This is a genomic window from Pedobacter antarcticus, from assembly GCF_900112985.1.
In the GTDB taxonomy this organism is placed as follows: domain Bacteria; phylum Bacteroidota; class Bacteroidia; order Sphingobacteriales; family Sphingobacteriaceae; genus Pedobacter; species Pedobacter antarcticus.
In genome coordinates, this window is sequence record NZ_FONS01000002.1 from 115,344 (window position 1) to 173,014 (window position 57,671).

Consider the following 57,671-nt stretch of genomic DNA (forward strand, 5'->3'; position numbering starts at 1 on the left):
TTGCCCTGGAGCACATAGAGCACGTTAAACCGTTAACTTGCAGTTCAGCTTTTGAAATTTCTTGTGCTGAAGTTTTTAAACCTGTAAATAATAATGCCGAAGCAGCTATTGCATATGCGATAAGTTTCATCTGTATATTTTTTAGAATGATCCTGTCTGGGTTACAAAATCTGGATTTAGCCTATATCCGACCAGTTTTTGACGTAAGAAAACGACGGTATAAGTTCAGACTTAAAGTCCTGACAGTTTAAATAATTGAATTGAAAGAGAGGTTCAGAAAAGGAACCTTAACAAGCAAAATATTCCTGGTCTAATTCCGGAATACACAATTATAGGCATACAGAGAAACTCTACTGGATAAAGGGGGTACTTTATCTGCCTTTCCACTAAATAATACTGGTAATACTGCACGAATCATTTCTGAAAGAAATGGTGCAAGGAATAAAGTTACGCCATAATTTTTAGGCAGGCTAACTTTAACTCCGGATTCATGGCTGTCTTTAATCTTCGCATCAACCGCTGTATTTTTACAGCAGGTATTAGTTTGATCAGGCTTCTCTGAGGCCTTACAACCTTTACAGTGTTCCTTTGCAGTAAACTGGACAGCAGCGAGATCACCCCCGCAGAAATGCAGGCTAAGGGCTATACCAATTACGCTAATCAGGTAAACGGCACATAAACCCATGGCTATTTTTTGTCTCAGTTTCATGATATGCAAATGTAGGGGATATAACGAGTAATTCCAAATAAGCTAATTAGCTTTAAACCCATCAGGTTAAGGTTATAGTCATTGCAGGGACATATAAAATGACTAATAATTTGTATTCCCCTCCATTCAGCTGTAAATTCGTTAAAATTTCAAGGCCTTTATGAAATACATCTATACCTTTTTACTCTGCTGTTTGCTTGGACAGGCTTACGCTGCAAAACCAATTCACCAGTACATCAGGATTAATACCGCAGATGGCGAAATTATCATCATGCTTTATAACAGCACGCCAAAACACAGGGACAATATGGTAAAACTGGCTAAAAGCGGGTTCTATAACGGAACCTTGTTCCACCGGGTAATAGCCGGATTTATGATTCAGGGTGGAGATCCTAACTCCAAAGCAGCAAAGCCAGAAGCCGAATTAGGCGAGGGAGATACAGGATACACGGTTGACGCAGAATTCAGAGACAGCCTCTTCCATAAAAAAGGAGTCCTTGCTGCGGCAAGAGACAACAATCCGGCAAAAGCATCAAGTGGTTGTCAGTTTTACCTCGTACAAGGTAAGATATTCAGCCCGGCAGGGCTGGACAGCCTGGAGAACGGCCGTTTAAAATTTAAAATCCCCGCATACCAACGTGAAATCTATCAGACCGTAGGCGGAACGCCTCATCTGGATAGAAATTATACTGTATATGGTGAAATTATTACGGGTATAGCCGTGCTGGATAAGATCGCAGCCTGTCAGACGGGACCAGATAACAGACCTGTGTCTAATCAGGAAATGCAGGTAAGCCTATTAAAAAGAAGACAGGCAAGAAAGCTGGAACGGACTATGAAACGTTCGCCAGAAATTAAGCCAATAGCTTTTAATGTTTAAAATAACCTATAAAATGAAGATAATCACTTATAATGTGAACGGAATACGTTCTGCTTCCACCAAGAATTTTTTCGGCTGGCTGCAATCCACAGATGCAGATATGGTTTGTTTGCAGGAGGTAAAAGCAATGCCGGAACAAATCCCGGAGATTATAGCCCTGATTGAAAGCCTGGGATATCATCATTACTGGTTCTGTGCGGAAAAAAAAGGATACAGCGGTGTTGCATTACTAACGAAGATCAAACCGCTCCACGTTGAATACGGTTGCGGAGAGGAATGGATTGATAAAGAAGGCCGCATTTTAAGAGCCGATTTCGAAGACTTTTCATTGATGAGCGTGTATTTGCCGTCTGGATCGTCCGGTGATGAGAGACAGGCTAAAAAGTATGTTTTCATGGATTTTTTTGAGCAATACATCACCAATCTGCGCCTAACGCATCCGAACCTGATCATTTCCGGAGACTATAACATCTGTCACTCGGCAATTGATATTCATAACCCTAAGTCAAATGCGAAATCTTCCGGGTTTTTACCAGAAGAAAGAGCATGGATGGATTTACTCGTTGGCAGTGGTCTGACCGACACTTTCCGTCATTTCAATAAAGATCCCCATCATTATACCTGGTGGAGCTACCGAGCCGGATCAAGAGCGAAGAACCTCGGTTGGCGTATTGATTACCACCTTACTACCCCACCGATGCTGGAAAGACTTAAAAATGTACGTATTCTACCCGACGCTATCCATTCTGATCATTGTCCGGTTTTACTCGAGCTGGAAAGCAAAACATAACAATTAAACAAGCTAAAAGCTTAAAAATAAACAATGGTATCCGGCGTAAGGCAACAATCCAGCCGGATATCATTTTCATGCACGTCGCTGATTTCTCCTTCAGGTGCAAAAAATGAGACCCCAACTTTAAGGGCTCCGGAAGTCTCCAGAAAACGATCATAGAATCCCTTTCCATATCCTACGCGATAACCATGCACATCTACTGCGAGCAAAGGCACTAAGACAAGATCAATTTCTGCTGAGTATTCCTGGTCGTCTATAGGTTCCCAAATCTGAAACTTATTTTTCTGAAGCATTTCCCTCCCGGCAAAAACATGGTGTGTCATCAAAAAAGTTTCAAAATCTGCCCGCGGGATTACTATCTTAATTTTAGGATGCTCAAGCTGAAGCCAGTCAATAAAAAGGAAGGTATCGGGTTCATTTTTATCTTCAATCGGCAAAAAAAGATGAATGGTGTGGATCCCTGAAAAATCCAGTCTGCAGAATTGTTCAAGCAGTTTTTCATTGAGCAGGCGAATATTTTCGGGGTTCAGCGTTTTTCGACGCAGCAATTCCTGCTTTCTGATCAAAGATTTAAGTGCCATACTCAAAGATAAACAGAAATGGCCTAAAAAAAATATGGCTTCGGGAACCACTCCGAAGCCAAAATCAACCTAAACCTAAAACTAAACTATGAAAATTCTTACTTTACTCTTTCAACATATTCACTTGTGCGGGTATCAACACGAATTTTATCGCCCTGATTAATAAACATGGGGACTTTAATCTCCACACCCGTCTCAACAGTTGCATATTTCAATGCGTTTGTTGAAGTATCACCTTTGACAGCTGGTTCCGTATAGGTAATTTCCAGCTCTACATGAGAAGGTGTCTGCGCCATAATCGGCTCCTCACTTTCAAATGCGATGATTACATTCATTCCTTCTTTCAAAAATTTAACAGATTCTCCGAACAACGTTCTGGGTATGTTAAACTGTTCAAAAGAAGTGTTATCCATTACCACCAGAAATTCTCCATCTTCATACAGATATTGATAGTCACTGGTTTCAACGCGGCAAATAGATACTTCTTCATCAGTACGGAATCTATATTCAACAAGTTTCCCTGTTTTGATATTTCGCATCTTAGCCTGGTAAAAAGCTCTCAGGTTTCCGGGCGTACGGTGAAGAAACTCTTCGACCTGTACTAACTCACCATTGAAACGCAAAATATTACCACTTTTTACTTCTGATGCTTTTGCCATTTTAATTGAAATTTAAGCTTACAATCTTTAGCGCCATTTCGTGCCGCAAAGGTAAAGACAAATTATGAATTCTACAATACTAATATTTAAATATTCTTTTAAATGCATTTGGGTGCTCTAACATGACATTTGTCTTGCAATTTGACCCCTAATACAGCTATTTATAATCAGAAATCTGCAGGTGATGATCGCAAAATTTATACTCATTCTCCTGATTTGACCCAATGATCACCATCTTTTTTGCTGCAAACTGCGCAATGAGGTCCTGATACCAACTCACACCCTGAACATCAAGATTAGAGGTCGGTTCGTCCAGCAATAGCAAAGGAGCATCTGTACAGCAAGCCAGCGCCAGTTTCGTTCTTTGCTTCATTCCAGAAGAGAAATATTTAAGAGCTTTGTCTTCCGAACGGCTCAATCCCAGGAGATCCAGAACAGCCCTCAAATTGAGACCCGGAATGAGATCTTTAAACTTGAAATGAAACGCAATTGTCTCCTGTAGGGTGAACTCCTCAACCAGATCTAAATAGGGTGCAGCAAAGCTACTTTGACGATACCATTCGGCTTCCGGGATAGCAATACCATCTGCGGAATAAGAAACCTCACCTTCGGACGGAGACAGATTACCAAGAATCAGGCTAAGTAAAGTCGATTTACCTGAACCATTTGGACCCAGAATGGCGTATTTCTGACCACCAGCAAACGTATAGCTGATATCTCTGAATATCCACTCCTGGTTAAACCTTCTGCCCGCTGCCGATAGCTTAATATCCATGCTTAGCTACCGGAACCGAAACCTTTCATCACACCCCTGTTAGAATTACGGATAAAATCAACGATCTCATCCCTGATCTCTGTAGGTGCGAATTCAGCCTCAATTTTATCAAGTGCTTTAGTTACATTATTGTGCTTTACGAAAAGAACCCTGTAAATCTCCTGGATTTCGTTGATCTTCTCAGACGAAAACCCTCTTCTTCTAAGTCCTACAGAATTGATACCTGCATACGAAAGTGGTTCCCTTGCGGCTTTAACATAAGGAGGCACATCTTTACGTACCAGTGAACCACCGGTAATAAAGGCATGTGAACCTACTTTAACAAACTGATGAATAGCAACCAGCCCGGCAAGAACCACGTGGCTACCGATAGTAATATGGCCTGCCAGAGTCGTACTGTTAGAGAAAATACAGTAATCACCAACTTCGCAATCATGCGCAATATGGCTATAAGCCTGAATCAGGCAGTGACTCCCGATTACAGTCTTCCATTTATCTTTAGTTCCACGATTAATCGTTACACATTCTCGGATAGTGGTATAATCACCAATCTCCGCAGTTGTAACTTCACCTGCGAACTTTAAATCCTGAGGAACACCGGAAATTACAGATCCTGGAAAAATATTACAGTTTTTTCCTATCCGCGCACCATCCATGATGACGACATTTGACGCAATCCATGTTCCGTCTCCGATCACAACGTCTTTGTGAATCACAGAAAAAGGTTCAATGGTTACATTTTTACCGATTTTTGCATCCGGATGTATATAGGCTAAGGGTTGTATCATGATACGCGTTCGCTTTCTTTAACTTTTGAAATTTGTGCCATCATTTCGGCTTCCACAACAACTTTCTCACCCACCATTCCGACACCTTTCATTTGCGCGATACCCCTGCGGATTGGCTCCATCAGATCGCATCTGAAAACGATAGTATCTCCAGGTAGTACCTGGGCACGGAAACGTACTTTATCTATTTTAAGGAAATAAGTCAGGTAGTTTCTTGGATCAGGAACAGTGCTGAGCACCAGGATTCCACCCGTTTGTGCCATAGCTTCGATCTGAATTACGCCCGGTAAAACCGGAGCGCCAGGAAAATGCCCCTTAAAAAACTCTTCATTCATAGTAACGTTTTTTACGCCGACTACGTGTGTCTTTGAAAGTTCGAGGATCTTATCGATAAATAGAAAGGGTTGTCTGTGTGGCAGAATATCCATGATCTGAACCACGTCATACAAAGGTTTCACCCCAGGATCATAAACGTGCTGCACTTTTTTGTTTTTTTCTTTTTTAATTGCTGCTTTAATCTTTTTAGCAAAGGCAACATTAGCTGCGTGTCCCGGACGGGCAGCCATAATATGACCTTTCAGGTGCATCCCCACAAGGGCAAGATCACCAATCATATCTAATAATTTATGTCTTGCGGGTTCATTCTGATAACGCAGTTCCATATTATTCAGGACACCCTGAGGAGCTACGTCAATTTTTTCCCTGTGAAATATTTTAGCCAGGTGATCCAGTTCTTCCCTGGTCACTTCTTTATCTACGATAACGATAGCGTTATTTAAGTCACCGCCTTTGATCAGATTATTCTGCAGCTGATATTCAAGCTCATGCAGGAAACAAAAGGTCCGGCAGGATGCGATTTCGTTCTTAAATTCTGCAATACTTGGAATCACTGCATGCTGACTCCCAAGTACAGGTGAATTATAATCAATCATACAGGTAAACCTGTAATCATCAAGCGGCATTGCTACGATTTCTACCTTACGTTCTGCTTCTGTATAAATAATATTGTGCGGAATCTGGAAGTATTCACGATCTACACTTTGCGCGATTATTCCGGCTCTTTCCAAAGCCTCTACAAAAAGAATAGCGCTGCCATCCATAATCGGCGTTTCAGGCCCATCAAGCTTCATCAGCACATTATCCAGATCCATACCCACCAGAGATGCCATTACATGCTCTACCGTACTGATACTTGCTCCATTCTGGCTAATTGTCGTACCTCTTGCCGTGTCCGTAACATTATCGCAGTCTGCATCTACGATCGGTTCTCCAGGAAGATCCGTTCGCTGGAATTTGAACCCGTGATTTTCAGGTGCCGGACAAAAAGTCAAAGTGACATTAGCTCCTGTATGCAGACCTACGCCCTTTACAGAAACTTCGCTTTTAATGGTTTTTTGTTTAACGTTCATTATTGTTTTGTGTAGTTCTTTTATTACTATGATTGGGGCGTGGTATTCAAGCTTGTTTCCAGCTTTGCGATTCTCTTTTCCATATCCGGAAGATGCCTGAAGAGTACAGATGCTCTCATCCAGTTACGGAGTGGCTGTGCAGGAGAACCATGCCATTGTTTGTTTTCCTCACTAATACTAAAATTAACCCCCGCCTGGGCACCCAATTGAGTTCCTTTCGCAAGTGATAAATGGCCTGCAATTCCTACCTGTCCGCCGACGACAGAACGCTCCCCTACCTTGGTACTGCCAGAAATACCCGCTTGTGCGGCTACAACTGTGTTTTCACCTATTTCTACGTTATGTGCAACCTGAATCAGGTTGTCCAGCTTCACACCTTTACGGATAAAGGTAGAACCCATTGTTGCCCGGTCGACTGTCGTATTTGAACCAATCTCAACGTCATCTTCAATAACTACGTTTCCAATTTGCGGAATCTTACTGTAACTACCGTCAGGTTGAGGTGCAAATCCGAAACCATCGCTGCCAATCACTGTATTAGAGTGAATAATTACACGATTGCCGATCACAGAACGATTATATATTTTCACCCCTGGATGAAAAAAGCCGTTTGAGCCGATTACTGTATCAGCACCAATAAATACCTGGGGGAAAACTTTCGTGTTATCGCCAATGACTACATTTTCAGAAACATAGGCGAATGCACCAATAAATACATTTTTACCGATAGTAGCCGATGGGTGTACAAAAGAAGGCTGTTCTATCCCGCTCTTCTCACTAACCATGGTCAGCGCCTCATTGTATTTCTCGAGTAATACCGAAAAAGCGCTATAAGGATCCTTAACCCGGACAAGCGTACAACTTAACTTATGGGCTGGCGCAAAATCCAGACTGACAATTACTACGGAAGCATTTGTCGAATATATATAATGTTCGTACTTAGGGTTCGACAGAAAACATAAGGTCCCTTTCTTTCCATCCTCTATTTTTGAAAGTTCAGAAACCACGGCGGTTTCATCTCCTTCAACTGTTCCACTTAAAAAGTCGCTTATCTGCTTGGCAGTAAATTGCATCCTACAAAGTTAAATGTTAAATTGATATGAACAAATAATCCCACAAGTCATATTTTCAAACGCTGCACTTTGTCCAGCATGCTAAAAACGGAATTATTATTGGCTTTTTTTGTTAAAAAATGCTAAATTATTGTAGGATAACACAGGATGTGTTTCCTGACGGTTTTATCTAAGGATTTAAGGTTAGCCAAATCTGACGCTTTTGCAATATCCAGTATATCAAGATTTTTCATCAGAATACTGATCGTGCTCCCTCCACCGGAAATATGATAGGCCCGGTTGCTGATCTGGTCAGTGAATACAAAATAGGCTGCTTCTTCAGCACTGATTTTATAGGTGATCATTGCATGATCGAGCAGACGTTGTATCCGTTCGGGATCAGGAGAAGCATTAGAAATTTCTGTTTTATATAAATTCCTGCTAACCAGCATCCGGCAAAGCAGGGACAGAATCCGGTCCCCGTTGTCCTGCCAAACCTTTACCGAGGTAAAGATATCCTGATCATCCAGCCTTGTGAATTGCTCCAGATGTAAAGGATCAGCAAAAAAATTGGCTGAAGACAATTCATTTTCTAAAAAGTGTGACAATGCGGGGGTAGCAAATAAACTTACACCATTCCTTGAAAGCTCTTTAGCCCTTTTGAGAATTTTAACCAGCAATTGCTCTCCGGAAATAACCGTTTTATGCAAATACACCTGCCAGTACATCAATCGCCTTGCAATCAGGAATTTTTCAATACTGTAGATCCCTTTTTCTTCAATAACCAGATGACCGTCTGCGAGATTAAACATCTTTATAATACGATCAAAACTGATCACTCCCTCACTTACCCCTGTAAAAAAACTGTCCCTGTTAAGATAGTCCATACGATCCAGATCTAACTGACTGGAAATCAACTGGTGTAAGAATTGTTTTCGATACCCGCCCCTGAAGATTGAAATTGCCATATCCAGACGTCCGTCGAATTCCACATTCAGCTTTTCCATAATTTGCATGGAAATGTCCTCATGTTTTATATCTCTGACTAATGAATGCTCCAGCGCGTGCGAAAAAGGACCGTGCCCAACATCATGCAATAAAATTGCAATGGTAGCGCTTTCCTCCTCTTCCACGCTGATTTCATGCCCTTTACCTCGTAATACCTCTATTGCCAAACTCATCAGGTGCATGGCACCAAGCGCATGATGAAAACGGGTATGCAATGCTCCCGGATAAACCAGGTGGGTCATGCCGAGTTGCTTGATATAACGAAGCCGCTGAAAATAAGGGTGAGACACCAGATCAAAGATCAGTTCGGACGGAATTTTGATAAACCCGTAGACCGGATCATTTATGATTTTCTTTTTGTTCAATCAGGTAAAATAAATTATACGGTACAAAAATTGCTATTTTTATCGGTAATCAGAAAGAGATCACTTTTTTTGAAGAATTATTTACACTAGACACTCAAATAATGCAGGAAACCAAGATTTTATGGGCCGATGATGAGATCAACTTATTAAAACCACATATATTATTACTGAACGAAAAAGGATACCATGTCACTACCTTCACCAACGGCAATGATGCGTTAGAAGCATTTGGTAAAGAGCACTTTGACTTAGTTTTTCTTGACGAGAATATGCCAGGTATGAGCGGATTGGAAACTTTGTCTGCCATAAAGAACATTAAAAATGACGTTCCCGTGGTATTGATCACTAAAAGTGAAGAAGAGAACCTGATGGAAGATGCTATCGGTTCTAAAATTGACGATTACCTGATCAAACCTGTAAACCCTAAACAGGTATTACTAACTATCAAAAAAATCATAGATAACAAGAGGTTGATCAGCGCAAAGACCTCCATGGCTTATCAGCAGGATTTCAGAAGACTAGGTATGACACTGAATGATAAACTGAGCTATGAAGAATGGGTAGAAGTTTATAAAAAACTGGTTTTTTGGGAACTTGAACTCGAAAAACTAGATGATCCGCAGATGCACGAGATTCTCACCATGCAGAAGTCTGAGGCGAATACACAGTTTTCTCGCTTTATAGAAGATAATTATCTTGGTTGGGTAAACGGTAAAGAAAAACCTCCGCTGCTCTCTAATGAGCTGCTGAAGAAAAAAGCTTTCCCACATATCAACCCCAATACACCAGTTTTCTTCATCCTCATTGACAATCTGCGTTATGACCAGTGGAAAATCATTAACCCGCTGATCACAGAACATTTCAGACTCGATGAAGAAGATATATATTCCAGTATCCTACCGACAGCAACGCAATATGCCCGAAATTCTATTTTTTCCGGTCTGATGCCGCTGGAAATGGAGAAAAGATTCCCTAAGCTTTGGCAGAATGATGACGAGGAAGGTGGCAAAAACATGCACGAAGAAGAATTCCTCGCCGAACAGATCAAACGCAGTGTACGTCATGACTGTAAATTCAGCTATCATAAAATATTAACTTATGATGACGGTAAGGCGCTAACAGATCAGGTAAATAAACTGATGCAGAATGAGTTTAACGCTATCGTTTACAATTTTGTTGATATGCTTTCTCATGCCCGTACTGACATGGCTATGATTCGTGAACTGGCAAACGATGACGCAGCTTACCGTTCGCTTACTTTAAGCTGGTTTGAACACTCGCCACTTTTGGAACTGCTCAAAAAGCTTTCTCAAAAAAGAGTAAAAGTAGTTATTACAACTGATCACGGAACCATAAGAGTTAAACATCCGAGTAAAGTAATCGGAGACAGGAATACGAATACTAATCTGCGTTACAAACAGGGACGGAACTTGAATTATAATGCAAAAGAGGTGTTCCTGATTAAAAATCCACATGAGGCACAACTGCCTAAAATCAATATTAGTTCTAATTATATCTTTGCAAAAGAAGACCGTTATTTTGTTTATCAGAATAACTACAACCAGTTTGTGAATTACTATAATGAAACCTTCCAGCACGGTGGGATTTCATTGGAAGAGATGATCATTCCGGTTGCAACTTATAGCTCAAGATAAAATAAATATGCAATTAGTTATACAAGATCTGAATGGACTCAGTGCTGCCGCAGAAGCAGTGCTGAGTTTTGCCGGAGACCACCGGATAATTATTTTTGATGGTGAAATGGGTGCCGGCAAAACCACTCTTATTAAGGCCATCTGTGCCGTATCAGGCGTAACTGACATTGTCAGCAGCCCAACGTTTTCCATTGTCAACGAGTATGAATCCCCTAAAGGACCCATTTATCATTTCGATTTTTATCGGATAAAAGATATCAGAGAAGCCTATGACATAGGTTATGAAGAATATTTTTATTCCGGTAATATCTGTCTTATTGAATGGCCGGAACGTGTTGAAGAACTCCTTCCGGAAATCTATATCCATGTGCAACTGGTTGCAGATAGCCCAGATCAGCGAACCCTAACCTGCAGTCTGGCAGGGAATATTTAAATAAATTTCTTAATTTCAATCGCGTATAAAACTACTGCATAATGAGTACAGGATTAAGGGAAGAAATGGCATCAATTGCTCAAAAAGGCATGTTACAGCCAAAGGAAATGCTATCGGAATTGAAACCGAAGCATAACAGGCTTTATATTGGTATTCCAAAAGAGATTTCTTTTCAGGAGACCAGGATTGCATTAACCCCGTTATCTGTGGCCCTGCTCGTCAACAATGGCCATAAAGTAGTATTGGAAAGCGGAGCCGGAACAGGTGCTAATTTTTCTGATAAGGACTACAGTGAACAGGGGGCCATGATATCCTTCGATAAAAAAGAAGTCTTCCAGGCAGATATCATTGTCAAAATTGCCCCGCCGACACTGGAAGAAATTCAGCTCATGCATAAAGGGCAGACCTTGATCTCAGCGCTGCAGATGGGCGATCTGAAAGAAAGTTACCTGAAAGCTCTTTTACATAAAAAAATAAATGCGCTTTGCTTTGAGCACCTGCGTGATGAAGGAAATATCCTCAGCGTGGTTCGTGCGATGAGCGAAATTGTTGGTGCAACTTCCATTTTTATTGCGGCAGAATACCTGAGCAGTGTAACCGGGGGGAAAGGGCTCATGCTCGGTGGTTTTACCGGAGTTCCTCCGACAGAGGTTGTCATTCTGGGTGCAGGCACAGTTGGTGAATATGCGGCTCGTACCGCGTTATCACTTGGTGCAGAGGTCAAAGTATTTGACAGCTCCATCTATCGCCTCAGAAGACTCCAGAACAATCTTGGCAGCCGTGTATTTACATCTGTCATGCAGCCGATTGTATTGGCTAAAGCTGTGACTACCTGCGATGTTGTCATCGGTGCGATCAGAGCGACAAATGGACGCAGCCCTTGTATTATCATGGAAGAAACAGTTGCAAGAATGAAACCCGACAGCGTGGTAATCGACGTTAGTATAGATCAGGGAGGGTGCTTTGAAACTTCCAGGGTAACCAATCACAAAGACCCTGTATTCCGGCTGCACGATGTTATTCACTACTGTGTTCCGAATATCGCATCTCGGGTACCCCGCACAGCCTCTTATGCTTTGACCAATATCTTTACGCCGATTCTCGTGGATATAGGCGATATGGGCGGATTGATGGGCATGGTGTGGAATAAACCCGGAATTAGAGAAGCCTTGTATATCTACCAGGGCCATCTCACCAGTAAAGACCTTGCCAACCGTTTCAACCTGCCTTTCAAGGATATCGAACTATTGGTTGTATCCAACCAGTAAATGCTAACTGGCCTTAACCGGCTTCCAGATAAATTGCAGATAGACCAGCGCGAGCAGGGTTACCCCTGTACACAGAAAAAAGGTATAAGGTATGGTGCCGATATCGTCAATAAATATCCAGCCAGCCAGTAACGCACCGAATCCAATTCCTGCTTCAAGGGCTATATACATGGTTGCCATCGCTTTTCCCCGGTGTTTTGGGTCACTCAGATCTATGGTCCAGGCATTTGCAGAAGGCGAAAGCATACCCGTTGCCACGCCGTAAAGCGCAGATGCAGACATTAACGAGAATACTGACGTAGCCAGTCCAATCCATAGCAATGCCACAGAGAGCAGTACGAGGCTTATTTTCATAATTAAAATTCTTCCATAAGTATCAGAAGCTTTTCCGGCTACAAAGCGGATCAATAGAGACGTCAGTGTAAAAACCATAAAAAACAATCCTTTATTTGCTGTACCAAGAAAGGAACCCCAGTCTCCAATAACCGTTAAAATCACGCCATAACTTATATAACTCAGTAAAGTGATCAATGCCGCAGGAATGACCCGCCATTCGATAATATCACTTCTTTTGATTTTAAAGAGTGACAGACTAAGCTTTTGTTTCTCTTTTAAAGTCTCTTTCATATTCCATAAAATCACGATAGACATCAACGCAAAAACCGAAGAACAGTAAAAGAGAATATCGATAGAGAAATGATTGGTGATTAAACTTCCTATTGCCGGACCGATCGCAAGCCCAGTACTAAAGCAGATTCCATGTACCCCCATAGCTTCTCCCCACCTGTTTTCCGGAACGAGATCTGCAACGTAAGCGGCAGTTGCAGTCGGCTTAAATCCGGTAGAAAAGCCGTGAATTAACCGTAGAAATAAAAACCCGGCTACTGTTGTCAGTACCGGATAAAGAAACCCACAGATAAAACAAACTACAGAGCCTACAGCCATTACAGGCACGCGCCCGATTGTGTCAGTGAGTTTCCCACTGAACGGCCTGGAGAAGCCGGCTGTTAAAGTAAATAACGCGATAATCAATCCTTTATAAGACGCACCGCCCATTGCACTCAGGTATGCAGGTAATTCGGGAATAAGCATGTTGAAGCTGGCGGAAAACAAAAAGGAACTCAGACAGACTAGTCCGAACTGTAAAGTATAAATCGTATCCGCAGGTTTTTCCATAGGCAAAGCTAGTAAAAAACCTGATCAGATTAACCGGAACAGCTTATAATACGCTTAATAATGGTCATGAATATAGCTCATTAGCCGGACCAGTTCCTTCCGTACCTCAACCGCAGAACCTGTAAAATTATTATTCATAAATGAGAACAAGTAAGTTTTTCCAGTTTTCGTCTTAACAAAACCACTTTGATTATACACACCCGAAAGCGTACCTGTTTTCCCATAGACAAATGGCTCATCAGTGGCAGGATAAGCATTTTTGAGCGTTCCTGTCTTTCCTCCGGAAGGTAGCATGGAATATAACTTGTCACGGTCTGCTACAGCCGAATCTATCAGATGAAGCACTTTAATAACGTCCCGGGGAGTGAAAAGATTCATCCTGGATAAACCTGAGCCATCAACCCATTTAGGTTTATCCGGCAGCCCTGCCAGCTCATGACTAAGCGCATGAGCTATCGCATCTTTCCCATTGAGTTCTGCCTGAAAGCTATCTGCACATAATAAAAGAAGGTGTTCTGCAATAAAATTATCACTAGGCAGCATCATTTCACGCAATACATCTTCTTTACGTGACTGAAAAATAACAGCAGCCTGATCTGGCAATTTCTTTATAACCAGACTTACAGGTTTCTGTAGCATATCTGACAACAAATTAACCGTCAGACTACTGCTTGTCTGGTAAGGAATCTGCTGCTGGTACCCTGCAGGAACCTGCTGCCGGGGGGCCTGAAACCGATTGGCCTTCCAGTCCCTGCGCACAATAAATTCGGCAGGTTTAAATGTGCTGTCTGTGAAAAGATCCGTCCGGAACAGTCCGGGAGACAGTTCAAGTTTTCCAGACACTGCCTGGAGAGAAATCATATTGTCACTTACAGGCAACTCGGTAATCTCGGCCTGATAATAGTCATTATAGTCATCCCATGACCATCCTTCTCCATAAACACTGCCAGTATAACGGCCGGCTGCGAAATACAAAGTCTTATTACTAGACTTCAAAAAATCCAATGCCCCCCGAGCTTTTAACTTGCCTTGAAGCAGAGAAGGATCTCCTGTTCCCCAGAAGATCAGTGAATCTCCAGATATGATATATTTCATAGCCGGAAGGCTATCAGGAAGCATTTTCCATGCTGTATAAAAAGTGAACAGCTTGGTATTGGATGCAGGCACAAAATACTGGTCTGCATTCTTTCCATATAAGATACGTCCATCTTCAGAACTCGCTAGTGCAAAACCGGTAAGGTGCCCGCGCATTAACTCAGAGTGTGCAAAGAAGTGGTCTATTTTTTTATTCATCTGGCGCTGAACCGCACATGCCTGGAAAAAAAAAGGCAGTAGAAGGAATAAAAACCAGCGTTGAAAAGAGACCGGAACCAATAGTTTCATTCAGTTAATTTAGGTATTTAAACGACATTTACTATTACACGGCTAAATTACATCCTCTTTTTTGGCAATAAGGCATCTGATTAATAAATTGCCGGCTATGAACGTTCCTACCAAACTACTTACCCTGGCGGGTATCGGTATGCTCTGTATACTGAATAGCAATCCGGCTATAGCCCAGAAAAAAAACAAGAAAGATAAAAAGGGCATCCCAGCGGCAGCTCCGGTCGTAACCCCTAAAAAAGAGGGCATTAAATCTTTCAGTGATCTGATTAACGACAAAGCTAAAGTAAAAAAAGGCCTTTTTAATACTTACAAACAAGATGAAAAATGGTTTTTTGAGATTCCGGACAGCCTGCTCAACCGTGAAATGCTCGTGGTCACACGCTTAAATAAAGTACCCGCAGGGGTTAGTGTCGGCAACCAGCAATACGGGGGAGAGCAGCTTAACGAGCAGGTCTGGCAGTGGGAACGCAGAGGTAAACAGCTATTTATCCGGGTTCCCGGATATGCGGTTCGGGCGGACAGCACCTCTGATATGTATCAGTCAGTCAGGAATTCAAATTTATCAACCATTCTGGCCAGCTTTGATATCAAAGCCTACAATAAAGACAGTACCGGCGTCATTGTAGACGTAACCGATTTTTACAACGGCGATGTACAAGCAATAGGTGCGACAGACAAATTGCGCAAAGCTTATAAAATTTCGGCGCAGGATCCGTCAAGATCATATATAGACACCATTAAATCGTTCCCCCTGAACATTGAAGTCGTAACCGGAAAAACCTACCGGTCGGCCGAATCTCCTATTGATAACAGCCTGGGTGCTATCACCTTTGAGTTTAACACCTCTATGCTCCTGCTGCCTGCTGTACCGGTTAAGGCACGGATCAGGGATGCCCGCGTCGGTTATTTCGGTCAGTCTCAGATTGATTATGGAACTCAGGCACATAAAGCCGAGCGCACAGCTTATATCCATCGTTGGAACCTGGTACCTAAAGATACGGCAGCTTACCTTCGCGGAGAATTATCTGAGCCTGTAAAACCTATCACTATTTATATCGACCCGGCAACCCCTAAAAAATGGGTTCCTTACCTCATTCAGGGTATTAACGACTGGCAGGTCGCTTTCGAGGAGGCCGGATTTAAAAATGCAATTATTGGAAAACCTGCTCCCTCAGCAGTAGAAGATCCGGACTTCAGCGTAGAAGATTCCCGGTACTCCGTTGTCCGCTATTTCGCATCGAACATTTCAAATGCCTACGGCCCGCATATAGCTGACCCGCGTACCGGACAGATCCTGGAAACACATATTGGCTGGTATCATAATGTCATGAACCTGCTGAGAAACTGGTATTTCGTACAGACTGCAGCAATAAATCCTGTAGCCAGAAAAGCACGTTTTGACGACAAAACCATGGGCGAGCTGATCCGATTTGTGTCTTCACATGAAATCGGACATACCCTGGGTTTACCACATAACTTTGGCTCGAGTTACGCTTATCCGGTAGATTCCCTGCGCTCCAAAAAGTTTACTGATACCCACGGAACCGCTCCTTCTATTATGGATTATGCACGTTTTAATTATATCGCACAACCAGGAGATGGAGTAACGAAATTACATCCGGAAATCGGGGAATACGACAAATGGTCGGTAAAATGGGGATATACCTGGTTTCCCGGAAACTTGAGTCCTGAAGCAGAAAAACTTAAACTTGATGAGTGGACTAAAGAAAGAGCAGGAAATCCTATCTATTACTACGGCCGCCAGGGTACCTCGCTCGACCCTCGCCTTCAAAGCGAAGACCTCGGTGATAACGCCATGAAGGCAGGAGCTTATGGAATTGCCAATCTGAAACGTATCCTCCCGAATATAGAAAAATGGACCTACGAAAAAGGTAGTGATTACAGCGACCTCAGAGAGATTTATACCGAAGTAATTGCTCAATATAACCGCTACATGGGCCATGCACTGACGAACGTCGGCGGTATGAATGAAAATTTCAAAACTTATGATCAGAGTGGACCGGTCTACACTTATCTGGGTAAAGCTAAACAGAAAGAGGCTTTAGCATTTTTTAATGCACAACTTTTCAATACGCCACTTTGGCTCATTAACAATGAACAACTGAGCAAATTTGACAACGGAACTATGCTAAACAGAATTAAAGCTGTACAAACAGGTACCTTGAATAGTCTACTGAACCCTTCACGCCTTGCAAGGCTGCTGGACAATGAAACAAAAAATGGAATTTCGGCATCATACACGCTTCCTGAGCTATTTTCCGACCTTCGTACTGGTATATTTACAGCAGGCCGCCCAGACGCGTTTAAACGCAATCTACAACGCGCTTATATCGGGCAGCTGAATTCATTAATGCAAAAGGAAATGGAAGCTCCTGCAGCATTTCCTACTGATGCACTGGCCAGTTTCGGAATGACACCAGTGGTGGTATCCCTATCAGATATCCGTCCGTTGGTCCGGGCAGAACTAAAAACACTTTTACTCAACTCCCGTCAGCGTGCAGCAACAGCAGATGTACAAATCCGAGCACATTATGAAGATCTCAACAACAGAATTAATGAGGTACTGAACCCTAAAAAATAATTTTTCAATCAGATTTAAAACCGTATAGCTATCAGCTATGCGGTTTTTTTTTGCCAGGACTTTTATACCCCCCGTCAAAAGATTAGGTTAAACGGTAAAGGGCAGATATATTTGTCTGTAAATTCCGTTCGTTATATGCAAATGAGATACTTATCATTCTTAACTTTCTGCCTGATTACAATGCTGATGGCCTGTCAACAGGAAAAACCAGTTAAAAAAGAAATTAAAGATTTTAAATCAGGTATTGAGTCCGTAAAAGGAATCCGTTATACAGAAGTAAAAAGACGTTTCAGCAACGGCTTGTCATTTGACACGACAGGATTTCAGCAGGAACCGAGCTGGATCATTGAATTCTATTCTGCCGACACTGTACTTGCATGGGATCCCGCACAGCAAAAAATGCAGGGTTTCCATCTTCATCATGACCATAAAGACGTTTATAATTTTGCTAAAGAATGGTTCCGTTTTAAATCTGTAAGTAAAGACAGTCTGGTTTTCCAGCGTCTTCAAGTTACCAGTAAAGCAATCGCAGACGATATCCGTTCAGATGTAAATATGACTTTTTATGCAGACTCGTATATCAAAAAATTGAGCAGCAGTGCTGAGGTGCTGCAGCGACCAAGTAAGGCGGACACTACGTTTATAAAACAGATGATTGAACGCGCAGAGCGAAATCCAACTAATGCAGACAGCGTTTTTGCAGGAAGAATTCCTGTTCAGCTAATTCCCAGGGATAATCGTATCCAGGTTCAAAAGATCAGTACAGTTGACAAACTAAATGGCCGCACTGAAGCTTATGACTATCTGTATCCACGGTTTCGGATTATTATTCCGGATTCTTATAAAGACTTTGGTTTCGAATTTAACGTATTGGTAGATAGCAACGGTAAAATGCACCTGGGTAAATTTTATATGAATATGCCGGAATACAAAGAAAGCCGGAAAAAGGTACTCCAGGGGATTATCGATGTGTACCTCACTAGTTTATTAATAATTAAACCAGGCACTACATTAGGGCTCCCTCATTCCAGCGAAATAACAGTGTCTGTAAAAGGAAAAAAATAGCGCTAATACCCTGTGAAATAACATAATTAGCAAAAAAATGTCCATATGCAGATTATAAAAATAAAATCACTACATTGCAGACTTAATTATTAATACTTAATACAATGCAAGAAGGAACAGTAAAATTTTTTAATGTAACTAAAGGTTTCGGATTTATCGTACCAGCAAACGGCGATAGCGAAATTTTTGTACATTCAACAGGCCTAATCGATGAAATCCGTGAAAACGACAAAGTAGAATACGATGTTGAAAGCGGTAAAAAAGGTTTAAATGCGATCAACGTTAAAGTAATCTAGAATTATTTATAACCATTCGTAGAAGCTTCCTGGTATCAATCAGGAAGCTTTTTTTATGCGCAATCCCCGCGTATTCAATCCATGGATTCAATTCTCGCGCCCCCGCGCGTTAAGCTTAACATACTCTTTCATTCGGGTCATATAGTAATTACCCTTGTCATTTCTGCTTCTGTTTTCTAACATTCAACCGGGTTTATATGAATAAAAATGAGTTTAATCGGGTCAACCTCGGGTTAAGCCCCTATTTAATCGGGTCAACTACGAACAACACCCGAACAAGACTCTAATGAGGTACCACCATGGCTTTGAGTTGAGATGAATGGATTATTCGGGTTCTGATGCAGTGTTCCCTGGTATTTTTATTCCAAAGGCCGTAACTAATTCACTAGAATACACCATCTTGTTGGTTCGCTGTGGGTACGTGTGGGTTTCTTGTAGGTGTGGTGTGGGGTTCAGTCGAACAAGAGTAAAGGAACACTCAAACCAGACCCGAACATGATATAACCAAAAGCTTATTCACGGGACATGCCCGATGTTATTTCAGCTACTTGTCAAGAATGACTGAATTCAAAAATTGCTGAAATAAAAGTACTAAATTTGCAGCGTAAACTGATTGTCATGCCTAAGCTTCCTGTACACTTCTTCAACGAAGACGTGAATTATGTCCTTAAAAATAAAACTGTCATCCGTAGCTGGATTAACGACACTATTATTTCTGAAGGATATAAACTGGAAGAATTGAATTTTATTTTATGCTCCGACAAATATTTGCTGGAGATGAATAAACAGTACCTGAATCATGACACCTATACCGACGTAATTACGTTTGACAATTCAGATATTGAGGAAACCATTATTGGCGATATTTTTATCAGCGTTGAACGTATACAGGAAAATGCAAAAACCTTTGGCAGTTCTGTTATAAATGAGCTGTGCAGGGTAATGATTCACGGCACACTTCATTTGCTGGGTTACGGCGATAAAGGGAAGGCTGCGAAGACCTTAATGACGGCTAAGGAAGATACTTACCTGGCCACCTTAAGCATTCCTGTAAAAACCAAGCCCCTATAAAATATAACACACTGTAATACAGTAACTTAATATAAAATAACTTCTCTCATCCGGGTTCTATTCAAGAATTGGCTGTCTTGTTCTGCTTTAATTGCTGACCTGCAGTTATCATTGATCTGCCCGATAATGAAGCGGTTAGCTATATATTTGTTATTTTTGCAGGTAATTTTAATTCTGATAATTCGTTAAAAAACTACTTTGAGCACATTAATTGCAGCAGAAAACTTAGGCCATGCCTACCATGATGAATGGTTATTTAAAAACTTAACCCTCGGCATCCAAACTGGCCAGCGCGTAGCGTTAGTCGGTATTAACGGTGCGGGAAAAAGCACACTCCTTAAACTATTAGCAGAAAGATTTAGTCCTCTTGAAGGCAAAATCGTTAAAAATAAATTCGTTAAAATTGGCTTTCTAGATCAGGAACCTTCTTTTCCAGATGGATATTCTATCAGTGATTTTATTTTTTCACTGGAAAATAAACAGCAGCAGCTGATTAGGGAATATGAAGAATTGATCGAAGATCCTAACCCTGACGAGCAAAAACTTAATCGTCTATATGAAGAATTAAGCGAGCACAATGCCTGGGAATACGAGCATGAAATAAAAACTATTTTAAGCCGTATGGGTATTAATCATTTGCAGCAGCAAATCTCGACACTATCGGGTGGTCAGAAAAAACGACTTGCTTTAGCCAAATTGCTGATTGAAGATCCGGAAATTTATGTACTGGATGAGCCTACCAATCACTTGGATATTGATACCATCGAATGGCTGGAAAAGCTTCTTACTTCTGGAAACAAAACCATTTTACTGGTAACTCATGATAGATACTTCCTGGATAATGTCTGCAATACAATTGTAGAATTAGACCGAGGCAAGATTTATAATTACAATGGAAATTACGCTTATTTCCTGGAGAAAAAATCGGAACGCGAAGCAGCTGACGAGAGTACATTCCAGAAAAACAAGAATTTACTGAAGAAGGAATTAGAGTGGATGCGCAGAATGCCAGCCGCAAGAACGACTAAATCTCAGTCGAGAATCGATTCATTCTACGACCTGGAAAGCAAAACAAAACAGCGCACAGACAATAAAACTGTGACCTTAAATGTGAAAATGTCCAGACAGGGAAACAAAATTCTTGAACTGGATCACATCGGACAGTCTTTCACAGATAAAAATGTAATCAGCGATTTTAGTTACACTTTCAAGCATGGTGACCGTATTGGTCTTGCCGGTAAAAATGGTACTGGAAAGTCTACCCTGCTAAATATTATAACTGGTTATCTGAAGCCGGAAAAAGGGATCGTAGGCAAAGGTGAAACTACCGTTTATGGTTACTATAAACAAGGAGGATTAGCCTTTAATGAGAAAGAACGTGTAATTGACATCGTTAAATCTGACGCCGAATATATCAAGATGGCAGATGGTCAGACTATCTCTGCATCTCAACTCCTGACTCTATTTTTATTTCCGCCAAAGAAACAACATGGCATGGTCGAGAAGCTCAGCGGTGGTGAGAAAAAGAGATTGCACCTGATGAAAGTATTAATGCAAAACCCGAATTTTCTTATCCTTGATGAGCCTACAAATGACCTGGATATAGATACCCTAAATGTGCTGGAAGAATTCCTTGAAAACTTCCCTGGCGTATTAATTCTCGTTTCTCATGATAGATATCTTTTGGACAAAATGAGTGAACAATTATTCATTATGGAAGGTAACGGAGATGTGCAAATTTATAACGGAAATTACTCAGAATATAGAATCAGCCTCGACGTTGCAAAAGATAAGCCCGCAACTAAAGTTGTGAAAGCTGATACTATATCTTCCGCTCCTGCCCCGGTAAAACTTACCTATAAAGAGCAAAAGGAATTAGATGATTCAGAGCAGGCTATTGCTTCATTTGAATCAGAAATAGCGGCGCTAACCAATGGTCTTTCTGAAATTGATCCGGTAAATTATCAGCAGATACAAGATCAGACCTTAAAGATACAGACGATTCAGCAACACCTGGATAAAACGATGGAACGCTGGCTGGAACTATCAGAAAAGGCAGGAAGCACAACTTAATACCAGCACTTATAAGCCCTTCATACTGAAAATGATTGCAAGAGCTACCTGAAATAAATAAACGTTCCACGTGAAACCTCTAGTGCTTTAAAGGTAAAATTGACACCCCTGTTTCACGTGGAACCTAATACATAAAAAGATGTTTAAAGAATATGATGTAATTGTAGTTGGTGCCGGACACGCAGGTTGCGAGGCGGCCGCTGCAGCAGCAAACCTGGGGTCTTCAGTATTGCTAATTACGATGAATATGGAAACCATCGCACAGATGAGTTGCAACCCTGCCATGGGTGGAGTAGCCAAAGGACAGATTGTTCGTGAGATAGATGCCATGGGTGGATACTCCGGAATTATTGCAGATAAAACTACGCTTCAGTTTCGCATGCTCAACCTTTCTAAAGGCCCGGCGATGTGGAGTCCGCGCGCACAAAATGATCGTAAACGTTTCGCCGAAGAATGGCGTCTCGCTTTAGAACGAACTCCAAATGTAGACTTTTGGCAAGACATGGTAAGCAGCCTGATTATTGAAAATGATCAGGTTAAAGGCGTTAAAACTTCTATTGGTTCTGAGATCCGTGCAAAGGCTGTTGTATTGACTAACGGCACCTTTCTAAATGGTATAATTCATATAGGTGAGAAAAAATTCGGTGGTGGAAGAACTGGCGAAAAAGCAGCAACCGGATTAACGGAACAGTTAACCTCTATAGGATTTGAAGCTGGCCGGATGAAGACTGGTACCCCACCCCGTGTTGATGGCCGTTCCCTAAATTATACGTTAATGGAAGAACAGTGGGGAGATGAAAATCCAGGACGTTTTTCATATACAGATGTAGCACGCCCGAAGGATCAGCGCTGCTGCTGGATCACTTATACAAATAGTAAAGTACACGAAACGCTAAAAGAAGGATTTGAAAAATCTCCTATGTTTACGGGTAGAATAAAAGGACTAGGTCCTAGATACTGTCCTTCTATAGAAGATAAAATAAACCGCTTTGCTGAAAGGGACCGTCATCAGATATTTGTAGAACCTGAAGGTTGGGATACCTGCGAGATCTATGTAAACGGTTTTTCAACTTCGCTTCCTGAAGATGTGCAATATCGTGCCTTAATTCAAATTCCAGGATTTGAAAACGCCAAAATGTTTAGACCGGGTTACGCGATTGAATACGATTATTTTCCACCAACCCAATTATCGTTAACGCTGGAAACTAAAAAAGTAAGCCATTTATATTTCGCAGGACAGATAAATGGAACAACGGGATACGAAGAGGCAGCCAGTCAAGGTTTCATTGCAGGGATTAATGCGCACCAGCAAGTTTATGAAAAGCATGAACTGATTATGAAGCGCAGTGAATCTTATATCGGTGTGCTCATAGATGATCTGGTAACAAAAGGAACAGAAGAACCTTACCGAATGTTCACATCAAGAGCAGAACACCGTTTACTGTTACGCCAAGATAATGCAGATATCCGTCTCTCCCCTATCGGCTACGAATTAGGATTGATCAGCGAGGAAAGAATTGCTGCCGTCAAACGTAAAGTAGCAGACTCGGATGAAATCGTTGCTTTCACCAGAAAACAAGGTATAGAAATGGCTGAAGCTAACGCGATGCTGGAAAGTGTAAATTCAAGTCCGCTGGCACAGAATGTTAAAATATTTAATGTACTCAGCAGGCCACAGGTAAACATTAATGATGTTCGCCAGGTTAGTTCTGCATTTGACGAAAAGCTTAGCCAGTATTCACAGGAAACTATAGAGCAGGCAGAAATAAAAATTAAATACGAAAGCTACTTTCAGAAGGAACAGGAGATTGTTAATAAGATGCAGAAAATGGAAGACAAGGATATTAATCCTGATTTCGACTACAGTCAGCTTGGATCGCTTTCAAAAGAAGCCCGCGAGAAATTATTAAAGATTAAACCGCGTACCTTGGGTCAGGCATCGAGAATTTCCGGTGTTTCGCCGTCTGACATCTCAGTTTTAATGGTCCATATTAGCAAATAAAATATAATACACTGATAATCAATTATTTATACATGGAATTAAAGGTTTAGAAAACGGCTCATTTTAAAGAGATTTGGGCCATTTTCTAAATTTCCAAGACATAATCATTAAAAACATCCGTGAATCTCTTATATCGCCTGTAAATGACTAAAAACAGACTACTATCTTTCGCCATGAGTTTATGCTGCCTTGTTTTAGCAATCTCTCTGATGGTGTCCTGCGCGAGCATAGGACCGGGTCCACAAGGAGGCCCGAAAGATTCTATTCCTCCAAAAGTGCTGAACATGCTGCCAGAAAATCTGACCCGCAATTTTGCCACTAAAAAAGTACTGATCACATTTGACGAATATTTCAAACTAAATGATCAGTTCAAGCAATTTTCTATTTCTCCGGATATCGAGATCCTCCCTACCCTACGGGTTAAAGGAAAAATATTGGAAATTGAATTTACCGATACCCTGGAAAGCAACACAACCTATACGTTAAACTTCGGCAAATCAATTGTCGACGTAAATGAAGGTAACTCACTCAAAAATTTCAGTTACGTTTTTTCTACCGGTCCGGAATTGGACTCGTTGACTATATCTGGAAATATCAGGAATGCGCAAACAGGTAAGCCAGAAATCGAAGCAGCAGCAATTTTAATTCCTTTCGGCAGAGATACCCTATTTGAAAAAAAGAAAGCTTCTATATACGCACTGACAGATAGTAGCGGTAATTATAAAATATCCAATCTGCGGGAAGGAAAATATCATATGTATGCACTAAAAGAGCAGAGCAGTGACAAAATTTATCAGCAGAGTACGGATGAGGTCGGCTTTGTAAAAGATCCAATTGTATTGACCAAAGACACCCAACAGGTAAATATGCTGGTATTTAAAGAAGTTGCAGAAACATTCCGTGTGGTAGACCGCCGGTTAAATACCGATGGTACGATTACCATGAATTTTAACCAGCAGCTGGACCACCCGGGCTTAACCGTTATCGAACCTGCGAATCTGGATGCCAATAAAAAATACAAATTCAGCAGTACAGGAGATTCGGTAAAAGTATGGTTAACGGATCTCAGTTTTGATTCTGCCAAAGTTAGTATCACCAATGGCGGTCAGCTATTGCAAACGATTAATTTCAACCGTGGAAAGCGGGAAACCTATACCCGAAGTTTAATCGCCGCAGATAATCTTGAGGGAAATCTCCTTAATCCTAATCATCCGCTGATATTTACTTTCGGATTTCCAATAGAATCAGTAAACCCGGCGAAAATAACGTTAACAGAAGATTCGGTCAAAAAAACTGATTTTAAACTAGAAAAGGACAGTTCAAATTTCCTGGCTTATAAATTTATTTACCCTTGGAGAGCTGGAAGGATTTATGAAATTAAAGCAGACACGGGTGCATTTGCTTCGGGTTTTGATACCAGAAGCAAGATTTTCACGAAGAAGTTTGAACTCGCCAAAAAAGATGATTACGGAACGCTGAAAGTTAAAATTCTCACTCCGGAACCAAATAAACAGTATCTGCTGGAAATCACTAATGAAAGTAAAAACGTCGTTTCCAGGTTAACTGTAAACCAGGATACTACAGTGAGTTTTACGAATTACCGTGCCGGTAAATATTTTATCCAGATAGTCTACGATACAAATAAGAATGGCAAATGGGATACCGGAAATTATAAGAAAGGAATATACCCGGAAAAGATCTTCCACGAGCCAAAAGAATTGAGTATAAGAGCGAATTGGGACAGGAATGAAACTATCACCCTGCCCAAAGAAAATTAACTCTTAAACCAGCTGGAATAAAGGATATAATTATCCGGAAGCTGATTTAATAAAGCCCGTTGCTCTTCAGTAACGGGCTTTATTTTTTTTGCCGGAGTACCGGCATACAGATAACCGCTTTCACAAAGCATACCGCTTAAAACTACGCTGCCTGCAGCGATAATACAATAATCCTCCACTACGGCGTCATCCATTATAATAGCGCCCATACCAACCAGGATATGATCCTTTAATGTACAGCCATGTACAATTGCATTATGTCCGACAGACACCCGGTTTCCAATTACCGTAGCTGCCTTTTGATAAGTAGCATGAATCACTGCTCCGTCCTGTATATTACTCTCATTACCTATAGTAATAGAATTGACATCTCCACGAATAACGGCATTAAACCAAACTGAACAGCCAAAACCCATTCTGACTGCACCAACAATCGTTGCATTTGGTGCGATAAAACAATCTGCTCCCCACTCAGGATGCTGACCTAAAACAGGTAGTATAACTGCCATATTTATAAATTAACCGGATAAGAAATATTAAAAAATAGTATCCGATATTTCAGCTGCATGCTGCGGATAATCTGTTGTAAAATGTAAACCCCTACTCTCTTTTCTTGCTTTCGCAGCTTTGATTACAACGAACGCAGTCTGAATCACATTACGCAGTTCACAGAGTTTTACAGAAACTTTATTTGCTTTATAAAAAGCTTCCGTTTCTTCATGTAATAAAAACAATCTGCGCATTGCACGATCCAGGCGGAAATCAGAACGCACAATTCCCACATAATCACTCATCAACTTTTGCGTTTCCCTCAGATTATGAGTTACCAGAATATCTTCGTCGGATTGAACGACCCCATCGTCATTCCATTCTGGAATCTGATCAGGAATCTCGTGTTTATCGAAAGTAGCAATCGCATCCAGATAAATTCGATGGGCGAACACCGGAGCTTCCAAAAGCGAATTCGAAGCAAGGCGGTTAGCGCCGTGTAAACCTGTAGAAGAACATTCCCCGCAAGCATATAAATTCTGAATAGTCGACCTCCCATTTTCATCCACCAAAATACCACCACACATATAATGTGCAGCTGGGGTAACCGGAATCATATCATTAGTCATGTCAATCCCGATGGATAAACATTTCGCATAAATATTAGGAAAATGTGTCAGAATGTCAGCTTTGTTACGGTGCCTGATATCAAGATAAACAAAATCTTCACCTGATTTTTTCATCTCTGAATCAATTGCTCTCGCTACAATATCCCGCGGAGCTAGTGAGCCCCTGGAATCGTATTCCAGCATAAATTCCTCTCCATTCTTACGCTTCAAGACTCCGCCAAACCCTCTTACAGCTTCAGAAATTAAAAACGAAGGATACTCTCCAGGGTTATACAGAGCCGTCGGATGAAACTGAATAAACTCCATATTCCTCAATTTGCCTTTTGCGCGGTACACCATTGCCATTCCGTCTCCGGTAGCAATAACGGGATTTGTCGTACTCGAATAGACGTGCCCAGCCCCGCCGGAAGCCATCACAGTGACCTTTGCTAAGATCTTCTCCACATCGTTAAGCTCTGTGTTAAAGGCATATATACCGAAACAGTTGATAACTTTAGTGCTTTTGTCAACAAACTCTCCGAGGTGATGTTGGGTAATTAACTCCAAACAAAAGTAATGTGTTAATATCTCTATGTTTGGATTTTCATGAATCTGACGCAATAAAACGCTCTCGATTTCATAACCGGTTACATCTTTATAATGTAATACACGATGTGCAGAATGGCCGCCTTCTTTTGCAAGGTCATAAACGCCGGACTGATCCTTGTCGAAATTAATTCCGTAATCAATGATCTCCTGGATACGCTGTGGCCCCTCTTTGACTACAATTTCAACAATTTTAGGGTCGCATAAACCATCGCCGGCAATCAGCGTATCCTCTATATGTTTGTCAAATGAGTCATCTTTGTTAACAACTACCGCAACTCCACCCTGCGCATATTTGGTATTGGATTCATCCTCGTTTGATTTAGTCACAATCAAAACTTTTCCATGTTTCGCGGCCTTTAAAGCGAAGCTCAACCCCGCTATACCCGACCCAATCACTAAAAAATCAACTTTTCTCATTAAAATATGCAAATTCAGCCCTCTTGTTAACAACGTTAAAAAAATGTTAATTACTTGTCGATAGAAATAGAGGAACTATTTAAGAATGTTTAAAGCTAAGCTAAAATGAGAATTAGACACAATATTTTAAGTTATTTTTAAGCAACTTTGCAGGAGTTATTAACTTTTTCCCACACCTCTATTAATAAACATCCAGATATGGATAACTTTTAATTATAAAAATTATAAGGTTGTAAATCAGCGGATATTTGTGAAAAGAATTAACCTTTTTTGTGGATAAAACTTGAACAAGTCAATTTGACGAATTATAAAGAGGGAGTTACAAACATTACTAACACACTAATAAACAATAGAAGTCTATTTATATTAAATAATTATTAATTATTGAAACGTTGAAAATGGATACCTTAGAAGAATTAAACCGAAGAGGATTTGTAGAAGAAAGTATCGACCCAACACTTGATCTTTTTGCAGAAATTGAAAAACTGAAAAAAGAGAAAAATGCTATTATTTTAGCGCATTACTATCAAGAACCTGATATTCAGGATGTTGCCGATTATATTGGAGACAGTTTGGGCCTTTCTCAGGAAGCTGCCAGAACTGATGCAGATGTCATAGTTTTTGCCGGCGTACATTTTATGGCAGAAACTGCGAAGATTTTGTCGCCCGAAAAGAAAGTTTTATTACCTGACATAAAGGCAGGTTGCTCTCTGGCCGACAGCTGTCCTCCACATTTGTTTAAAAAGTTTAAAGAGAAATATCCGGATCATCTGGTAATCACTTACGTGAATTGTACAGCAGAATTAAAGGCGATGAGTGACATTGTATGCACATCCACAAATGCTGTTCAAATTGTAGAAAGTTTACCAAAAGATCAGAAGATTATTTTTGGGCCTGATAAAAATTTGGGTGCCTGGGTGGCAAAAAAAACAGGTCGTGATTTAGTACTTTGGAACGGTGCATGTATGGTGCACGAAATCTTTTCAAGGGAGAAAATTACAAAGCTCAAAAATCGCCATCCGGAAGCTAAATTTATTGCGCATCCGGAATGCGAGGAAAGTGTGCTGGAAATGGCAGATTATATTGGTTCTACTACAGGATTACTGAATTATTCGATTAAAAGTGATGCTAAAGAGTTTATTGTAGCGACCGAAAGTGGTATTATTCACCAGATGGAGAAGGCCAATCCGGGTAAAACATTTATACCTGCACCACCGAATAATAATTGTGCCTGCAATGATTGCCCGTACATGAAAAGAAATACACTGGAAAAATTATACCTGTGTATAAAAAATGGATTACCTGAGGTAACAGTACCTGAAAATATTATCAGGGAAGCACGTAAACCGATAGAAAGAATGCTGGATATTTCAGCTAAACTGGGTTTATAAAACCTTGAATTATAGTTTTTTTATAAAAATAACATGTTTGAAAATAAGGAACGTACTGATCTGGCTGAGCTTGGTGAATTTGGTTTAATAGACCATCTGACTACCAATTTTAAGATCAGACATGAGACCAGCGTAAAGGGGATTGGTGATGATGCAGCTGTATTAAATTCTCCGGATAGACAAGTATTGATCTCAACTGATCTGCTGCTTGAGGGAGTGCATTTTGATCTTGCTTATGTGCCTTTAATGCATTTAGGCTACAAGGCTGTTCAGGTTAATCTGAGCGATATTTACGCGATGAATGGCATTGCAGCACAGATTACATTTTCTATAGGCCTGTCAAGCAAGTTTCCTCTGGAAGCTGTGGAAGAGATTTATAAAGGTGTGGAACTGGCTTGCAATCAATTTAATATTGATTTGATTGGCGGTGATACTTCTAGTAGCAAGCAGGGATTAGTAATTAGTGTAACCAGCATTGGATATGCCGCAGCAGGAGATGTAGTTTATCGTAATGGTGCTAATGAAGGCGATCTGATCTGTGTATCCGGTGACCTTGGCGGGGCTTATGTAGGGCTTCAGATTCTGGAACGTGAAAAGCAGATTTTTCTGGAAAACCCTAAAATCCAACCAGACCTGGAAGGAAAGGATTATATTATAGAAAGACAGCTAAAGCCAGAAGGAAGAAGAGATATTGTAGATCTGTTAGCACAAATGAAAATTGTTCCGACTTCTATGATTGATGTTTCCGATGGACTTGCTTCTGAACTGATGCATATTTGTAAACAATCAGAAAAAGGTTGCACAATCTATGAAGAAAAGATACCAATTGATCCGATGACTTATGAGACTGCACGTGAGCTGGGAATTGATCCAACTGTCTGTGCTTTAAATGGTGGTGAAGATTATGAGCTGCTGTTTACTATTAAACAGGCCGATTATGACCGTTTAAAACATGACGTGGATATCTCTATTATTGGTCACATTACGGATCAGGCTTCAGGTTGCAGAATGGTATCTAAATCTAATGTGGTCCATGAATTGAAAGCACAGGGATGGAGCGCTTTCAAAAAATAAATAAAAATTGATAAGGTTATAAAATATCCGGATCAGTCAAGGCTGGGTCTAAAAATTTACGATCAATCTGCTTCGTTGTTTTTGCACCCAGCTTTTTAATTTTATCGGCAGTATTTGCCAGGTTTCCTGCACCTGTACTGAGCTTATTCATCGCCTTATCATATGCTTCATGACTCTGCCTGATATTACGGCCGATACTTTCCATATCCGTTAAGAAACCGACAAATTTATCATATAAACTTCCGCTTAAACGTGCTATTTCCAACACGTTACGATTCTGTCTTTCTTGTTTCCATATACTGGAAACAGTCCTAAGCGTTGCGAGTAAGGTGGTGGGACTGACGATTACAACTTTGCGATCCCAGGCATAGCTGAATAATTCGGCATCCTTTTGTACAGCCAATCCGAAAGAGGATTCTATAGGTAGAAAAAGAAGGACAAAATCTGGTGAATTGATCTGGTATAAAGCCTGATAATTTTTCCCGCTGAGTTCCTGAATATGATTACGAAGGGACTGCAGGTGTTGTCTTATATATAATTCCTTCTCTTCTTCAGTTTCTGCGTTTGCATATTTTTCATAAGCAACAAGAGATACTTTTGCATCAACTACAATATGTTTGTCTTCCGGAAGGTCGATGATAACATCAGGTTGTACCCTATTTCCAGCGGCTGTAACGAAGCTGGACTGAATCCTGTACTCGGAATCCCTGACCAGACCGGATCGTTCCAGTACGCGCTCTAAAATAACTTCTCCCCAGTTACCTTGTTTTTTCTGGTCTCCTTTTAAAGCTCTGGTCAGATTAGTTGCATCTTCCTGTATCTGTTTACTCTGGTCCATAAGCTGTGAAATAACACCTTTTAGTATATTCCGCTCGTCTGATTCAGCTTTATATACCTTATCGACCTTTTCCTCAAAAGCCTTTATATTCTGCTTCAGCGGGCTTAAAATAAGGTCCATGCTAGCCTGGTTATGGGCATTGAAACGAATTGTTTTTTCTTCAAGTATTCTGCTGGCCACCTGTTCAAATTCCAGTTTGAATTTTTCCTGCAGCTCCAGGATATATTTTTGTTGTTCCTGCTGTTTATCCAATTGAGCACTGAGCATTTCTTCTGCTTTTACTGCACGACTTCTTTCGGCCATATAACCTAACCTCAAATCATTGATTTCATCTTCCAGTTTTTGCTTTTCATCCTGATAAAAATTCAAAGTTTTCTGATGTTCCTGCTCTTTAAGTTCGAGCATTCCGGTAGTGTGATTATCAGCAGGGGCTTTTTTAAAAAGCAGGAAAAATAAAACGAGAAGCACAGCGGCGAGTAAAGCTATAATGAGTATATCCATTGCTAATATTTTTATCAAAAATCTGTATTTAAATTTGTTTTCACAAATAAGTTAGTAAAGTGGTTTTAAAAAATCAGAGCTTTCTATATTATAGGTACAGTTTTTGATTAGGAATTGAAGCACTAAATAAAAAGATGGAAGCCTATTTGATTTTGATTATTCCGATGCTGCTGATCAGCATGTTTGTACAATGGAAATTTAGAAATAAGTTTGCTAAATATGCTGAAATTCAGTTGAGTTCGGGCATTTCCGGTAAAGAAGTAGCAGAAAAAATGCTGAGGGATAATGGTGTTTATGATGTCAGTGTGATCAGTGTTGAGGGGCAACTGACAGATCATTATAATCCTGCAGATAAAACTGTTAATTTAAGTACTGATGTCTATCATGGGCGCAGTATAGCTGCTGCGGCAGTTGCTGCACATGAATGTGGTCATGCTGTGCAGCATGCTACTGCTTATCGATGGCTGCAATTACGTTCTACTATGGTGCCAGTGGTGAGTATATCGTCGAATTTATTGCAATGGGTTCTGATTATTGGCGTATTGCTTATCGGTTTTACCGGTAATCCGGTAGTTCTGGCAATCGGAGTCTTAGGTCTGGCCCTAATTACCATTTTCAGCTTTATTACGCTTCCTGTGGAGTTTGATGCCAGTACCAGGGCATTAAACTGGCTTAAAAATAATTACGGAATTATGCAGACACAACAGGAAAATGCGCAGGCTAAAGATGCACTTTGGTGGGCAGCAATGACTTACGTAGTGGCCGCGCTGGGTGCTTTGGCAAATCTGCTATACTATGCAGCGATGCTTTTCGGAAGAAACAGGGATTAAAACCGTCTGTTAATTTAAACGGTATGGGACAATCAATTCAAATTCAGGTATATCGACCAGGAATGAACTTTCGTCTGCGCTGCGGTACATTTGGTAATTTCCGGACATAGTGCCAATATCGCTGGACAGGTTACAACCTGACACATAAGAATACGTATCACCCGGATTAATAACCGGTTGAAGACCAACCACACCTTCTCCTTCAACCTCTCTTCTGGATCCGTTGGAATCAAAGATAAACCATTGTCTTCTCATTAGTTGAATAGTATAATCAGTAAGATTTTCTATCGTAATCTGGTAGGCGAACATATAATGTTCCTTGTCGGGATTAGAATACTCTTCCTGATAAATTGTAACTACTGATATTTTTATTCCCTCTGTTATTGCTGTAACCATCACTTAACCTTTAATGCCAGTTCTTTTTCAAATATCAGGCCATTTCATCCTGAGGAATGATATGCTGATAATGGTATGCCACTTCGTCCAGAATTTCATGTATAGTCTCGATATTGTCCTCTTTTACAAGCAGCATCCGGTAGTTTTTAAAGTCCGGGAGCCCTTTAAAATAATTAGCATAATGCCTTCTCATCTCAAATATGCCCACTTTCGGGCCTTTCCAGGCAATAGATTTATCTAAATGCGTTCTGCATACTTCAACCCTTTCTAAAACGCTGGGGCCGGCTAATTTCTCTCCAGTCTTGAAATAATGACTTACTTCACGGAAGATCCAGGGGTAGCCGATAGCTGCTCTTCCGATCATTATACCGTCAACTTCGTATTCCATACGCCAGTCCATTGCCTTTTCGGGGCTGTCTATGTCACCATTTCCAAAAATAGGAATCTTGATTCTAGGGTTTCTTTTGATTTCCCGGATCATAGTCCAGTCCGCAACACCTTTATACATTTGTGAACGTGTTCTTCCATGAATAGTCAGGGCCTGAATTCCTATATCCTGAAGTCTTTCGGCAACGATATCGACGTTTTTAGTATTGTCATCCCAGCCTAGACGGGTCTTGACCGTTACCGGAAGATGTGTAGATTTAACAACAGCCTCCGTCATTCTGACCATTTTGTCAATATCTTGTAATAATGCAGAACCGGCACCTTTACAGGCAACTTGTTTAACCGGACAGCCATAATTGATATCGATTAAATCGGGTCCTGCCAGTGTGGCAATTTCTGTAGCCTCTTGCATGGAAGATATTTCGGAGCCAAAAATCTGAATCCCGATTGGTCTTTCATATTCGAAAATATCAAGCTTCTGACGGCTCTTCGCAGCATCTCTGATCAGACCTTCAGAGCTGATAAACTCCGTATACATCATGTCTACGCCGCTTTGTTTACATACAAAACGAAATGGCGGGTCGCTTACATCTTCCATGGGCGCAAGTAACAATGGGAACTCGCCCAGGTCTATATTTCCTATCTTTACAGACATTTTTCTATCTTCAAACCAAAATTAAGCCACAAAGGTACAAAAATCCTTAATAATGAATTTTATTCCAGACGAAAGGCTAGAAAAGAGCCCTTATATACAGTTACTTATGCTAACCAGTTTTGCTTTACTGGGTATGGTGCTGAGTTCCGTTATAACCATAGGTCTGCTATATACGTTGTATGGTGGGAATGCATTTGCCGCGATGCAAGGTGGCGGCGAGGAAATTGAACTTTATATTGGCGCAATTAAGCTTAGTCAGGCTTTTACAACCATATTTTTATTCCTTGTTCCGCCATTATTACTCGCCAGACTCGAGCATATAAAGATTAGGGAACTTATTGGTTTAGAAAAACCGGGTGCAAGAGGTTTATTAATTGTAGCTGCACTGATGGCCTGTTCGATGCCGGTTATAGAATGGCTTGCAATCTGGAATCAACAGATGGTGCTCCCTGAGTGGCTGAAGCCGATAGAAGAATGGATGCGTGCTAAGGAAGATGACGCGACAAGGCTTACACTGGCATTTCTGAAAGTCAATAACGTGGGCGATTACTTTATTAATCTCGTAGTTATTGCACTTTTGCCGGCTATCGGCGAAGAGTTTTTATTCCGCGGTGCAATACAGCGTTCATTTAAACGCATGTTTGCTAATCCGCATATCGCTATCTGGGTGGCAGCATTTATTTTTAGCGCTATTCATATGCAGTTTTTCGGCTTTCTGCCCAGGTTATTATTAGGGGCAATGTTCGGGTATATTTATTGGTGGACAGGCAGTATCTGGTATGCCGTTTTTGCGCATTTTCTGAATAACGGTTATGCAGTTACGATGGCCTGGTATATGCAGGTAAAGCATCTTCCTATAGAAAATGCAGATAATAATTTCAATTTTAAGTGGTATGGTTACCTGATAAGCTTACTTTTGACGCTGATATGCCTGATGGTATTAAAAAATAAAAGAATAAATAATGGACAATAACTGGGTAAAAGTATTCACTTCCGGTAATGCACTGGAAGCAGAAATAGTAAAGCAAGGACTGATAGCAATTGATATTCCGGCTGTAGTTTTAAACAAAAAAGATTCTTCTTACCAGGCTTTCGGTTTAGCTGAAGTACTCGTAAACGAGGTAGATTCGGCAGCAGCTGAGGCCTATATTTTATCTATAGAAACGGAATGAAAACCAGAGCAATAACTGCATTTTTCTTTACTATAGTAATGTTGGCATCTCTTTATCTGGGTGCCTGGACGTTTACGGTTTTTTATCTCTTACTGAGCGTGTTTGCACTGCGCGAGTTTTACATTCTTATAGAACCGTCCGGAATCAAAGTACAGAAATTTACAGGTCTGACTACGCATGTACTTATTTTTGGATTGCTTGCAAGTTTTATGCTGCTGGACCTGGATCTGCGTTATTTGCTGTTGATTATACCGGCATGCACGGCCTTTTTTCTTACAGAACTCTACAGGCATGAACCGGAACCGTTCCGCAATATAGCTTTTGGTTTTGGCGGACTTTTCTTTGTAACTATACCTTTTTGTTTCTTTTATGCCCTGGCTTTCCTGCTGGGTAAAACGCAGTTTAGCTTTCATTTTCCATTAGCTTTTCTGCTAATGTTATGGGCAAGTGATACTGGTGCATACCTTTTTGGACGTAAACTCGGGAAACATAAATTATTTGAAAGGCATTCTCCTAAGAAGACCTGGGAAGGATTTTTTGGCGGTGTTTTAACCAGCGTGCTGGTTTCTTTTATAATTTCCCTTTATTTTACTGAACTGACCTTTGCTTCCTGGGCTGGTATGGCGGTGCTCATCGTGAGTTTCGGTACACTTGGCGATCTGGTTGAATCTATGCTGAAAAGAAGTTTAGGTGCAAAAGATTCCGGTCAGTTGCTGCCTGGACACGGCGGATTACTCGATCGTTTTGATGGGTTGCTGATAGCTGCGCCGCTTGTATATGCTTATCTGTGGCTCATTCTTAATTAAAATTAAATCTTAAAGAGTCTCTGTAACAAATCAATGTCTTGAAAGTAAATAGCATTTTGCTGCTTTATATTTGGGTGAACCTAAACACGCCCTTATATGCTCAAAAACTACCAAAAAACATTATGTTGTCTTTTACTGATCTGCAGTAGCCATTTCGCTATTGCACAAACAGTTCCTGATCCGGCATCCCATTTTGGATTTCCAATCGGCGAAGACTACAAACTTGCCACGTTCACCCAGACTGAGGCTTATTTTAAAAAACTGGCTGCTGCCTCTAACCGGACTAAGCTGGTTAATATCGGTTTAACCGAAGAAGGCAGAGCGCAATTTATGCTCATTATCAGCTCTCCCGAGAATATGAAACATCTGGATCGCTATCAGCAGATTTCCAGACAACTGGCCCACGGGAAGGGGCTGACTTCTGAACAGGCCAAATCACTGGCCGCTGAAGGTAAAGCGGTGGTCTGGATTGATGGCGGACTGCATGCTAATGAGACTGTAGGAATACATCAGCTCATTGAAACCGCTTATCAGCTGACATCCAGAAATGATGAAGAAACTACCGGTATTCTGGATCATGTAATTGTATTAATGACCCATGCCAATCCAGACGGACAGGAGCTGATCAGTAACTGGTATATGCGCCATAAAGACCCGTTGAAAAGAACAATTTCAGGGGTTCCCACACTTTATCAAAAGTATATAGGGCATGATAATAACCGTGATTTTTTCATGCTGAATATGAAAGAAACACAGAATATGGGCAGACAGCTTTTTGTAGAATGGCTGCCGCAGATCATGTATAATCACCACCAAGCTGGTCCTGCAGGGACAGTTGTCGCAGGGCCGCCTTACCGTGATCCGTTTAATTATGTTTTCGACCCTCTTTTAATGACCAGTATTGATGCTGTCGGTGCAGCAATGCATAACCGCATGAATACAGAAGATAAGCCCGGATATACCCAGCGGAATGGCTCGGTATTCTCTACCTGGTACAACGGCGGGCTGCGTACCACAACCTACTTCCATAATATGGTGGGTTTGCTGACTGAAATTATCGGTGGTCCGACACCAGCTGATATACCGCTGGTTCCTTCACGTTTATTACCAAACAGTGATTCACCTAATCCTGCACAGCCGCAAAAATGGCACTTTAAACAGTCTATAGATTATTCTGTATCGCTGAATTACGCAGTATTAGGTTATGCCCGCCGTTACAGTGATGAAATTCTTTTCAATACCTACAAAATGGCTAGTAACTCTATTCGTAAAGGCGGTACTGATACCTGGTCATTCTCTCCTAAAAAACTGGAGGCGATCAATGATGCGGCTAAAAATGATCCGGCACTGGCTACTGTAAACCGCAGTGGCTTACCGGTAAAATATTATGATGCCGTGATGAAAGATCAGAAGCTAAAAGATGCAAGGGCCTATATTATCCCTGCTGACCAGGCCGATATTACCACTGCAGTAAAATTTTTGAATGCCTTGATCAGAACGGGTGTAGATGTACACCAGGCTAGTGCTGCATTTAAAGTAAATGGTAAAAATTATCCAAAAGGGTCTTATATAGTCAAAACCGATCAGGCTTTCCGTCCGCACGTACTGGATATGTTTGAACCTCAGGATCACCCAAATGATTTTAAATACGCTGGCGGCCCTCCTGTGGCGCCTTATGATGCTGCAGGCTGGACATTGGCTTATCTGATGAACGTAAAATTTGACCGGATTGCAGATCAGCTTGAAGGACCCTTTACTCTATTACCAAACGGAGCTTTGCTGAAAGCAGAAAGTACTGAGCCGGTTAAGGCACAAGCATATCAGCTAAGTGCAGCAGTAAATGATTCTTATGTAGTAGTTAATGACCTTTTGAAAGCTGGTGCAGAAGTGCACAGAAATACAGCAGACGGATCTTTCTATGTGCCTGCAGCTGGTAAATCGCTGGAGGTTTTGAAATCTTCTGCTGCTAAATTAGGTTTGCAGCTGGTTCCGGCTGCGGCTAAACCGCAGCAACTGGTTAGGCTTAAGCCATCAAGAATAGCATTGTGGGATACTTATGGTGGTTCTATGCCGTCGGGATGGATCAGATGGCTAATGGAGCAGTATCATTATCAGGCTACGGTTGTTTTTCCACAAGAGATAGATAAAGGAAATCTGAACAGTAAATATGACGTGCTGATACTGGTCGGCGGAGCGGTTCCGGCTGCTGCAAATGATGGTGGCGGAAATCGTTATCAGATGCCCGAACCAGAAAACCTGCCGAATGAATTTAAAGACAGGACAGGAAAACTTTCTGTAGAAAAATCTGTTCCGGCTTTACGTGCATTTATGGAAAAAGGTGGTCATGTAGTGACTATCGGTAGTAGCACTGCGCTGGCTTATCATTTAAGGCTTCCTGTTAGGAATGCTTTGGTTGAAATGACTGCTGCTGGTACCGAACGCAGACTTCCTGCGGAGAAATATTATATTCCGGGCAGCGTGCTCCGTGCGGATTTTGATCAGTCAAACCCATCGAATTGGGGTATGGATAAAGCTGCAGACGTTTACTTTGATAATAGCCCTGTATTCAAAATCGCACCTGAGGCTATTTCGGGCGGTCAGATTAAGCCATTAGCCTGGTTTGGTAATCCTGCACCTCTAAGAAGCGGCTGGGCCTGGGGACAGGCTTATTTGCAGGATGGCGTTACTGCCTTTGAGGCAAAAGTCGGCCAGGGTAAATTATTGGCTTTCGGTCCGGAGATTACTTTCCGTGCCCAGACTCATGGTACTTTCAAACTGTTATTTAACCAGCTGTATCTTTAAGGCTGGTCTGGCACGATAAACATATTTTACAAAAAAGGCGCTCCTTAACTCAGGGAGCGCCTTTTTTATTGTAATTAACGTCTTTTTTTAAGTTCCTGTAAAAGGTATTCAAGCCCATTCAGCCTAATTTCATACATCGTACCAAGCAGTTCACCGAGTTTCCCTTCGGGAAAGCCTTGCTGATGGAACCAAACCAGGTAGGATTCTGGCAGGTCACAATATAGCTTGCCCTTATATTTGCCGAAAGGCATTGTCTGACTAATTAATTTATTCAGTATTTCAGGATTCATATATTTTAATTGGCAACCATTTCCAGCATAGCAATGGCATCGTCCACACTATCCAGATTCTCAAATGCAATCCTCAGTGTATTTTTAACTTCTTTAAGATTACACATTCCCGGATGCTGCTGCGCAAACTGCAGGATCTTGTGAAATTGTGTGGAATCAAAGAAATTTGATTGTTTATCGGCAATGAAATAGCCCCTTAAAATACCTTTTTTAAAACTTAGTTTTTCAAAACTCAGTCTTTTAGCCGCCCATTGTAAACGGAGTACATTGAGCATGGTTTTTACAGGCTTCGGAACAGTGCCGAAACGATCCTTTAGCGAGCTTTCAAAGGCTTTAAGTTCAGCCTCATTTTCCAACTTCGATAAAGCGGTATAGAGGTTATAACGCTCTGTAATATTGGTTACATAGTCGTCTGGAATGAAAAGCTCCAGATCTGTATCCATTTGTGTAAAAGTGACAAAAGGTTTATTGGTTTCTTCTTTAAAAAGCTCTTTGAACTCATCTGATTTCAGTTCCTGAATAGCCTCATCAAGGATTTTGTGATACATTTCAAATCCTATTTCAGCAATAAAACCACTTTGCTCCGCGCCAAGCAGATTTCCGCTTCCACGGATATCCAGATCACGCATGGCAATATTAAAACCGCTGCCCAGATCTGAAAATTCTTCTATTGCGCTGAGTCTTTTACGGGCCTCTGAAGTTAAGGTCGATAAAGGTGGGCTCAACAGGTAGCAGAATGCCTTTTTATTGGACCGCCCCACCCTGCCGCGCATTTGATGCAGGTCACTCAGGCCAAACATATGCGCGTGGTTAATGATAATCGTATTGGCGTTAGGAATATCCAGCCCGGCCTCAATAATAGTTGTGGCTACAAGTACGTCCTTTTCTCCGTTAATGAAGTCCAGCATCACATCTTCCAGCGCATCTCCGTCTAGCTGACCGTGAGCGATACCAATTTTTGCTTTCGGGACCAGGGTCTGAATCAGACCGCCTAATTGCGTCAGATCATTAACCCGGTTATGAATAAAAAACACCTGACCTCCCCTGTCGAGCTCAAATTGGATAGCTTCCTGAATTAATTTATCGTTGAATACATGCAATTCTGTGTTTACCGCCTGCCTGTTAGGTGGTGGCGTACTCATAATACTCAGGTCTCTCGCGCCCATTAAGGAGAAATGTAGTGTTCTTGGTATCGGAGTGGCAGTAAGCGTTAGTGTATCAACGTTGACACGCAGTGCACGCAACTTCTCTTTGGCAGTTACACCAAATTTTTGCTCCTCGTCAATAATCATAATGCCCAAAGACTTAAATTTCACGTCTTTACTGAGCAATCTGTGGGTACCTATAACGATATCAACTTTACCTTCCTCTACTTGCTTTAGCGTCTCTTTAATCTGTTTACTTGTCTTAAAACGGTTGATATAATCGACTTTGCAGGGGAATTCTTTCAGTCTGGAAGAAAATGTTTTAAAATGCTGCAGCGCCAGAATGGTCGTTGGCACCAATACAGCGGCTTGTTTTCCATTGGCAACAGCTTTAAAAGCAGCACGGATTGCAATTTCTGTTTTCCCGAATCCTACGTCACCACAGACCAGGCGGTCCATTGGATGCGGAGCCTCCATGTCTTTCTTAACGTCGGCAGTGGCTTTTACCTGATCCGGGGTATCTTCGTAAATGAAGGATGCTTCCAGTTCCGTTTCCAGATAGCTGTCCGGATCGAATGCTGTTCCGACTTGAGATTTACGTAAGGCGTAAAGCTTAATCAGGTCCCTCGCTATATCCTTTACTTTTTTTTTAGTAGTTTTTTTGAGCTTATCCCAGGCTTCTGTACCCAGTTTATTCATTTTCGGGGCAGTACCGTCTTTACCGCTGTATTTGGCAATCCTGTTCAAGGAGTTGATATTGACATACAGGAGGTCGTTATCGGCATAAATGAGCCTGATCATTTCCTGTGTCTTCCCGTTCACCTCTACTTTTTCCAGGCCGGCATATTTTCCGATCCCATGATCGATATGGGTAACGAAGTCACCTGATTTAAGGTCCCGCAGGTCTTTCATGGTAATTGCCTGGCTTCGCTGATAACCCCTTTTCAGTTTATATTTATAATACCTATCGAAAATCTGGTGGTCGGTATAGAGCGCAATCTGTTGTCGGGCATCTATAAAACCCTCTCTAAGCTGGATGTGAACCGGAACAAACTTAGCTGTCTTATCTATATCATCCAGAATGGCGTATAACCTTTCTGTTTGCTTAGTTGAAGAGCTGCAGATGAAATTATGAATATTATTTTTTTCATTCTCCCTGAAATTATGGATCAGGAGATTGAAATCTTTATTAAATGATGGTTGCGGACGGGTATCAAACTGTATTACCTGATCTGTCTGGAAGAAGAATTGTTTGCCAAACTCCACCAACGCGAAATCATGTAGCGTATCCCCTGTTATTTTTTCATCTGCAAACCCAAATTTAGGATCTATCCAGGCATCATTATCCTGTTTTTCTTTCAATGGCAGTGCTTTCCAGAGCTGAACTGCTTTTTTATAACCCGTCTTAATGATATCAAGCGTAAATTCTACGTCTTTAATCCAGATCTGAGTATCTCTACCGATATATTCCAGCAGACTGATATTGCTTTCTGTCAGGTATTTAGATTGTACATTAGGAATAACGGTTAATGATTTGACATCCTCCACTGAAAGTTGACTTTCCAGTTCGAAGGTCCGGATGCTCTCCACTTCATCACCAAAAAACTCTATCCGGTATGGCAAGTCATGGGAAAAAGAGAAAATATCTACAATACCGCCCCTGATAGAGAATTGTCCGGGTTCGTATACAAAAGCTGTACGCTCAAACTCATAATCTATCAGAAACTCATTGATAAAATCTATGCCTAGTTTAATGCCCAGGGTAATTTCCAGCGTGTTTTTTTCGAGTACTGTTCTGTCAATAACCTTTTCGGCAAGTGCTTCCGGGTAACTGACGACAATTTTGCCATACGATGAATTATGGTTCAGTTCATTGAGGACTTCTGCCCTGGCCAGTACATTAGCTGTATCTACCTGAGTAAAATCAAATGCTTTTCGAAAGGACGAAGGAAAAAGCAGAATTTCCTTTTCGAGGATACTTTCCAGGTCGGACATAAAATAGGCAGCTTCTTCCCGGTCCGGCAGAATAAAAAGCTGAGGTTGATGCATAAGCATGTAGGTGGCTGCCGCTACGGTGGCATCTGCAGAACCTACCAGCCCCTTTAATTGCAATTTGTTACCTTTACCCCCGTTCAGGGCCTTTGCCAGCGCTTCGATGCGCTCATCAGTTTTGTATCTGTTGATCAGGTCACGAATGTTCACGAAGTAAAGGTAATATTTATGATTTGCTAATATGTAACAATGCCTGCTTTTATGACTCTAAAATTTAAAACTGCTAAGGCGCAATGGATGAGCCGGATACCAATTGAATTGGTCTTCTGGATTACCGCCATGCTTTTACTTGCCGCAGCACAACCGGTTTATCCACACCAGGGGAATCATTTTTCCCTTTGCCCACTGGCAGCAGCTGGTTTGGAATGGTGCCCGGGATGTGGACTTGGCAGGTCTATAACGCTTTTTCTTCAAGGAGAATGGCGGGACGGCTTTAAGCAGCACTGGATGGGGGCGCCTGCGATTGTGATTATAATCGGCAGGATTTATGTACTGGCTAAAGCCGAATGGAAAAAATTGATTGTTAAAGGAGGAGAGAATGTATAATTCACCATTTATGATGCTTCCGGGCATCTCACCACAGGAATTTTCATACCTGAGAAGTGCGACTACAGGTTTAAATGAGAGAGAGTTGAATGGATTTCTGATGATCTACCAAAGCAAACGGAGAAATCCCGATGATATGCTGCTTTACTGCGTATTAGGCTTTTTTGTGCCTGGCTTATCCCGATTCCTGGTTAATCAGATCGGAATGGGAATCTTATACTTTTTCACTTACGGACTATGTGCAATCGGTACGATTATCGACCTGGTTAACCATAAGCGGTTGGCCATAGAATATAATGAGCGAATGGTGTTTGAAAGCCTTCAGCTTGTAAAAATAGGCTCATCTATGCAATATTAAGCAGGCATCGTATCTTTACCTTATGAAATTAGCTGAACTGACCAGATACCTGGAAGAATTTGCTCCGCTGAATTATCAGGAAGATTATGATAATTCAGGCCTGCTTTGCGGAGATCCGGAACTTGAAATTACAGGCGTACTGATAGCTTTGGATTGTACGGAGGCTATTGTTGAAGAGGCCATAATAAACCGTTGCAACGTAATTCTTACCCATCATCCCCTTGTGTTCAAAGGATTGAAAAGACTGACCGGTGGTAATTACGTAGAACGGACTTTGCTTAAGGCTATTAAAAATGGGATCGCCCTGTATGCTGCACATACCAATCTGGATAGCGTTCAGGGAGGCGTAAATGGGATGATCTGCAACAGACTCGGTTTGCAAAGGCCCAAAATCCTGGTGCCAAGAAAAGGCATCCTTAAAAAATTAGTTACTTTTTGCCCTGTAGCACAGGCTGAAACTCTCCGTGCTGCTTTGTTTGCTGCAGGCGCAGGGAACATCGGAGATTATGAAGAGGTTAGTTTTAATGCGAGTGGAACCGGAACTTTTTTACCGGGCTTACATACTTCTCCATTTGCCGGTAGCCCGGGCATAGCTCATCGGGAACAAGAAATAAGAATAGAGACGATATTCCCTGTTCAGCTGGAACGTAAAGTTTTACTGGCTCTGCTGGAAAACCATCCATATGAAGAGGTCGCTTACGATATTTATGCATTGGAAAACAGCCTGGAAACTGTAGGGACAGGAATGTGCGGCTGGCTGGAGCAGGAAATGGATGCCGCCGATTTTATGAATCTGGTAAAGGAACGCATGCAGACTGAAGTGATCCGTCATACACGCCCAACCGGAAAGAAAATTAAGAAGGTTGCCGTTTGCGGTGGATCTGGAAGTTTCTTACTGCAGCAGGCTATTGCCGCGGGTGCTGATGCATTTATTACCGCAGATTTTAAATACCATGAATTCTTTGATGCTGATGGGAAAATAATGATCACTGATATAGGGCACTTTGAAAGTGAGCAATTTACCAGTGATCTGCTTAGGGATCTTATTTTAACGCGTTTCCCAGGGCTTTCTGCCCGCAAGACGACGCATAGTACAAACCCAGTCAGTTATTTCTTATAAGCTTTATTATCAGGCAGGAAAAATATTATTTAAGCAGCACCGATCTGTGGATCGCTGCTGCTTTCTTTTCCGTTTTCTACGTGTCCTGCAAAATGCTGGCTAAACTCCGGATGAGTCAGTTCTGAAAGTATAAAATCGTACCATGAATAGCTTTCTTTCAGGTCCAGAACCAATGCTTTTTCTTTGTCTCCCGCATTTAATCTCAGCTCAGCGACTTGTGTATAATAAGCTTGATGTGCGACTTTAAAATGAAGGGGGGCATTTCCCTTTTGGCGCCTAATTACCAGGAGGATATTTCCATCAGGTGTACCAGAGCTATTCTGCGTATATTCCAGCTGCACAGTCACATCGGGATCCTGTGCGGTGCCCCGATATGCACGGTAGAAACCGTTCACTCCGTTTACTTCCAGCTGATAATGCTGTTCCGGGAACAGGCTAAGTGGCCATTTATATTCCAGACTATCCCCTGCTGCTGCGGTAAATGACCAGGTTTTTTCCAGTCCGTAAACGGTAAATCCTGCGCCACTGGATGCCATACCGAAAAACTCATGACCCGATTTGAATTGGATTCCGATTTCTTTTTTCTCTTTATCAAAGGAAGAATTTGCATATAATTCATAAGGGAGTGCATTGGCAGGGCGGTTTCCTAGCTCCTGTCCGGGCATAAACGGGCTCTTCTGCGGGTTCTTTAAGGCCTGAGTGATCTCTTCCCTATTCAGGTTGTGATACCCTTTAGGGAGCGGTTTAAATTGTGCGCTGTGAATATGTTCCAGATAAGGAACACGGGCGAGCGCTTCAGGGAATGAAATCTTTTCTCCGTTATAGGGTCTGAATACCGAGCTATAGTCTCCGCAAAGGCTGCGTCTCCAGCTGGTTATATTCTCTTCTCTGATGGGTTTTCCGGTTTTATGACTCAGGAACTTCTCCAGAAACTGGAGGCTTGAGGTATGGTCATAAACCTGTGAATTCACATAACCTCCCCTGCTCCATGGAGATACAATTACAGTTGGTACCCGGAAACCTAATCCGACCGGGCTCTCCCGGCTGCTTTGGCCCGCATAAACATATTCTGCCCGGATGTCCAGTCCCGGAGACACCAGTCCTGTTTCAGGATCTTTCGGATTTGGCGCAACTACTGGTGGCAGATGATCAAAATAGCCGTCATTTTCGTCGTAAGTGAGTATAAAAACCGTCTTCTTCCAAACTTCAGGATTTTTAGTCAGGATGTCCAGAACTTCGGACACATACCATGCGCCATACCAGGGGGCACTCGGGTGGTCGGAGAAATTACAGGGTGCAACCAGCCAGGATACCGCCGGCAGTTTACCTGAATCTGTGTCTTTCCTGAACTGATGCAGCACGTCTCCTTTAGGTATTTGTGCACTAACCTCCTTTCCATCTGCGTCATAGCTAATGGTTTCAAGTTTATGGTAATTGGGGTCGTTCCTGTTAGTTACGAACGCTCTGCGATGGAGATCTTGAGTTTTAGCATCTTGAGCCGATAAAGGGTTTTCTGCAGCCTTCTTAAAAGCGTCTTTCCAGTTTTCGAGATTTTTAAGGTCTTTTTCTGTCCGTTCACCTACGGGTTTTTGTTCCATTTTACGGATCTTCAGATCCAGGGATTTCAGGTATTCTGGGTGGCAAGTCACTTTGTATTGTTGAAAGAATTCCAGACTGTTATCGGTGAAATTAGCCAGCCATTCTTCTTCTTCATCGCTGAGCCCCGCTCCTATACTAATTTCATTCTGATAAATTTTCCAATCAATTCCCGCTGCAGATAATCTTTCGGGGAACGTTTTCCAGGTATTATGTTCCGGTATGTCGATCTGATCATTGGATACATGTGCGACCGAATCTTCATCCTGCTGCTGTTTGATTTTTCCTGTCCAGAAAAAAGATCGGTTAGGGCTGGTTCCTGTAAGTGAGGAACAAAAGCTATGATCACAGACAGTAAATGCATCTGCCAGAGCGTAGTAGAACGGGATATCCTCTCTGTTATAATATCCCATCGTTAGTGGCATATCTGCATAAGCTTCATTACCAGATCTTTTGGCGTCCAGCCAGCCGTCGTACCTGCCTTTATTTCTTGCATCTACCTGGTTATCCCAGGAATGTGGTAACGAGTTCATCCAGGTCGCATTGGTATCATTGAGGTTAAGTCTGAAAGGGGCATAGGTTTCCCCTTTTTTATTACGCTGCAGCCATACAGGATAATCATTGGAAAGGCGGATGGCTCTGGGGTCCTGAAAACCGCGGACGCCACGCAGTGTACCGAAAGTATGATCAAAGGAGCGGTTTTCCTGCATAAGCAGCACGATATGTTCTGCATCCAGGTAACTGCTGCCTAAAGCGGGATTAATGGCCATTGCTTTCTGTATTGCCGGTGGAATCAAGCCTGATACGCCTAAAGCCGCACTTAATAAACCTGCTTTTTTAATGAATTCTCTTCTGTTCTCCATAGTAAGGACCGGAATGATAAGCCGTGAATTTATGGATAATTATTTCGATTTGTTCTCAAGGGTAATTGCAAATAATTTTGAATGGTTCTAAATTGTGCTACCTTTGGCATTTGACTAATCACGTAAAATTGAGCACTGATCCTTCAACCAAACGTATACAAATTGATGAGCAGTCTTTTTTCAAGCTTTATGAAAGCCATTGGAAAAAGCTGTATCAGCTTGCTTTGCAATATACTGAGAATGGATTTCAGGCTGAAGGAGTTGTTCAGGAAGTATTTACTTCTGTTTGGAAACGTCGTGAAAGTTTAGAATTGACAGAAAGTACGGCTCTAAACTATCTGGTAAGGGCAGTGCGTTTCCGCGTTTTCCGCCTGCATAGTGATGAGTTAAGGACTTCCCGTAAAATGGAAGAAATTAAAGCAAGACAGCCGGATTCTGCCAATCATACGGAACAGGATGTGCTGTACCGTTTTTTAAAGGAAGATGTCGATCAGCTGATCGCCCTTCTGCCAAGCCGCTGCAAAGAAGTTTATTTACTGAGCCGTGAAAGAGGTATGAACAACCAGGAGATCGCCAAAGCTCTGCTTATTTCGGAAAAAACAGTTGAAAACCAGTTAACGAAGGCACTAAATTTCATCCGTAAGGGCCTGGAGACCTATCCGCGTTAACACTTTGCATTAAACCTTTCACCCGTCAGGTAATCATTTATTATTATTTTTTGTGGTATTGAGTCTGTTTAGCAGACTGTTATCGGTCTGTTCATTGCGTCTATTTAAAATAGTTCTAAATAGACGTGGGGGTAAAAGGGCTGGTATGATACTTTATTATAGAACGCCGGTACAGTGCAATGCTTATTGTCTGATCAGGTAGTGCTATAGAAAGGGAAATCTAATGATATAAATATTTACAAATCCATCTGCTCTTCAAAAATAGCCGTACAGTTCGTACCTGTACGGCTTTAAACCCAAGGGGTTCTTTCAAATTATAGATTCATTTAAAAGCAATGCAAATTAAGAAAATTTTTCTGACGGGGATTCTATGCGCCCTTTTATTTCATACTTATGCAACTCCGCAGAGTGGCGGAACCATTCACGGAAAGGTCGTCCATTCGATTAATGGGGCACTTTCAGGTGTTACTGTAAGGTTGTTGCCTTTGCAGAGAACGGTAGTTACCGATAGTCAGGGTCGTTTCAGTTTTTCTGCACTCCCGGCAGGTGAATACACTGTCGTTGTACAGGCAATGAGTTATCTCAAAAGCCATCGAACGCTAACCCTGGCAGCAGATCAGCAGCTTGCCATTAATTTCTCATTAGACGAGGAGGGCGGGCGTGAAATGCGCGAAGTTTCAGTACTCGGCCTCAGCAAAAGCCAGCAAGTTAATAAGCAACCATATGCTGTAGTTTCCATTGATGCGAAGGCATTGAGTAATACGACTATGGATATTGGGCAAGTGCTAAACAGGGTTTCGGGCGCTAGAGTTCGCGAGTCCGGGGGGGTGGGCTCCGATTTTCGGTTTAGTCTAAATGGTTTTTCCGGAAAACAGATCAAATTCTTCTTAGATGGGGTACCAATGGATAACTTCGGGTCGTCTTTTCAGCTGAACAATATCCCTGTCAACTTTGCTGACCGCATCGAAGTTTATAAAGGTGTGGTTCCGGTATGGCTGGGTGGGGATGCGCTCGGTGGCGCCGTAAATATCGTCACGAATTCAAACCCGGGGACCTATATAGATGCTTCCTATTCTTTTGGATCCTTTAATACGCACAAATCTGCTGTGAATGCAGGTTATACTGCCGCTTCTGGTTTTACTGTACAGCTCAATGCATTTCAGAATTATTCTGACAATGATTATTGGGTAAACGTAGATGTGGTAGACCATGAAACCGGTTTAAATAATCCTGCCCGGGTACGTCGGTTTCATGATCGCTATCATAATGAGACAGTGGTGCTTAAAGCGGGTTTCAGGGGAAAGAAGTTTGCTGACCTGCTTTTGCTGGGGGGAACTTTCGGAAAGAACCGTGCAGATATTCAAACTGGTAACCGGATGTACGATGTCTACGGATCAAGATGGAGGTCCGGAAACCTGTTGCAGCCGGCAATCCAATACACTAAAAGGAACTTATTTACTAAAGGTCTGGATCTGCGTCTGAACGGGAACTTCAATTTCGGAGAGGAAAGGAGTGTGGATACAGCATATAAACGTTATACCTGGGACGGAACATTTGTTTTTAAAGATCCAGCTAATCCAGACCGTCCGGGAGGTGAGAGCAGTTATACAGATTATAAGTTTAGAAATAACAACGGTGTTGTGAATGCGGCTTTGAATTATCAGTTGAATGAAAAGCATTCTTTTTCCCTGAATGAGCTTTTCAGCACATTTAACCGCAAGGGTAAAAACAGGCTCGATCCGGATAATATATTCGACCGTCAACCAAAAATCACCAGGAAATACATTACAGGTCTGGGTTACAGGGCGGAATTTAGTGAAAGATTCAACGCTACAGCGTTTTTAAAGCATTATTATCAGCAAAACGTAAGTTATGATGCTACCAGTGAATTTAACCGGGAGACGGGGCAGATGGAGCATGAGATTCATATTCGTAAGGGCAACTTTTCTAAATCGGGTTATGGTTTTGCGGGAACTTACTTTCTCTGGCCGGAACTGCAGTTGAAGGGCTCTTATGAAAGGGCTTACAGGTTGCCGGAAAACACGGAATTGTTTGGCGACATGGTCAACGAGCGCGGAAATAGTAACCTGCGGCCGGAAAGCAGCCAGAATATTAATCTTGGCGCGACTTATCAGCAAACTTTTAATCAGGACCATTTCGTGTCTTTACAGGCGAGTTTTGTCTATCGAAATGCGAAGGATTATATCCGCTCTTTACTACTACCTGGAGGTACAAATGGGGAGTATATTCAGATGAGCACAAATGAGTCAAATGTAAAGAACAGGGGGGTAGATGCAGAACTCCGTTATGCCTACCGGGACCGGTTCAGTATCAATACTAGTTTTACTTACCAAAATCTGAGAAATGATACGGAATTTGAGACTTTGCCTTCCGGCGAACGTTCGAAGGTGCCAAGCGTAGTCTATGGTGACCGTATCCCAAATACGCCTTATTTGTTTGGTAATGCGTCTTCCAGCCTATATTTTAATAATGTTTTTCAAAAAGGAAATCGTTTATCTATAACTTATAACTTAATGTATGTAAATAGATTTTATCTATTCTGGCCTAGTCAGGGCTCTAAAAATACGAAGCTAGACATACCGGTTCAATGGGCGCATGATGCCAGTATGGTCTATACTGTGAAGGGCGGAAAATATAATGTTGCAGTGGAATGTCTCAATCTGACCGACGCGATTTTATACGATAATTTTAAACTGCAGAAACCAAGCAGATCCTTCAATCTGAAGCTGAGATACTACTTTTCAACTACGGCTAAACCAGCACAATCTTAAAAAAATTCTATTAGAAGCCTCTGATCAAGGCAACAAACCCTAAAGGGAAGCATATACTTTTTAATAACAACAAAACAAAAATGAAAACAACTTCGAATTTCCTATTGTCAGCAGGATTAGCAATGGCAGTTTTGCTTGGGGCATGCAGTAAATCAAAAGATACACCGGAAGTAACCGGACCAACAAACCCGGAGGGAACAGGACGCAGTAAATATGTATTTGTATACTCGGGATCGGCAGCATCCGGTAGTGCCGGAACGTATATTGTCAGCACAGATGACATCACCACAGGGAAAGTGTCGTCCAGAAATAACGGGGTAGAGACGGACGCTTATTCCTTTGTCTTACAGAATAATACAATTTTCGCGCAGGCTTATAATAATCTTGGGCCGGTTACGCCTTACCGTATTTATGAAGATGGAGAGATCGGAATCGCAGGCAGAACAGTGACAACTTTCCGTACCGGTGTTTCGGGTACTGTAAACCAGGATACCTGGGTAGGCGGGGGCGATCCGAGATCAAGTGGGGTTGGTGAATTGTTCCGCTTTGATGCTGTCAATATGCAGGTTTCGGGTAAAAGCGTCACAGATATGAATAAGATTACCGGTACAGGCGAAAATGCAGTATGGACGGGTTTATTCCAGGTAGATAACAAGCTTTATATGCCGTATTATAAGTTTAAACCGGCGGGTGCCGGCGCTGCGCCATGGCAGGGGAATTACGGCAGTCTTGATACGGCATGGGTAGCTGTTTTTAGTTATCCGGAGATGAAGTACGAGAAAACTATCTCCGATGGCAGAACCGGATTTATCGGTAACTGGGGCAGTATGCAGGGGCTTAAGCAAATTGAAAATGGTGACTCTTATGTCTGGGCAACTTCTGGAAGTATCAATAATATTAAATCAAAAAACCATTCAGGTATCCTAAGAATAAAAAAGGGTACAGAAGCATTTGATAAGGATTATTTCTTTGATGTTGAAGCGCTTACCGGATTCAAAATTGCCAGAGGAGAGTACATTGCTAATGGTAAGTTCCTGATGACAATTTACACTTCTGCAGAAACCGGTGATGTATCGGGCGGACGCGTGAAGGTAGCTATTGTAGATATCAACAGTAAAACGGTTACTTATGTGAAGGATGTGCCAGAGCACGAACAAGGCTCCTTTAAAATGCACGTATACTATGAAGGCGATGGAAAAACCATCAGCTATGTGCTGGAAGACGATATGAAACAATACTACGTCTATATCATTAATGCCGAAACGGCTACCGGTAAAAAAGGCGTGCATATCGAAGGGGCCGATAATGTAACGGCATTCTCTAAACTAAAATATTAATCATTCAGGGGGTATGCCGTATCAGGCATCCCCCTTTTTTATAACCTAGCTAAAAATAACGCTTAATCATCTATGAAATCTTTGATCTTTTTAATTTGTTTATTTGCCGGGATCTCCGGTGCTGCTGCGCAATCTTACAGGCTAGAAGGCCGGTTGTCTGATGAGCTGCTTAATCCGGTAGCTTCGGCAGGTATCTTTTTATTTAAGGTAAAGGATTCTGTGCAAGTAAAGGCTGTTATGAGTGATGAAAAGGGAGGTTTCGAGCTCAGTGATATCCCTGCTGGAAAATACTACGTCAGAATCAGCTATATCGGGTTTACCAACTATTTTAGTGCTGCGCTGGAACTCAATGAACAGCGTAAATTCCATAACTTTGGACATATCAAGTTAGTTCCTGATCAGCAGGTATTGGAGACGGTTAATATCAAGGGTAGCAAGGCACAGATTGAACAAAGCCTGGACCGTGTCGTACTGAATGTGGAAAACAGTATCCTGGCCGAAGGAGGAACTGCGCTCGATGTTCTTTCTAAAGCGCCGGGACTTACGGTTTCTGACGATGGGTCGGTCAGTTTAAAAGGCAGGCCCGGGACAATGGTTATGATTAACGGCAAGCCAACTTATTTGTCGGGCAGCCAGCTGGCCAACCTGCTCAGGGGCACCTCTTCCGGACAGATCAGCAAAATTGAAATTATGGCTAACCCACCGGCAGGTTATGATGCCGCCGGAAAAGGTGGAATCGTGAATATTGTGATGAAGAAAAGCCTCAAAGCGGGCTTAAACGGTTCGTTGTCGACTAATGGAGGAACCGGACGCGGCGCAAGATTAGGCGGGGGCGGTAGTATGAACTACCGGTCGGATAAGCTGAATGTCTTTGGAAATTACACTTACTATCATCAGAATTTGAAGAGTTCAGGCGAAGTTAATCGCCTGTTCGCCGATGGCACGGGTAATATTACAGGCAGATCTTTGCAAAGGGATGAGTCTTCCGCTAAGCTGCGGTCGTCAAATTTTCAAGCCGGTCTGGATTATACGATCGATTCAGCGAATACGATCGGTTTTGTAGCTAGTGGTGGTGACGGGCAATACCCTGACACGCAGCCCGGTTCTAATCTTTTATATGGTGCAGATGGTAAGCTTGCCCGTAATGCCGCGACTTATATTTTTGGGAAAGAGAAGTGGGAGGACAGGCAATACAATTTGAATTACGTGCATAAATTTAATGGAAACGGGCATGAGCTGAAGGCTGATATCGACTACGTAACGCATTTTTCAAGGATGAATCAGGATTTGAAAACAACTTATTCTGACGCATCCGGATCCACTATGCTTAGCAAATCTGAGCGTCGCGGAGATTTACCTTCTGACAACTCCATTATTGCGGGTAAACTGGACTACAGCCTGCCTTTAGCTAAAAACCTGAAGATTGATGCGGGCTGGAAAGGCAGTAAAGTGAAAATTGAAAATATCCTGCGTTATGACACGCTGGCTAACGGCGAATTTGTAGCAGACCTGGCTTCTGGAAACCACTTTAAATACCGGGAGGAGATTCAGGCGGGATATCTCAGCATAAAAAAAGATTGGGGAAAATGGAGTTTGCTGGCAGGGTTACGGGGTGAGTACACCGCAACAGAGGGACACCAGATTGAAACGGATTCTCTGGTAAAGCGCGATTATTTTCAACTGTTTCCAAGTGTTTTCCTGAGCCGTGAATTCAAAGAAAATCATAAGCTTCAGCTGGGATATAGTAGGAGACTCGAGCGGCCCGGGTACTGGGATCTCAATCCATTCCGGATCTATGACGACCCGTTCTCTTATGACGAGGGTAATCCTTATTTGAGGCCTTCGCTGGTAAATACGGTTGAGCTGAGCCATGCATATCGTTCGGCCTGGTTCACAACTTTAACTTATAGCAAAAGTACCGATGTGATTAGCCAGCTGATTGGCGGAGATGCAAGCCTGGTGTACCAGCGGCCTGAGAATGCCGCTGAATTTGTAAATTATGGCCTGAGTCTTACCGGGACATTGAATTTTACCTCCTGGTGGACATCAACACAATTTGCCCATGTTTTCAGAAACGAGTTTAAAATAGATAATGAAAATGTAGAATTCCGGCTCGACAGAACTAGTTTCACATTTGATAGTCAGCACACGTTTAAACTCGGTAATAACTGGAAAGCTGAACTGAACGGAATATATAAATCTAAAATGAGTATGGGTGTATATACAATGGGCGGCTATTATATGGTTTCCGGAGGATTTCAGAAATCCCTGTTCAGCGAGAAATGTACCTTGAAAATGCTGGTGACCGATATCTTCCAATCCAAAAAAACGCGTTATGAAACAGATTATGGTGGTATTCAGGTTTCTGGATTACGTCGTCCTGACAGCAGGGCTGCGGTGTTTTCTTTGAGTTACCGGTTCGGCAGCTCGGAAGGCGGCCGGAAAAGCAACAATTCCGGAGCCGACGATTTGAAGAGCCGTTTTTGACGTTAAGTGTTTGAAATGCCTGTATTACACCACATTTGCGGCAACTATCCAGGTTTGGGAATTCATTTTACAATCAGCAGATTAATAGTGATTTGTATACATGAATTGAAAATTATACTTATCTTTGCGAGCTTCAGCAGCTTAAATGGTGATATTTTGACCAGATCTGCCGGAGAATAATTCCGTACACAAGCTAAAATGCAGTTCAATTACTGATAATTAGTTTAATATAATTATACCCATAAATTATTTCATTTAATGGAACAAACTGTAGAGCAAAAGCTGAAAGCTTTATACGAATTACAAACCTTACATACTAAAATTGACAAAATCCGTCAGATCCGTGGTGAATTACCAATGGAAGTGGCAGATCTGGAAGATGAAGTTGCAGGCTTGGAAACACGTATACAAAAATTCAAAGCTGAATTGGATGAAACCGAAGATGCGATTGTAACACGTAAAAACATGATCAAGGAAGCTCAGAACCTGATCAAGAAATATGATGGCCAGCTTAAAGAAGTAAAGAATAACCGGGAATATGATGCTTTGACCAAAGAAGTGGAAATCCAGTCCCTGGAGATTCAGGTTTGTGAGAAAAAGATCAGAGAGCATGGATTTGAAATTGCTTCTAAAACTGAAATCTATGAGAAAGCATTAGCTGATTTAGAATCCAGAAAGAATGACCTCGACATTAAAAAAGGTGAACTGGAAACAATCACTTCTGAAACTGAAAAAGATGAGCAGGCTTTAAATAAAAAATCAGAGAAAGCTGAAGCTGCAATTGAAGACAGATTATTAGTTGCCTACAGAAGATTGAGAAGCAACGCTAATAATGGTCTTGCGGTTGTTACGATTGACCGTGATTCATGTTCAGGTTGTTTCAATCAGATTCCGCCTCAACGTCAGTTAGATATTCGTCAACGTAAGAAAATTATCGTTTGTGAGCACTGTGGTAGAATCCTTGTGGATGAGGCCTTAACTCATGAGCAGGAAGAGGCAGTTTAGGCTGTTTAATTCCAATTAAAAAAACCGGTCAGTCCTAACTGACCGGTTTTTTTATGCCATTTTAAAACAAAAGCGCTCAAAATACCGTTGAGTAATTATCTTTTAAAGCGAATAATTCTATGCCGGCGAATTCTAGCCTCCGATCTTTTTCTCTCCGATTTCTTTTAATGCTCAGTTTGCTTTTGCCACTAAATGCGATGGCTAACTTTGATTTTAATGCAAATTGCCTCAAAGCTTACCAGTTGATTTTTGAGCTTAAATTAAGTTCAGCAAGGCAATTGATCGCTCAGGAAAGAAAAGTCCGCCCAAGCAACTCAATTGTGCCCTTGCTGGAGAATTATGCTGACTATTTTCAGTTAATCACCTCAGAAAGCAAAATAGATTTCGACCGCATGAAAGAAATGAAATCAAAAAGGTTAAGTCAGATTGCGGATGATAATGCCGGCTCTCCTTATTATTTATATGCACAGGCCGAAATTAACCTGCAGTGGGCTATGCTCAGAAGTCGCTATGGTGAATATTTTGGTGCCGCGCGGGAGATAAAAAAAGCAAATGGACAATTGCAGGAGAATAACAAGAAATATCCGGGCTTTCAGCTGAATGCTAAGGGGCTTGGTCTGATCAATGTGATTATAGGCAGCTTGCCTGAAGGTATGATGAAAAGTACGCTGTCGACTTTCGGTCTGCGGGGTAATGTAAGAGAGGGGCTTGCTATGCTGGAACGGCTTGCAATAAACTTACCTAAATCGACCGATGAGCCTTTTTATGAGGAGGTGATATTTTACTATGCCTATGTGCTTTCAGATGTTGTGAAATCACCGGATGCTTATTCAAAAACTATGAAATTTACCGCTCGTATCGCTGATAGTAGCCTGCTAAAATCTTACCTGCGTGCGTATGTTTGCTCAAGAAATGGCCATACCGACGAAGCCATAGCCATTCTATCAGCAAGACCGGCTTCTGATACCTATCAGTCCTTTCCTTACCTGGAATTATTAATGGGAACTGCCAAATTGAATAAACTGGATTTGTCGGCGGCTTTGAATTTTAAAAAGTTTCTACAGCTAAATAAAGGCGTTAACTATATTCGGGATGCTAATCTGCATCTAGCCTGGATAAGTTTGTTAAATGGCGATACAGGCTCTTATAATGGGTATATGGGCAGAGTAAAGACGAGTGGCAATTCTTATCATGAAAAGGATAAGCAGGCGCTTAATGAGGCCGGCGAAGAAATGCCAAACCAGGAATTATTGAAGGCCAGATTACTATTTGATGGCGGATATTACAGCAGGGCTTCGGCTTTGACCGGTGCTATGGATCCAGACAGGCTGAAAGCCGGCCGGGATAAAGCTGAATATTATTACAGATCGGGTAGGATTAATGACGCATTGAATAAAGATGCAGCCGCTATAAAGGACTATCAGCAGGCAGTACAGGCTGGAAAGAACCTGAAGTATTATTTTGCAGCAAACTCTGCACTTTTGATGGGCAAGATATATGCCGGCAAAAAACAAAATGCTTTAGCTAAGGCCGCATTTAACGAGGCTATAGCCATGAAAAATCATGAATATGAGAATAGTATCGAATCCCAGGCCAAAGAGGGTTTAAGATCTTTAGTTAACTGATTTATTGCGGTTGTTATTTTTCTCGCTTAATGCAGCATCTGCTGCTGCCAGACCACCGACAGCACCAACTAACGCAACCCCGGTCATTGTCTTACCAAAACCAGTTATTTTTGAAGTCATCATTACATTACCGGGATTTCCTTCGTATTCACTGGTTTTCTTTGGATTAGCACCTGAACGTGCAATTGAAGACACGTAAAAATTCCCGGTGCTGACAAAATTATCAGGTTTATTTTCCTTTAAGGTATAAAGTGTAATATAGCTTCTGAATTTCAAGGGTGAATTATCTGCATCGAAATCTGCCTGTTTAACATAGAGTACGCCTGTTCCATCACTGTAATTCCAGGCTGCCGATTTATATTCGCTTTTAGGGAACGGATCAAAACTAGCTGCATCCAATACAGTGATTTCACGGGTGATTTGTGACGCAGGGGGTATAAATCCTTCATTATTAGGTATCGTAGCTAATGCGTTTAGTGATCCTTCGCTATAATTATATAAAGAACGCCTGTTATTTTCTGAAACATTGCTGGTGTTACCGCTGATTTTAATATCTGACTGGATAAAGCTATAAGCCTTCTCCCTAATAATCAGAGCTGAGTTATTCCAGTTAACATAAATAGGATCATTCAGTTTATTGTAGATATCAATCTTTAAAGGGGCGTCCATACCGGCAAAATTATAGGTGATTCTCAGGCTATCATTTTCCAGCTTAAATACACCGTTGGAGGTCATCTCCGCTGGAGAATCAGCTGCAACGGTGCTGAGCATATATGACTTGCAGGAAACTGAAACACAGGCAAGCAGCAGCAGGTAAAATATCTTTTTCATCTTGTGGTTCGTTGGTTACCACAAGGTAGCGAAAATTGCACCATTTATCAATGGCTTTTCCTAAAACTGATAAATTATTGCGTTAATATGCATACCCGCGCCAACAGAAGCAAAGATCGCATACTCGCCGCTTTTCACTTCATATCCGTTAATTTGT

Annotated in this window: 49 protein-coding genes (2 of these 49 cut by a window edge); 28 read left to right on the top strand and 21 right to left on the bottom strand. The window is 41.7% G+C overall.

Annotation, left to right across the window (positions count from 1 at the left end; translation table 11 throughout):
- Together BM192_RS05545 and BM192_RS05550 are read right to left on the bottom strand one after the other, a co-directional pair.
- Positions 1-130 carry the beginning of a heavy-metal-associated domain-containing protein gene (locus BM192_RS05545; protein ID WP_037441223.1) on the bottom strand. 410 nt of this gene lie to the left of the window's left edge, so the window shows 130 of its 540 coding nt (coding positions 1-130); it begins with the start codon at positions 128-130; the stop codon falls past the left edge of the window.
- Positions 131-310: 180 nt separating this feature from the next.
- On the bottom strand, positions 311-709 hold the full coding sequence (locus BM192_RS05550) for an HYC_CC_PP family protein (RefSeq protein WP_037441220.1): 399 nt from the start codon (positions 707-709) through the stop codon (positions 311-313).
- A gap of 160 nt (positions 710-869) precedes the next feature.
- On the opposite strand from BM192_RS05550, the gene BM192_RS05555 reads away from it, so the two are divergent.
- Together BM192_RS05555 and BM192_RS05560 are read left to right on the top strand one after the other, a co-directional pair.
- Positions 870-1,589 (top strand): peptidylprolyl isomerase, encoded by a 720-nt coding sequence (locus BM192_RS05555; protein ID WP_037441216.1) that lies wholly within the window; start codon positions 870-872, stop codon positions 1,587-1,589.
- A 13-nt stretch (positions 1,590-1,602) separates the two neighbouring features.
- The gene (locus BM192_RS05560; protein WP_037441401.1) at positions 1,603-2,379 is read left to right on the top strand and encodes an exodeoxyribonuclease III; all 777 of its coding nucleotides are present in this window, start codon (positions 1,603-1,605) and stop codon (positions 2,377-2,379) included.
- Between the two features lie 20 nt (positions 2,380-2,399).
- On the opposite strand, the gene BM192_RS05565 is transcribed toward BM192_RS05560, so the two are convergent.
- The 7 genes from BM192_RS05565 to BM192_RS05595 all read right to left on the bottom strand — a co-directional run bounded on the left by BM192_RS05565 (position 2,400) and on the right by BM192_RS05595 (position 9,019).
- Complete coding sequence (locus BM192_RS05565) at positions 2,400-2,963, bottom strand: 5-formyltetrahydrofolate cyclo-ligase (RefSeq protein ID WP_037441214.1); 564 nt, start codon at positions 2,961-2,963, stop codon at positions 2,400-2,402.
- Positions 2,964-3,061: 98 nt separating this feature from the next.
- Positions 3,062-3,622, bottom strand: coding sequence for an elongation factor P (efp, locus tag BM192_RS05570; RefSeq protein ID WP_074590763.1), 561 nt, complete (start codon positions 3,620-3,622; stop codon positions 3,062-3,064).
- A gap of 157 nt (positions 3,623-3,779) precedes the next feature.
- Entirely contained in the window at positions 3,780-4,397 is a 618-nt protein-coding gene (locus BM192_RS05575) for an ABC transporter ATP-binding protein (protein WP_037441212.1), read from the bottom strand.
- A gap of 2 nt (positions 4,398-4,399) precedes the next feature.
- On the bottom strand, positions 4,400-5,185 hold the full coding sequence (gene lpxA / locus BM192_RS05580) for an acyl-ACP--UDP-N-acetylglucosamine O-acyltransferase (RefSeq protein WP_037441211.1): 786 nt from the start codon (positions 5,183-5,185) through the stop codon (positions 4,400-4,402).
- Positions 5,182-6,594 carry a bifunctional UDP-3-O-[3-hydroxymyristoyl] N-acetylglucosamine deacetylase/3-hydroxyacyl-ACP dehydratase gene (locus tag BM192_RS05585; protein WP_074590760.1) on the bottom strand — a complete coding sequence of 471 codons (1,413 nt, stop codon included), beginning with the start codon at positions 6,592-6,594 and terminating at the stop codon, positions 5,182-5,184. Before BM192_RS05585 ends, lpxA begins: the two co-directional genes overlap by 4 nt.
- A gap of 26 nt (positions 6,595-6,620) precedes the next feature.
- Positions 6,621-7,667 carry a UDP-3-O-(3-hydroxymyristoyl)glucosamine N-acyltransferase gene (lpxD, locus tag BM192_RS05590; RefSeq protein ID WP_037441209.1) on the bottom strand — a complete coding sequence of 349 codons (1,047 nt, stop codon included), beginning with the start codon at positions 7,665-7,667 and terminating at the stop codon, positions 6,621-6,623.
- A gap of 122 nt (positions 7,668-7,789) precedes the next feature.
- Positions 7,790-9,019, bottom strand: a complete 1,230-nt coding sequence (locus BM192_RS05595) for an HD domain-containing protein (RefSeq protein WP_037441208.1) — start codon at positions 9,017-9,019, stop codon at positions 7,790-7,792.
- Positions 9,020-9,120: 101 nt separating this feature from the next.
- Here BM192_RS05595 and porX point away from each other — a divergent pair, with 101 nt between their 5' ends.
- Genes porX through BM192_RS05610 form a run of 3 tightly spaced genes read left to right on the top strand, consistent with a single transcriptional unit; the run spans position 9,121 to position 12,375 of the window.
- Positions 9,121-10,674, top strand: coding sequence for a T9SS response regulator signal transducer PorX (gene porX / locus BM192_RS05600; protein WP_074590582.1), 1,554 nt, complete (start codon positions 9,121-9,123; stop codon positions 10,672-10,674).
- Between the two features lie 7 nt (positions 10,675-10,681).
- Positions 10,682-11,107, top strand: coding sequence for a tRNA (adenosine(37)-N6)-threonylcarbamoyltransferase complex ATPase subunit type 1 TsaE (tsaE, locus tag BM192_RS05605; RefSeq protein WP_037441196.1), 426 nt, complete (start codon positions 10,682-10,684; stop codon positions 11,105-11,107).
- A gap of 41 nt (positions 11,108-11,148) precedes the next feature.
- Entirely contained in the window at positions 11,149-12,375 is a 1,227-nt protein-coding gene (locus tag BM192_RS05610) for an alanine dehydrogenase (protein ID WP_037441195.1), read from the top strand.
- A 3-nt stretch (positions 12,376-12,378) separates the two neighbouring features.
- Here BM192_RS05610 and BM192_RS05615 read toward each other — a convergent pair whose 3' ends face one another.
- Entirely contained in the window at positions 12,379-13,551 is a 1,173-nt protein-coding gene (locus BM192_RS05615; protein ID WP_037441192.1) for an MFS transporter, read from the bottom strand.
- A 54-nt stretch (positions 13,552-13,605) separates the two neighbouring features.
- The gene (locus tag BM192_RS05620; RefSeq protein ID WP_037441189.1) at positions 13,606-14,934 is read right to left on the bottom strand and encodes a D-alanyl-D-alanine carboxypeptidase/D-alanyl-D-alanine-endopeptidase; all 1,329 of its coding nucleotides are present in this window, start codon (positions 14,932-14,934) and stop codon (positions 13,606-13,608) included.
- A 97-nt stretch (positions 14,935-15,031) separates the two neighbouring features.
- Here BM192_RS05620 and BM192_RS05625 point away from each other — a divergent pair, with 97 nt between their 5' ends.
- From BM192_RS05625 to BM192_RS05655, 7 genes are all read left to right on the top strand, one after another.
- Positions 15,032-17,539, top strand: coding sequence for a zinc-dependent metalloprotease (locus BM192_RS05625; protein WP_074963917.1), 2,508 nt, complete (start codon positions 15,032-15,034; stop codon positions 17,537-17,539).
- 141 nt (positions 17,540-17,680) lie between these two features.
- On the top strand, positions 17,681-18,604 hold the full coding sequence (locus BM192_RS05630) for a hypothetical protein (protein ID WP_051759908.1): 924 nt from the start codon (positions 17,681-17,683) through the stop codon (positions 18,602-18,604).
- 104 nt (positions 18,605-18,708) lie between these two features.
- Positions 18,709-18,900 carry a cold-shock protein gene (locus tag BM192_RS05635; RefSeq protein ID WP_037441187.1) on the top strand — a complete coding sequence of 64 codons (192 nt, stop codon included), beginning with the start codon at positions 18,709-18,711 and terminating at the stop codon, positions 18,898-18,900.
- 618 nt (positions 18,901-19,518) lie between these two features.
- Positions 19,519-19,971, top strand: coding sequence for an rRNA maturation RNase YbeY (ybeY, locus tag BM192_RS05640; protein ID WP_037441185.1), 453 nt, complete (start codon positions 19,519-19,521; stop codon positions 19,969-19,971).
- Between the two features lie 198 nt (positions 19,972-20,169).
- Positions 20,170-22,044 carry an ABC-F family ATP-binding cassette domain-containing protein gene (locus BM192_RS05645; protein WP_037441184.1) on the top strand — a complete coding sequence of 625 codons (1,875 nt, stop codon included), beginning with the start codon at positions 20,170-20,172 and terminating at the stop codon, positions 22,042-22,044.
- A 139-nt stretch (positions 22,045-22,183) separates the two neighbouring features.
- A complete protein-coding gene (gene mnmG / locus BM192_RS05650; protein ID WP_037441182.1) occupies positions 22,184-24,046 on the top strand; it encodes a tRNA uridine-5-carboxymethylaminomethyl(34) synthesis enzyme MnmG in 1,863 nt (620 codons plus the stop codon).
- Between the two features lie 143 nt (positions 24,047-24,189).
- On the top strand, positions 24,190-25,824 hold the full coding sequence (locus BM192_RS05655) for an Ig-like domain-containing domain (RefSeq protein WP_037441180.1): 1,635 nt from the start codon (positions 24,190-24,192) through the stop codon (positions 25,822-25,824).
- On the opposite strand, the gene BM192_RS05660 is transcribed toward BM192_RS05655, so the two are convergent.
- Together BM192_RS05660 and nadB are read right to left on the bottom strand one after the other, a co-directional pair.
- On the bottom strand, positions 25,821-26,333 hold the full coding sequence (locus BM192_RS05660; protein WP_074591678.1) for a gamma carbonic anhydrase family protein: 513 nt from the start codon (positions 26,331-26,333) through the stop codon (positions 25,821-25,823). The two genes, BM192_RS05655 and BM192_RS05660, sit on opposite strands and share 4 nt — an antisense overlap.
- A gap of 27 nt (positions 26,334-26,360) precedes the next feature.
- Positions 26,361-27,947, bottom strand: coding sequence for an L-aspartate oxidase (nadB, locus tag BM192_RS05665; RefSeq protein WP_037441178.1), 1,587 nt, complete (start codon positions 27,945-27,947; stop codon positions 26,361-26,363).
- Between the two features lie 398 nt (positions 27,948-28,345).
- Between nadB and nadA the strand changes: the two genes are divergently transcribed.
- Both nadA and thiL read left to right on the top strand, forming a co-directional pair.
- Positions 28,346-29,338 carry a quinolinate synthase NadA gene (gene nadA, locus BM192_RS05670; RefSeq protein WP_037441176.1) on the top strand — a complete coding sequence of 331 codons (993 nt, stop codon included), beginning with the start codon at positions 28,346-28,348 and terminating at the stop codon, positions 29,336-29,338.
- Positions 29,339-29,371: 33 nt separating this feature from the next.
- Complete coding sequence (gene thiL, locus BM192_RS05675) at positions 29,372-30,412, top strand: thiamine-phosphate kinase (RefSeq protein ID WP_074963919.1); 1,041 nt, start codon at positions 29,372-29,374, stop codon at positions 30,410-30,412.
- Between the two features lie 16 nt (positions 30,413-30,428).
- On the opposite strand, the gene BM192_RS05680 is transcribed toward thiL, so the two are convergent.
- On the bottom strand, positions 30,429-31,751 hold the full coding sequence (locus BM192_RS05680) for a DNA recombination protein RmuC (RefSeq protein WP_037441174.1): 1,323 nt from the start codon (positions 31,749-31,751) through the stop codon (positions 30,429-30,431).
- Between the two features lie 134 nt (positions 31,752-31,885).
- On the opposite strand from BM192_RS05680, the gene BM192_RS05685 reads away from it, so the two are divergent.
- Positions 31,886-32,581 (top strand): zinc metallopeptidase, encoded by a 696-nt coding sequence (locus tag BM192_RS05685; protein WP_037441172.1) that lies wholly within the window; start codon positions 31,886-31,888, stop codon positions 32,579-32,581.
- Between the two features lie 9 nt (positions 32,582-32,590).
- Here BM192_RS05685 and apaG read toward each other — a convergent pair whose 3' ends face one another.
- Together apaG and dusB are read right to left on the bottom strand one after the other, a co-directional pair.
- Positions 32,591-32,977 (bottom strand): Co2+/Mg2+ efflux protein ApaG, encoded by a 387-nt coding sequence (apaG, locus tag BM192_RS05690; protein WP_037441170.1) that lies wholly within the window; start codon positions 32,975-32,977, stop codon positions 32,591-32,593.
- A gap of 34 nt (positions 32,978-33,011) precedes the next feature.
- A complete protein-coding gene (dusB, locus tag BM192_RS05695; protein WP_037441168.1) occupies positions 33,012-34,019 on the bottom strand; it encodes a tRNA dihydrouridine synthase DusB in 1,008 nt (335 codons plus the stop codon).
- A 52-nt stretch (positions 34,020-34,071) separates the two neighbouring features.
- Between dusB and BM192_RS05700 the strand changes: the two genes are divergently transcribed.
- The 4 genes from BM192_RS05700 (at position 34,072) to BM192_RS05715 (ending at position 38,799) form a co-directional block, all read left to right on the top strand.
- On the top strand, positions 34,072-34,992 hold the full coding sequence (locus BM192_RS05700; RefSeq protein WP_051759906.1) for a CPBP family intramembrane glutamic endopeptidase: 921 nt from the start codon (positions 34,072-34,074) through the stop codon (positions 34,990-34,992).
- Positions 34,982-35,191 carry a putative signal transducing protein gene (locus BM192_RS05705; protein ID WP_037441167.1) on the top strand — a complete coding sequence of 70 codons (210 nt, stop codon included), beginning with the start codon at positions 34,982-34,984 and terminating at the stop codon, positions 35,189-35,191. The genes BM192_RS05700 and BM192_RS05705 overlap by 11 nt, the downstream gene beginning before the upstream one ends.
- Positions 35,188-35,997 carry a phosphatidate cytidylyltransferase gene (locus tag BM192_RS05710; protein WP_037441165.1) on the top strand — a complete coding sequence of 270 codons (810 nt, stop codon included), beginning with the start codon at positions 35,188-35,190 and terminating at the stop codon, positions 35,995-35,997. Before BM192_RS05705 ends, BM192_RS05710 begins: the two co-directional genes overlap by 4 nt.
- Positions 35,998-36,093: 96 nt before the next feature.
- Positions 36,094-38,799, top strand: coding sequence for a M14 family metallopeptidase (locus BM192_RS05715; protein WP_037441162.1), 2,706 nt, complete (start codon positions 36,094-36,096; stop codon positions 38,797-38,799).
- Between the two features lie 74 nt (positions 38,800-38,873).
- Here the strand turns inward: BM192_RS05715 and BM192_RS05720 are convergent, their stop codons facing one another.
- On the bottom strand, positions 38,874-39,089 hold the full coding sequence (locus BM192_RS05720) for a DUF3820 family protein (protein WP_037441159.1): 216 nt from the start codon (positions 39,087-39,089) through the stop codon (positions 38,874-38,876).
- Positions 39,090-39,094: 5 nt separating this feature from the next.
- Positions 39,095-42,436, bottom strand: coding sequence for a transcription-repair coupling factor (gene mfd, locus BM192_RS05725; RefSeq protein ID WP_074591672.1), 3,342 nt, complete (start codon positions 42,434-42,436; stop codon positions 39,095-39,097).
- Positions 42,437-42,487: 51 nt separating this feature from the next.
- On the opposite strand from mfd, the gene BM192_RS05730 reads away from it, so the two are divergent.
- The 3 genes from BM192_RS05730 to BM192_RS05740 are packed head-to-tail and all read left to right on the top strand — an operon-like array spanning position 42,488 to position 44,310.
- Positions 42,488-42,832, top strand: coding sequence for a DUF2752 domain-containing protein (locus BM192_RS05730; RefSeq protein ID WP_070808206.1), 345 nt, complete (start codon positions 42,488-42,490; stop codon positions 42,830-42,832).
- Positions 42,825-43,190 (top strand): TM2 domain-containing protein, encoded by a 366-nt coding sequence (locus BM192_RS05735; RefSeq protein ID WP_037441157.1) that lies wholly within the window; start codon positions 42,825-42,827, stop codon positions 43,188-43,190. The genes BM192_RS05730 and BM192_RS05735 overlap by 8 nt, the downstream gene beginning before the upstream one ends.
- A gap of 22 nt (positions 43,191-43,212) precedes the next feature.
- Entirely contained in the window at positions 43,213-44,310 is a 1,098-nt protein-coding gene (locus BM192_RS05740; RefSeq protein WP_037441154.1) for a Nif3-like dinuclear metal center hexameric protein, read from the top strand.
- 29 nt (positions 44,311-44,339) lie between these two features.
- On the opposite strand, the gene BM192_RS05745 is transcribed toward BM192_RS05740, so the two are convergent.
- Positions 44,340-46,769 carry a phosphocholine-specific phospholipase C gene (locus BM192_RS05745; protein ID WP_074963920.1) on the bottom strand — a complete coding sequence of 810 codons (2,430 nt, stop codon included), beginning with the start codon at positions 46,767-46,769 and terminating at the stop codon, positions 44,340-44,342.
- A 128-nt stretch (positions 46,770-46,897) separates the two neighbouring features.
- Between BM192_RS05745 and BM192_RS05750 the strand changes: the two genes are divergently transcribed.
- The 6 genes from BM192_RS05750 (at position 46,898) to BM192_RS05775 (ending at position 56,683) form a co-directional block, all read left to right on the top strand.
- A complete protein-coding gene (locus tag BM192_RS05750) occupies positions 46,898-47,437 on the top strand; it encodes an RNA polymerase sigma-70 factor (protein WP_037441151.1) in 540 nt (179 codons plus the stop codon).
- A 335-nt stretch (positions 47,438-47,772) separates the two neighbouring features.
- Positions 47,773-50,229 (top strand): TonB-dependent receptor, encoded by a 2,457-nt coding sequence (locus BM192_RS05755; RefSeq protein WP_037441149.1) that lies wholly within the window; start codon positions 47,773-47,775, stop codon positions 50,227-50,229.
- Positions 50,230-50,309: 80 nt separating this feature from the next.
- The gene (locus BM192_RS05760; RefSeq protein ID WP_037441146.1) at positions 50,310-51,566 is read left to right on the top strand and encodes a DUF4374 domain-containing protein; all 1,257 of its coding nucleotides are present in this window, start codon (positions 50,310-50,312) and stop codon (positions 51,564-51,566) included.
- Between the two features lie 72 nt (positions 51,567-51,638).
- Positions 51,639-54,053, top strand: coding sequence for an outer membrane beta-barrel family protein (locus tag BM192_RS05765; protein WP_074963922.1), 2,415 nt, complete (start codon positions 51,639-51,641; stop codon positions 54,051-54,053).
- Between the two features lie 258 nt (positions 54,054-54,311).
- Positions 54,312-55,058 carry a zinc ribbon domain-containing protein gene (locus tag BM192_RS05770; RefSeq protein WP_037443185.1) on the top strand — a complete coding sequence of 249 codons (747 nt, stop codon included), beginning with the start codon at positions 54,312-54,314 and terminating at the stop codon, positions 55,056-55,058.
- A 197-nt stretch (positions 55,059-55,255) separates the two neighbouring features.
- Complete coding sequence (locus tag BM192_RS05775) at positions 55,256-56,683, top strand: YfgM family protein (protein WP_234797510.1); 1,428 nt, start codon at positions 55,256-55,258, stop codon at positions 56,681-56,683.
- On the opposite strand, the gene BM192_RS05780 is transcribed toward BM192_RS05775, so the two are convergent.
- Positions 56,672-57,514, bottom strand: coding sequence for a hypothetical protein (locus tag BM192_RS05780; protein ID WP_037443187.1), 843 nt, complete (start codon positions 57,512-57,514; stop codon positions 56,672-56,674). The genes BM192_RS05775 and BM192_RS05780 overlap by 12 nt on opposite strands.
- Before the next feature lie 60 nt (positions 57,515-57,574).
- Positions 57,575-57,671, bottom strand: the 3' portion of a protein-coding gene (locus tag BM192_RS05785) for a 3-oxoacyl-ACP synthase III family protein (protein WP_037443189.1). Its footprint extends 986 nt past the window's final position; the window shows 97 of its 1,083 coding nt (coding positions 987-1,083); its start codon lies off the right edge, out of view; its stop codon occupies positions 57,575-57,577.

Excerpts from the sequence above, each read along its gene's own strand:
- BM192_RS05550 (WP_037441220.1), bottom strand. The coding sequence starts at position 709 with ATGAAACTGAGACAAAAAATAGCCATGGGTTTATGTGCCGTTTACCTG.
- BM192_RS05555 (WP_037441216.1), top strand. The coding sequence starts at position 870 with ATGAAATACATCTATACCTTTTTACTCTGCTGTTTGCTTGGACAGGCT.
- BM192_RS05560 (WP_037441401.1), top strand. The coding sequence starts at position 1,603 with ATGAAGATAATCACTTATAATGTGAACGGAATACGTTCTGCTTCCACC.
- BM192_RS05565 (WP_037441214.1), bottom strand. The coding sequence starts at position 2,963 with ATGGCACTTAAATCTTTGATCAGAAAGCAGGAATTGCTGCGTCGAAAA.
- efp (WP_074590763.1), bottom strand. The coding sequence starts at position 3,622 with ATGGCAAAAGCATCAGAAGTAAAAAGTGGTAATATTTTGCGTTTCAAT.
- BM192_RS05575 (WP_037441212.1), bottom strand. The coding sequence starts at position 4,397 with ATGGATATTAAGCTATCGGCAGCGGGCAGAAGGTTTAACCAGGAGTGG.
- lpxA (WP_037441211.1), bottom strand. The coding sequence starts at position 5,185 with ATGATACAACCCTTAGCCTATATACATCCGGATGCAAAAATCGGTAAA.
- BM192_RS05585 (WP_074590760.1), bottom strand. The coding sequence starts at position 6,594 with ATGAACGTTAAACAAAAAACCATTAAAAGCGAAGTTTCTGTAAAGGGC.
- lpxD (WP_037441209.1), bottom strand. The coding sequence starts at position 7,667 with ATGCAATTTACTGCCAAGCAGATAAGCGACTTTTTAAGTGGAACAGTT.
- porX (WP_074590582.1), top strand. The coding sequence starts at position 9,121 with ATGCAGGAAACCAAGATTTTATGGGCCGATGATGAGATCAACTTATTA.
- tsaE (WP_037441196.1), top strand. The coding sequence starts at position 10,682 with ATGCAATTAGTTATACAAGATCTGAATGGACTCAGTGCTGCCGCAGAA.
- BM192_RS05610 (WP_037441195.1), top strand. The coding sequence starts at position 11,149 with ATGAGTACAGGATTAAGGGAAGAAATGGCATCAATTGCTCAAAAAGGC.
- BM192_RS05615 (WP_037441192.1), bottom strand. The coding sequence starts at position 13,551 with ATGGAAAAACCTGCGGATACGATTTATACTTTACAGTTCGGACTAGTC.
- BM192_RS05620 (WP_037441189.1), bottom strand. The coding sequence starts at position 14,934 with ATGAAACTATTGGTTCCGGTCTCTTTTCAACGCTGGTTTTTATTCCTT.
- BM192_RS05625 (WP_074963917.1), top strand. The coding sequence starts at position 15,032 with ATGAACGTTCCTACCAAACTACTTACCCTGGCGGGTATCGGTATGCTC.
- BM192_RS05630 (WP_051759908.1), top strand. The coding sequence starts at position 17,681 with ATGAGATACTTATCATTCTTAACTTTCTGCCTGATTACAATGCTGATG.
- BM192_RS05635 (WP_037441187.1), top strand. The coding sequence starts at position 18,709 with ATGCAAGAAGGAACAGTAAAATTTTTTAATGTAACTAAAGGTTTCGGA.
- ybeY (WP_037441185.1), top strand. The coding sequence starts at position 19,519 with ATGCCTAAGCTTCCTGTACACTTCTTCAACGAAGACGTGAATTATGTC.
- mnmG (WP_037441182.1), top strand. The coding sequence starts at position 22,184 with ATGTTTAAAGAATATGATGTAATTGTAGTTGGTGCCGGACACGCAGGT.
- BM192_RS05655 (WP_037441180.1), top strand. The coding sequence starts at position 24,190 with ATGACTAAAAACAGACTACTATCTTTCGCCATGAGTTTATGCTGCCTT.
- BM192_RS05660 (WP_074591678.1), bottom strand. The coding sequence starts at position 26,333 with ATGGCAGTTATACTACCTGTTTTAGGTCAGCATCCTGAGTGGGGAGCA.
- nadB (WP_037441178.1), bottom strand. The coding sequence starts at position 27,947 with ATGAGAAAAGTTGATTTTTTAGTGATTGGGTCGGGTATAGCGGGGTTG.
- nadA (WP_037441176.1), top strand. The coding sequence starts at position 28,346 with ATGGATACCTTAGAAGAATTAAACCGAAGAGGATTTGTAGAAGAAAGT.
- thiL (WP_074963919.1), top strand. The coding sequence starts at position 29,372 with ATGTTTGAAAATAAGGAACGTACTGATCTGGCTGAGCTTGGTGAATTT.
- BM192_RS05680 (WP_037441174.1), bottom strand. The coding sequence starts at position 31,751 with ATGGATATACTCATTATAGCTTTACTCGCCGCTGTGCTTCTCGTTTTA.
- BM192_RS05685 (WP_037441172.1), top strand. The coding sequence starts at position 31,886 with ATGGAAGCCTATTTGATTTTGATTATTCCGATGCTGCTGATCAGCATG.
- apaG (WP_037441170.1), bottom strand. The coding sequence starts at position 32,977 with ATGGTTACAGCAATAACAGAGGGAATAAAAATATCAGTAGTTACAATT.
- dusB (WP_037441168.1), bottom strand. The coding sequence starts at position 34,019 with ATGTCTGTAAAGATAGGAAATATAGACCTGGGCGAGTTCCCATTGTTA.
- BM192_RS05700 (WP_051759906.1), top strand. The coding sequence starts at position 34,072 with ATGAATTTTATTCCAGACGAAAGGCTAGAAAAGAGCCCTTATATACAG.
- BM192_RS05705 (WP_037441167.1), top strand. The coding sequence starts at position 34,982 with ATGGACAATAACTGGGTAAAAGTATTCACTTCCGGTAATGCACTGGAA.
- BM192_RS05710 (WP_037441165.1), top strand. The coding sequence starts at position 35,188 with ATGAAAACCAGAGCAATAACTGCATTTTTCTTTACTATAGTAATGTTG.
- BM192_RS05715 (WP_037441162.1), top strand. The coding sequence starts at position 36,094 with ATGCTCAAAAACTACCAAAAAACATTATGTTGTCTTTTACTGATCTGC.
- BM192_RS05720 (WP_037441159.1), bottom strand. The coding sequence starts at position 39,089 with ATGAATCCTGAAATACTGAATAAATTAATTAGTCAGACAATGCCTTTC.
- BM192_RS05730 (WP_070808206.1), top strand. The coding sequence starts at position 42,488 with ATGACTCTAAAATTTAAAACTGCTAAGGCGCAATGGATGAGCCGGATA.
- BM192_RS05735 (WP_037441157.1), top strand. The coding sequence starts at position 42,825 with ATGTATAATTCACCATTTATGATGCTTCCGGGCATCTCACCACAGGAA.
- BM192_RS05740 (WP_037441154.1), top strand. The coding sequence starts at position 43,213 with ATGAAATTAGCTGAACTGACCAGATACCTGGAAGAATTTGCTCCGCTG.
- BM192_RS05745 (WP_074963920.1), bottom strand. The coding sequence starts at position 46,769 with ATGGAGAACAGAAGAGAATTCATTAAAAAAGCAGGTTTATTAAGTGCG.
- BM192_RS05755 (WP_037441149.1), top strand. The coding sequence starts at position 47,773 with ATGCAAATTAAGAAAATTTTTCTGACGGGGATTCTATGCGCCCTTTTA.
- BM192_RS05760 (WP_037441146.1), top strand. The coding sequence starts at position 50,310 with ATGAAAACAACTTCGAATTTCCTATTGTCAGCAGGATTAGCAATGGCA.
- BM192_RS05765 (WP_074963922.1), top strand. The coding sequence starts at position 51,639 with ATGAAATCTTTGATCTTTTTAATTTGTTTATTTGCCGGGATCTCCGGT.
- BM192_RS05770 (WP_037443185.1), top strand. The coding sequence starts at position 54,312 with ATGGAACAAACTGTAGAGCAAAAGCTGAAAGCTTTATACGAATTACAA.
- BM192_RS05775 (WP_234797510.1), top strand. The coding sequence starts at position 55,256 with ATGGCTAACTTTGATTTTAATGCAAATTGCCTCAAAGCTTACCAGTTG.
- BM192_RS05780 (WP_037443187.1), bottom strand. The coding sequence starts at position 57,514 with ATGAAAAAGATATTTTACCTGCTGCTGCTTGCCTGTGTTTCAGTTTCC.